The sequence below is a fragment of the Stenotrophomonas sp. 2YAF26 genome, from assembly GCF_052114625.1.
Lineage (GTDB): Bacteria > Pseudomonadota > Gammaproteobacteria > Xanthomonadales > Xanthomonadaceae > Stenotrophomonas > Stenotrophomonas indicatrix.
In genome coordinates, this window is the sequence record NZ_JBFRFC010000007.1 from 174553 (window position 1) to 232223 (window position 57671).

The 57671-nt window shown below is 65.9% G+C and carries 48 protein-coding genes (2 of these 48 only partly in view); 31 read left to right on the top strand and 17 right to left on the bottom strand.

Features of this window, described 5'->3' with window-relative positions; genetic code table 11:
* The 4 genes from AB4Y98_RS09740 to rpmH all read right to left on the bottom strand — a co-directional run.
* A protein-coding gene (locus AB4Y98_RS09740; RefSeq protein WP_442244254.1) for a polysaccharide deacetylase family protein crosses the window boundary here: on the bottom strand, nt 1-60 show its start. Its footprint begins 2610 nt before the window's first position; 60 of the gene's 2670 nt are visible here — the first part of the coding sequence; its start codon is at nt 58-60; the stop codon falls past the left edge of the window.
* 129 nt (nt 61-189) lie between these two features.
* Nucleotides 190-1905 (bottom strand): membrane protein insertase YidC, encoded by a 1716-nt coding sequence (yidC, locus tag AB4Y98_RS09745; RefSeq protein WP_025875582.1) that lies wholly within the window; start codon nt 1903-1905, stop codon nt 190-192.
* The gene (gene rnpA / locus AB4Y98_RS09750) at nt 1905-2399 is read right to left on the bottom strand and encodes a ribonuclease P protein component (RefSeq protein ID WP_025875580.1); all 495 of its coding nucleotides are present in this window, start codon (nt 2397-2399) and stop codon (nt 1905-1907) included. Before rnpA ends, yidC begins: the two co-directional genes overlap by 1 nt.
* Nucleotides 2400-2404: 5 nt before the next feature.
* On the bottom strand, nt 2405-2545 hold the full coding sequence (gene rpmH / locus AB4Y98_RS09755; protein WP_006404565.1) for a 50S ribosomal protein L34: 141 nt from the start codon (nt 2543-2545) through the stop codon (nt 2405-2407).
* Between the two features lie 254 nt (nt 2546-2799).
* Between rpmH and dnaA the strand changes: the two genes are divergently transcribed.
* From dnaA to AB4Y98_RS09830, 15 genes are all read left to right on the top strand, one after another.
* Complete coding sequence (dnaA, locus tag AB4Y98_RS09760; protein ID WP_025875573.1) at nt 2800-4131, top strand: chromosomal replication initiator protein DnaA; 1332 nt, start codon at nt 2800-2802, stop codon at nt 4129-4131.
* A gap of 276 nt (nt 4132-4407) precedes the next feature.
* A complete protein-coding gene (gene dnaN / locus AB4Y98_RS09765) occupies nt 4408-5508 on the top strand; it encodes a DNA polymerase III subunit beta (protein WP_005411731.1) in 1101 nt (366 codons plus the stop codon).
* Between the two features lie 926 nt (nt 5509-6434).
* Nucleotides 6435-7529, top strand: coding sequence for a DNA replication/repair protein RecF (gene recF / locus AB4Y98_RS09770; RefSeq protein ID WP_223497362.1), 1095 nt, complete (start codon nt 6435-6437; stop codon nt 7527-7529).
* Between the two features lie 112 nt (nt 7530-7641).
* Nucleotides 7642-10101: a DNA topoisomerase (ATP-hydrolyzing) subunit B gene (gene gyrB, locus AB4Y98_RS09775; protein ID WP_363734122.1), complete on the top strand. Its 2460-nt coding sequence runs from the start codon at nt 7642-7644 to the stop codon at nt 10099-10101.
* Between the two features lie 67 nt (nt 10102-10168).
* Nucleotides 10169-11014, top strand: coding sequence for a CPBP family intramembrane glutamic endopeptidase (locus tag AB4Y98_RS09780; RefSeq protein WP_032978482.1), 846 nt, complete (start codon nt 10169-10171; stop codon nt 11012-11014).
* Nucleotides 11015-11085: 71 nt separating this feature from the next.
* Complete coding sequence (locus AB4Y98_RS09785; RefSeq protein WP_025875555.1) at nt 11086-11892, top strand: M48 family metallopeptidase; 807 nt, start codon at nt 11086-11088, stop codon at nt 11890-11892.
* A 131-nt stretch (nt 11893-12023) separates the two neighbouring features.
* Complete coding sequence (locus AB4Y98_RS09790) at nt 12024-13211, top strand: tetratricopeptide repeat protein (RefSeq protein WP_033832641.1); 1188 nt, start codon at nt 12024-12026, stop codon at nt 13209-13211.
* A 143-nt stretch (nt 13212-13354) separates the two neighbouring features.
* Entirely contained in the window at nt 13355-14023 is a 669-nt protein-coding gene (locus AB4Y98_RS09795; protein ID WP_032951834.1) for an energy transducer TonB, read from the top strand.
* A gap of 94 nt (nt 14024-14117) precedes the next feature.
* Nucleotides 14118-14879, top strand: a complete 762-nt coding sequence (exbB, locus tag AB4Y98_RS09800) for a TonB-system energizer ExbB (protein ID WP_025875552.1) — start codon at nt 14118-14120, stop codon at nt 14877-14879.
* Nucleotides 14880-14935: 56 nt separating this feature from the next.
* The gene (locus AB4Y98_RS09805; RefSeq protein ID WP_025875550.1) at nt 14936-15361 is read left to right on the top strand and encodes an ExbD/TolR family protein; all 426 of its coding nucleotides are present in this window, start codon (nt 14936-14938) and stop codon (nt 15359-15361) included.
* A gap of 3 nt (nt 15362-15364) precedes the next feature.
* Nucleotides 15365-15778: an ExbD/TolR family protein gene (locus AB4Y98_RS09810; protein ID WP_025875547.1), complete on the top strand. Its 414-nt coding sequence runs from the start codon at nt 15365-15367 to the stop codon at nt 15776-15778.
* Nucleotides 15779-15928: 150 nt separating this feature from the next.
* Nucleotides 15929-17389, top strand: a complete 1461-nt coding sequence (gene cls, locus AB4Y98_RS09815) for a cardiolipin synthase (RefSeq protein WP_442244255.1) — start codon at nt 15929-15931, stop codon at nt 17387-17389.
* A gap of 40 nt (nt 17390-17429) precedes the next feature.
* Nucleotides 17430-17690: a membrane protein gene (locus AB4Y98_RS09820; RefSeq protein ID WP_025875543.1), complete on the top strand. Its 261-nt coding sequence runs from the start codon at nt 17430-17432 to the stop codon at nt 17688-17690.
* Nucleotides 17691-17699: 9 nt separating this feature from the next.
* Nucleotides 17700-18443: a pyridoxine 5'-phosphate synthase gene (locus AB4Y98_RS09825; protein ID WP_025875542.1), complete on the top strand. Its 744-nt coding sequence runs from the start codon at nt 17700-17702 to the stop codon at nt 18441-18443.
* A 301-nt stretch (nt 18444-18744) separates the two neighbouring features.
* Nucleotides 18745-19857, top strand: coding sequence for a PA0069 family radical SAM protein (locus AB4Y98_RS09830; RefSeq protein ID WP_442244256.1), 1113 nt, complete (start codon nt 18745-18747; stop codon nt 19855-19857).
* Between the two features lie 30 nt (nt 19858-19887).
* Here AB4Y98_RS09830 and AB4Y98_RS09835 read toward each other — a convergent pair whose 3' ends face one another.
* The 3 genes from AB4Y98_RS09835 to AB4Y98_RS09845 form a co-directional block, all read right to left on the bottom strand.
* The gene (locus AB4Y98_RS09835) at nt 19888-20598 is read right to left on the bottom strand and encodes a 2OG-Fe(II) oxygenase (RefSeq protein WP_032978467.1); all 711 of its coding nucleotides are present in this window, start codon (nt 20596-20598) and stop codon (nt 19888-19890) included.
* A 108-nt stretch (nt 20599-20706) separates the two neighbouring features.
* Nucleotides 20707-21723, bottom strand: coding sequence for a class 1 fructose-bisphosphatase (locus tag AB4Y98_RS09840; RefSeq protein ID WP_312786744.1), 1017 nt, complete (start codon nt 21721-21723; stop codon nt 20707-20709).
* Between the two features lie 413 nt (nt 21724-22136).
* Complete coding sequence (locus tag AB4Y98_RS09845) at nt 22137-23339, bottom strand: amino acid aminotransferase (protein ID WP_312786743.1); 1203 nt, start codon at nt 23337-23339, stop codon at nt 22137-22139.
* 171 nt (nt 23340-23510) lie between these two features.
* Here AB4Y98_RS09845 and AB4Y98_RS09850 point away from each other — a divergent pair, with 171 nt between their 5' ends.
* On the top strand, nt 23511-25625 hold the full coding sequence (locus tag AB4Y98_RS09850) for a TonB-dependent receptor family protein (protein ID WP_442244257.1): 2115 nt from the start codon (nt 23511-23513) through the stop codon (nt 25623-25625).
* A gap of 85 nt (nt 25626-25710) precedes the next feature.
* Here AB4Y98_RS09850 and AB4Y98_RS09855 read toward each other — a convergent pair whose 3' ends face one another.
* On the bottom strand, nt 25711-26037 hold the full coding sequence (locus AB4Y98_RS09855) for a hypothetical protein (RefSeq protein WP_025875523.1): 327 nt from the start codon (nt 26035-26037) through the stop codon (nt 25711-25713).
* Nucleotides 26038-26178: 141 nt separating this feature from the next.
* Between AB4Y98_RS09855 and AB4Y98_RS09860 the strand changes: the two genes are divergently transcribed.
* From AB4Y98_RS09860 to ligD, 3 genes are all read left to right on the top strand, one after another.
* Nucleotides 26179-26577: a hypothetical protein gene (locus tag AB4Y98_RS09860; protein ID WP_025875521.1), complete on the top strand. Its 399-nt coding sequence runs from the start codon at nt 26179-26181 to the stop codon at nt 26575-26577.
* A gap of 145 nt (nt 26578-26722) precedes the next feature.
* Nucleotides 26723-27652, top strand: a complete 930-nt coding sequence (gene ku, locus AB4Y98_RS09865; RefSeq protein WP_442244258.1) for a non-homologous end joining protein Ku — start codon at nt 26723-26725, stop codon at nt 27650-27652.
* A 3-nt stretch (nt 27653-27655) separates the two neighbouring features.
* Nucleotides 27656-30133, top strand: a complete 2478-nt coding sequence (ligD, locus tag AB4Y98_RS09870; protein WP_442244259.1) for a DNA ligase D — start codon at nt 27656-27658, stop codon at nt 30131-30133.
* A 71-nt stretch (nt 30134-30204) separates the two neighbouring features.
* Here ligD and AB4Y98_RS09875 read toward each other — a convergent pair whose 3' ends face one another.
* From AB4Y98_RS09875 to adh, 3 genes are all read right to left on the bottom strand, one after another.
* Nucleotides 30205-30594, bottom strand: a complete 390-nt coding sequence (locus AB4Y98_RS09875) for a hypothetical protein (protein WP_025875515.1) — start codon at nt 30592-30594, stop codon at nt 30205-30207.
* A 105-nt stretch (nt 30595-30699) separates the two neighbouring features.
* On the bottom strand, nt 30700-31728 hold the full coding sequence (gene adhP, locus AB4Y98_RS09880) for an alcohol dehydrogenase AdhP (protein WP_442244260.1): 1029 nt from the start codon (nt 31726-31728) through the stop codon (nt 30700-30702).
* 74 nt (nt 31729-31802) lie between these two features.
* Nucleotides 31803-33332, bottom strand: a complete 1530-nt coding sequence (gene adh, locus AB4Y98_RS09885) for an aldehyde dehydrogenase (protein ID WP_025875511.1) — start codon at nt 33330-33332, stop codon at nt 31803-31805.
* A 222-nt stretch (nt 33333-33554) separates the two neighbouring features.
* Between adh and AB4Y98_RS09890 the strand changes: the two genes are divergently transcribed.
* A complete protein-coding gene (locus AB4Y98_RS09890; RefSeq protein ID WP_442244261.1) occupies nt 33555-35405 on the top strand; it encodes a sigma-54-dependent Fis family transcriptional regulator in 1851 nt (616 codons plus the stop codon).
* Between the two features lie 51 nt (nt 35406-35456).
* On the opposite strand, the gene eda is transcribed toward AB4Y98_RS09890, so the two are convergent.
* Nucleotides 35457-36095, bottom strand: a complete 639-nt coding sequence (eda, locus tag AB4Y98_RS09895) for a bifunctional 4-hydroxy-2-oxoglutarate aldolase/2-dehydro-3-deoxy-phosphogluconate aldolase (protein ID WP_032978454.1) — start codon at nt 36093-36095, stop codon at nt 35457-35459.
* Entirely contained in the window at nt 36082-37101 is a 1020-nt protein-coding gene (locus tag AB4Y98_RS09900; RefSeq protein ID WP_442244262.1) for a sugar kinase, read from the bottom strand. Before AB4Y98_RS09900 ends, eda begins: the two co-directional genes overlap by 14 nt.
* A 285-nt stretch (nt 37102-37386) precedes the next feature.
* On the opposite strand from AB4Y98_RS09900, the gene AB4Y98_RS09905 reads away from it, so the two are divergent.
* Nucleotides 37387-40149, top strand: a complete 2763-nt coding sequence (locus AB4Y98_RS09905; protein WP_442244263.1) for a TonB-dependent receptor — start codon at nt 37387-37389, stop codon at nt 40147-40149.
* A 136-nt stretch (nt 40150-40285) separates the two neighbouring features.
* A complete protein-coding gene (locus AB4Y98_RS09910; protein WP_442244264.1) occupies nt 40286-44089 on the top strand; it encodes a LamG-like jellyroll fold domain-containing protein in 3804 nt (1267 codons plus the stop codon).
* 122 nt (nt 44090-44211) lie between these two features.
* On the opposite strand, the gene AB4Y98_RS09915 is transcribed toward AB4Y98_RS09910, so the two are convergent.
* The 4 genes from AB4Y98_RS09915 to AB4Y98_RS09930 all read right to left on the bottom strand — a co-directional run bounded on the left by AB4Y98_RS09915 (nt 44212) and on the right by AB4Y98_RS09930 (nt 48377).
* Nucleotides 44212-45024, bottom strand: coding sequence for a hypothetical protein (locus tag AB4Y98_RS09915; protein ID WP_442244265.1), 813 nt, complete (start codon nt 45022-45024; stop codon nt 44212-44214).
* Nucleotides 45025-45117: 93 nt separating this feature from the next.
* On the bottom strand, nt 45118-45723 hold the full coding sequence (locus AB4Y98_RS09920; RefSeq protein WP_442244266.1) for a cysteine dioxygenase: 606 nt from the start codon (nt 45721-45723) through the stop codon (nt 45118-45120).
* Nucleotides 45724-45774: 51 nt separating this feature from the next.
* Nucleotides 45775-47397: a carboxylesterase/lipase family protein gene (locus AB4Y98_RS09925; RefSeq protein ID WP_442244267.1), complete on the bottom strand. Its 1623-nt coding sequence runs from the start codon at nt 47395-47397 to the stop codon at nt 45775-45777.
* Entirely contained in the window at nt 47394-48377 is a 984-nt protein-coding gene (locus AB4Y98_RS09930) for an alpha/beta hydrolase (protein WP_282280378.1), read from the bottom strand. Before AB4Y98_RS09930 ends, AB4Y98_RS09925 begins: the two co-directional genes overlap by 4 nt.
* Before the next feature lie 157 nt (nt 48378-48534).
* On the opposite strand from AB4Y98_RS09930, the gene AB4Y98_RS09935 reads away from it, so the two are divergent.
* From AB4Y98_RS09935 to AB4Y98_RS09975, 9 genes are all read left to right on the top strand, one after another.
* Nucleotides 48535-49362, top strand: a complete 828-nt coding sequence (locus tag AB4Y98_RS09935) for a 2-keto-4-pentenoate hydratase (RefSeq protein WP_442244268.1) — start codon at nt 48535-48537, stop codon at nt 49360-49362.
* Between the two features lie 39 nt (nt 49363-49401).
* On the top strand, nt 49402-50406 hold the full coding sequence (locus tag AB4Y98_RS09940) for a TRAP transporter substrate-binding protein (RefSeq protein ID WP_025875493.1): 1005 nt from the start codon (nt 49402-49404) through the stop codon (nt 50404-50406).
* Between the two features lie 10 nt (nt 50407-50416).
* Nucleotides 50417-50950, top strand: a complete 534-nt coding sequence (locus tag AB4Y98_RS09945; protein ID WP_363734150.1) for a TRAP transporter small permease — start codon at nt 50417-50419, stop codon at nt 50948-50950.
* A 3-nt stretch (nt 50951-50953) separates the two neighbouring features.
* A complete protein-coding gene (locus AB4Y98_RS09950) occupies nt 50954-52237 on the top strand; it encodes a TRAP transporter large permease (protein ID WP_025875489.1) in 1284 nt (427 codons plus the stop codon).
* Nucleotides 52238-52254: 17 nt separating this feature from the next.
* Nucleotides 52255-53844 (top strand): family 43 glycosylhydrolase, encoded by a 1590-nt coding sequence (locus AB4Y98_RS09955; RefSeq protein WP_442244269.1) that lies wholly within the window; start codon nt 52255-52257, stop codon nt 53842-53844.
* A gap of 38 nt (nt 53845-53882) precedes the next feature.
* A complete protein-coding gene (locus tag AB4Y98_RS09960) occupies nt 53883-54941 on the top strand; it encodes a LacI family DNA-binding transcriptional regulator (RefSeq protein ID WP_025875485.1) in 1059 nt (352 codons plus the stop codon).
* Between the two features lie 243 nt (nt 54942-55184).
* Complete coding sequence (kduI, locus tag AB4Y98_RS09965) at nt 55185-56033, top strand: 5-dehydro-4-deoxy-D-glucuronate isomerase (protein WP_312109517.1); 849 nt, start codon at nt 55185-55187, stop codon at nt 56031-56033.
* Between the two features lie 82 nt (nt 56034-56115).
* Entirely contained in the window at nt 56116-56871 is a 756-nt protein-coding gene (gene kduD, locus AB4Y98_RS09970; RefSeq protein ID WP_033832661.1) for a 2-dehydro-3-deoxy-D-gluconate 5-dehydrogenase KduD, read from the top strand.
* Between the two features lie 102 nt (nt 56872-56973).
* Nucleotides 56974-57671, top strand: the 5' portion of a protein-coding gene (locus AB4Y98_RS09975; RefSeq protein ID WP_442244270.1) for a GDSL-type esterase/lipase family protein. The gene runs 403 nt beyond the window's last position; the window shows 698 of its 1101 coding nt (coding positions 1-698); it begins with the start codon at nt 56974-56976; the stop codon falls past the right edge of the window.

The window sequence follows — 57671 nt, forward strand, 5'->3', positions numbered from 1 at the left end:
CACGAGCAGGGTCAACAGCAGGCTGGGCAGGAACAGGCGGAACGACGGCGCACGCAGCATGGCGGACTCGAACAAAGGGGAATGGTGTGCCGGCGATTCTAACGCTGCATGCGAAAAGCCCGCCTTGCGGCGGGCCTTTGCTGGGCCAGCCGGCCAGCGGCCGGCTCTACCCGTCGGCGCAGACGCGCCTTACTTTTTCTTGGCCGGAGCGGTAGCTGCCGTGGCCGGCACCGGATCGCTGCCGTGGCGCTTGGTCATCCACCACTGCTGCAGCAGGCCCAAGCCACCATTGACCACCCAGTACAGCACCAGGCCGGACGGCATGAAGGCCATCATGACGCCGAACACCAGCGGCATGAACTGCATCATCTTCTGCTGCATCGGGTCCATGCCCGGTGCTGGCGTCAGCTTCTGGGTGAACCACATCACCGCCACGTTGATCACCGGCAGGATGAAGTACGGGTCGCGGGCGGTCAGGTCCTGGATCCAGCCGAACCAGGGCGCCTGGCGCAGTTCGACCGATTCCACCAGCACCCAGTACAGGGCGAAGAAGATCGGCATCTGGATGAGGATCGGCAGGCAGCCGCCCATCGGATTGATCTTTTCCTTCTTGTACAGCTCCATCATCGCGGTCTGGAACTTCTGGCGGTCATCGCCATAGCGTTCCTTCAGCTGTGCGATGCGCGGCTGGAAGCGACGCATTTTGGCGCCACTCTTGTACTGCGTCGCCGACAGCGGGTACAGCACGATCTTCAGCAGCACCACCAGGCCGACGATGGCCCAGCCCCAGTTGCCCACCAGCTTGTGCACCTGGTTGAGCACCCAGAACAGGCCCTGGCCGATCACCGCCATCATCGAGAAGCGGCTGTAGTCGACCACACGGTCCAGACCCGGCACGTCTTCCTTGGCGATCAGGTTGACCAGCTTCGGGCCGACCCACAGGCGGGCCTCGGTGCTGGTGGACTGGCCCGGGGCCACGGTGAAGGCCGGGCCACGCGCTTCGATCAGGTCACGACCGGCCACCTGCGACAGCACGTAGTGTGCGGTCTGGTCCTTCTGCGGGATCCAGGCGGTGAAGAAGTGGTGCTGCAGCATCGCCAGCCAGCCGCCGGTGATGTTCTGGTTCAGCGCGCCATCGTCCAGATAATCCTTGAACGCACGACGCTGGTACTTCTTGTCGTTGTCGTACCAGGTGGCACCGTTGAAGCTGAACGAGTCCGGGTTGGTCATGCTCCGCGACAGGATCGTAGGGCTGCGGTCCAGGGTGCGGTAGACGTAGCCGTTCCACGGCGCGGCGCCGGCATTGCTGACTTCATCCTTGAAGCGGATCGCATACTCGTTGCGGCCCACGATCAGGGTGCGCTTGATGGTCACGCCGTTGTCGGCGGTCCATACGAACGGAACCTGCAGTTCGTTCTGGCCCTTGGCCAGCACGAAGTCGCGGGTGTCACCGACCAGCTTGAAACCGTCGGCACCCGGCACCGGGGTGTTCTTGTCTTCGCTGGCCCAACCGCTGATCGCGCTGTAGGGATGCGCGGGATCTTCGGTCAGCAGGCGCACCGGCGGGCTGCCTTCGTCCTTGCTCTGCGGGAACTGCAGCAGTTCGGCGTCGAGCACGCGGCCGCCATCGAGCTTCAGGCGCAGCACGTCGGTGGTGATGGTCACGGTCTGTGCGGACGGGGTGGCGCTGGCCTGGGCCTGTGCAGCGGCCTGACCCGGGGCACCGGGAACCTGCGCGCTGGGGATGCTGCCCGGGGACGCGCCGGGGACGCTCTGGGCGGCGGCCGGGGCCGAGCTGGTCGTCGGCGCCGGGGTCGGGGCGGACTTCTCACGGCTCCACTCCATCCACAACAGCACGGCCACCATCAGCCAGGCAAAGATCAGGAAAACACGGGTCTGGTTCATCAGCAGGCAGGCTCAGCGGGGCCGGGACGCGGTGCCGGCTCGGTGACGGAGGAAATGGCAATGCCATCAGGCGGCGGCATTGTGCCGTCCACGCCCGGCGCGGGCAATGCGCGCAGGCGCCGCAGCAGGCGCAGGAAGGCCTGGCGGATATCTTCGTTGCTGGCATGACGCGCAGCAGTACGAGCCACGACGACGAAGTCGCCTGGCTGTATGTCGGTTCGTGTCTGACGCAAGGCGTCGCGCAGGACGCGCTTGATCCGGTTACGCCCAACGGCGTGAGGATCGACCTTGCGGGAAACCGCCAGACCCAGCCTGGCCGGCCGGTCAGCCGGTAGCCAGTGCAGGGTCATCAGCGGATCGGACACACGGCGGGCGCCGTTGAAGACCGTTGAATATTCGGCACGCGTGCGAACCCGCGCAGAGCGAGGGAATCGCTTGCGCGGGTCTGCAGTATTCACTGTCGAATGGATTGCGTCTGCCGCTGGATGCGGCATGGCAATCAGGCGCTCAGGACTTTGCGGCCCTTGGCGCGGCGACGCGACAGGATCTTGCGGCCGTCAGCGGTCTTCATACGGGCACGGAAGCCGTGGTCGCGCTTACGCTTGAGGTTGCTGGGCTGGAAGGTGCGCTTGGTGGCCATGTGGGCCTCTCGTATGAATGGGACGGAAAGAACCGGAAATTTTAGAGAGGTGTCCCCCCTCCCGTCAACCCCTGTCTGCTACGCCAATTCACCGGGCTGTGCAATAGCTGTGGATCTTTTTGTGAATAAGTAGGGGACAAGCATTCCGAAGGCGGGCGCTCGGTGGTAGGCTGAGCCATCCATTTCCCCCCTTTCAGGCCTGTGTTTGGGCGCCTTTTCGCGCCTATGCATCGGCCACCGGACAATTATTGCTGATGGATGCCTGGTCACGTAGTCTCGAGCGACTCGAGGCGGAGTTCCCGCCCGAGGATGTTCACACCTGGTTGAAGCCGCTGCAGGCAGATCTGCGCGCTGACAGCCTGGTGCTGTATGCACCGAATGCCTTCATTGTCGATCAGGTGCGCGAACTGTACCTGCCGCGGATCCGCGAGCTGGTTACCCACTTTGCCGGTTTCGGCGACGTATTTCTTGAAATCGGCTCGCGTCCGCGGCCCGTGGACGCGCAGATCGCGCCGGTTTCCAGCCATTCGGCGCAGGCGCCAGTGCAGCCGCAGGTTCCCTTTGCCGGCAACCTGGACAACCACTACACCTTCGCCAACTTCGTGGAAGGCCGCAGCAACCAGCTGGGTCTGGCCGCAGCATTCCAGGCGGCGCAGAAGCCGGGCGACCGCGCGCACAATCCGCTGCTGCTGTACGGGGGCACCGGCCTGGGCAAGACCCACCTGATGTTCGCCGCAGGCAACGCGATGCGTCAGGCCAATCCGGCCGCCAAGGTGCTGTACCTGCGTTCGGAACAGTTCTTCAGCGCGATGATCCGGGCCTTGCAGGAAAAGACCATGGACCAGTTCAAGCGCCAGTTCCAGCAGGTCGACGCGCTGCTGATCGATGACATCCAGTTCTTCGCCGGCAAGGATCGCACCCAGGAAGAGTTTTTCCACACCTTCAACGCGCTGTTCGATGGCAAGCAGCAGATCATCCTGACCTGCGACCGCTATCCGCGCGAAGTCGAAGGCCTGGAAGCGCGCCTGAAGTCGCGGCTTGCCTGGGGCCTGTCGGTCGCCATCGAGCCGCCGGACTTCGAGACCCGCGCGGCGATCGTGCTGGCCAAGGCCCGCGAGCGTGGTGCCGAGATTCCCGATGACGTTGCGTTCCTGATTGCCAAGAAGATGCGCTCCAATGTGCGCGACCTCGAGGGTGCGCTGAATACCCTGACCGCCCGCGCCAATTTCACCGGCCGTGCGATCACCACCGAATTCGCCCAGGAAACCCTGCGCGACCTGCTGCGCGCCCAGCAGCAGGCGATCAGCATTCCCAACATCCAGAAAACCGTTGCCGATTACTACGGGCTGCAGATCAAGGATCTGCTGTCCAAGCGTCGGACCCGGTCGCTGGCCCGTCCGCGCCAGGTTGCCATGGCGCTGACCAAGGAACTGACCGAACACAGCCTGCCCGAAATCGGCGACGCCTTTGCCGGTCGCGATCACACCACGGTGCTGCATGCCTGCCGGCAGATCCGCACCCTGATGGAAGCCGACGGCAAGCTCCGCGAGGACTGGGACAAGCTGATCCGGAAGCTGAGCGAATGATGCACGTACGCCGATAAGGCGTCACCGCATAAAACGGTGCAGAATCCGGTAGTAAGCGCGGGACAGGGTGTGGATAAAAACGCCGTTGGATTTCCCGGAAGATTTATCCACAGCTTTCCCCACCCCTTGGGGGCTGGTAATGCAGAGGGTTTCGAAGCCTGAAACCCTTTTGTTTACAAAGACTTAGCTGTGTTTTCCAGCGATTCTGGCTCTACCAGCACCACCAAGCTTTTGATTTATTCCACATTTTTTTAAAGCATAGGGGCACGGAACCACATGCGTTTCACACTGCAGCGCGAAGCCTTTCTCAAGCCGTTGGCACAGGTCGTCAACGTGGTCGAACGCCGCCAGACCCTTCCGGTTCTGGCCAATTTCCTGGTGCAGGTGCAGAACGGCCAGCTGTCGCTGACCGGTACCGACCTGGAAGTGGAAATGGTGTCGCGGATCGCGGTTGAAGATGCCCAGGACGGCGAAACCACCATTCCCGCCCGCAAGCTGTTCGAGATCATCCGCGCCCTGCCTGATGGCAGCCGGATCACCGTCTCGCAGACCGGTGACAAGATCACCGTGCAGGCAGGACGCAGCCGCTTCACCCTGGCCACCCTGCCCTCCAACGACTTCCCGTCGGTGGACGAAGTGGAAGCCACCGAGCGTGTGGCGATCGGCGAAGCAACCCTGAAGGAGCTGATCGAGCGCACTGCGTTCGCGATGGCCCAGCAGGACGTGCGCTATTACCTCAACGGCCTGCTGTTCGACCTGCGCGGTGATGCGCTGCGCACCGTCGCCACTGACGGCCATCGCCTGGCCCTGTGCGAAACCGATCTGGCCAAGCCAAGCGGTTCCAAGCGCCAGATCATCGTGCCGCGCAAGGGCGTGACCGAACTGCAGCGCCTGCTGGAAAGCGGTGATCGCGAGATCGAATTGGAAGTCGGCCGCAGCCACGTTCGCGTGAAGCGCGACGATGTCACCTTCACGTCGAAGCTGATCGACGGTCGCTTCCCGGATTACGAGGCAGTGATTCCGATTGGTGCCGACCGCGAGGTGAAGGTTGATCGCGAAGCACTGCGTGCCTCGCTGCAGCGTGCTGCGATCCTCTCCAACGAGAAGTACCGCGGCATCCGCGTGGAAGTTTCGCCGGGCAACCTGAAGATCAGCGCGCACAACCCGGAGCAGGAAGAAGCCCAGGAAGAGATCGAAGCCGACACCACGGTCAGCGACCTGGCCATCGGCTTCAACGTGAACTACCTGCTGGATGCCCTCTCCGCCCTGCGCGACGAAGAAGTGATCATCCAGCTGCGCGACTCCAACTCCTCGGCGCTGGTGCGTGAATCGAGCAGCGAGAAGTCGCGTCATGTGGTGATGCCGTTGCGTCTCTGACAGCTTCGCCGTTCCACGTGGAACACATGGACGCCCGGGAGATCCGGGCGTCTTTTTTTTGTTCCACGTGGAGCATCGTTGCGAATGCCACCGCCGCCCTCGTGGCTCCTGCCGATGAGAGCATCCGCGTTGCCCTGATTGATTGTCGGCGCATGGAACCCATGGTCCGGCGAATCCAGTTGTGGAATCCACGTGCTGAGATGACGAGACACGTTGGATATGAGCACTCAGCGGAATCCGATGCAGCAGCTTCCGCCTGAGTGCTGACCTATCTGTCCACAGGCCTCATTCGTGGGAATTCGGAGCTTCCCTAGCTTCTAAATCTGGGTATAAATCAAAAGCTTGGTGGTGATGGTAGGGCCAGATTTTATGTAAAAGTAGGCTATGTTGATGATTTGGAAGGGTTTTATAGGGCTGAAACCCCCTGTATATAGGCCATCAAGCCTGGGTGGGAACCTGTGGATAGTTTTGCAGCCAAGGGAAAGTGCCTTTTTTATCCACAGTTCGCCCACACCTTGTGTATAAGTCATACAGGCCCGCTGTGGATGGCGTGGAACTGCCGCGTTGAATTTCTTGAAATCTGTGGAACCTGGCAGGGGCGTTGATCGCAGATTTCAAGGAATTTGAGCAGCACTGGCTGCGACCTCGGTGCGAAGTCAGGCCGTGAGCCGGAGCCACGGTCTTCGGAATGGTGAAATCTGGACGCCTCGAGCCTTGGCTTCCTGCTGGATTTGAACGATCTCGGCCACTGTCTCCGGTAGCCTCCACACCGGCAGGCCCCCGCCACGTGGAACCGTGTTCTCCAAGGCTGCAACCAGCCGCTGATGTCGGTCCACATCCATCCACGATGGCTGGCTTGACCAATGCAGTAAGCTGGGTGATTCCCCGCCCCTCTACCGCCATGTGCGGATGGTCTGTCGCATCCCATGCAGATTCGTCGTCTTGCCCTCCACCAGTTGCGTCGTTTCGATGCGGTGGAGCTGTCGCCCCAGCCAGGGGTGAATCTGCTGACCGGTGACAACGGCGCTGGCAAGACCAGCGTCCTTGAAGCGTTGCATCTGATGGCCTATGGGCGGAGTTTCCGCGGGCGGGTACGCGATGGCCTGGTGCGTCAGGGTCACGAAGCCCTGGAAGTCTTCGTGGAATGGGACGAGCAACGCGGTGATCTGCCCGCGCAGAGGCGAAAAGCAGGGTTGCGGCATAGTGGGCAGGAGTGGAAGGGGCGGCTGGATGGCGAAGACGTCGCCCAACTCGGAAACCTGTGTGCCGCCCTGGCGGTGGTGACCTTCGAACCGGGCAGTCACGCCCTGGTGAGTGGTGGTGGCGAACCGCGTCGGCGCTTTCTGGATTGGGGCCTGTTCCACGTGGAACCAGACTTTCTCTCCTTGTGGAGACGCTATTCGCGGGCGTTGAAGCAGCGCAATGCCCTGCTCAAGCAGGGCGGGCCGTCGCGGATGCTCGATACTTGGGATCACGAGCTGGCCGAGGCGGGAGAACCGCTGACCAGTCGTCGGCAGCACTACCTGGAGCGGCTGCAGTCCCGAACGATCGCATTGGCCGAGGCATTGGCTCCGCAACTCGGAATCGTCGGCCTGAATCTGAGCCCCGGCTGGCGCCGACACGAGGTTCCGCTGGCAGATGCGCTTCTGCTGGCGCGCGATCGCGACCGTCAGGCGGGTTACACATCGCTTGGCCCGCACCGGGCGGACTGGAGCGTCGCGTTCCAGAGCATCCCAGGGCGCGATGCGCTGTCACGCGGCCAGGCCAAGCTCACCGCCCTCGCCTGTCTGCTGGCGCAGGCGGAGGATTACGCCGAGCAGCGTGGCGAGTGGCCCGTCATCGCGCTCGACGATCTGGCCTCGGAGCTGGATCGCACCCACCAGGCCCGGGTATTGCACCGCCTGTTGGCAGCGCCGGCGCAGATATTCATCACCGCAACAGAAACGCCCGCAGCACTGGAGACTCTGAGCAACATCACCCGGTTCCACGTGGAACATGCACAGATTGTGGCTGTGCCATAGTGGGCACGGCAAGGCCGCTCAGCCCCGGCTGGTATAATTCAGGCTGCTATCCCTTCATTCTCGGCACATCGCTAAAAGCGGTGTCCGACCTGCGGAGCCTACGGCAAGCGCAATGACCGACGAACAGAACACCCCGGCAAACAACGGCAACTACGACGCCAACAGCATTACGGCCCTGGAAGGCCTGGAGGCTGTCCGCAAGCGCCCAGGCATGTACATCGGCGACGTCCATGACGGCACCGGCCTGCATCACATGGTGTTCGAGGTCGTCGACAACTCGATCGACGAAGCCCTCGCCGGCCATGCTGACCACGTGTCGGTGACGATCCATGCCGACGGCTCGGTTGGAGTGTCCGACAACGGTCGCGGCATCCCGACGGGCAAGCACGAGCAGATGAGCAAGAAGCTCGACCGCGACGTGTCTGCTGCCGAAGTCGTGATGACGGTCCTGCACGCAGGCGGCAAGTTCGACGACAACAGCTACAAGGTTTCCGGCGGCCTGCACGGCGTGGGTGTCAGCGTGGTCAACGCGCTGTCGCAGAAGCTGGTCCTGGATATCTACCAGGGCGGTTTCCACTACCAACAGGAATACGCAGACGGCGCAGCGCTGCACCCGCTCAAGCAGGTCGGCCCCAGCACCAAGCGCGGTACCACCCTGCGCTTCTGGCCGTCGGTAAAGGCTTTCCACGACAACGTGGAATTCCACTACGACATCCTGGCCCGTCGCCTGCGCGAATTGTCCTTCCTCAATTCCGGCGTCAAGATCGTGCTGGTGGACGAGCGTGGTGATGGGCGCCGCGACGACTTCCATTACGAGGGCGGCATCCGCAGCTTCGTGGAGCATCTGGCGCAGTTGAAGACGCCGTTGCATCCGAACGTGATCTCGGTAAGCGGCGAATCCAACGGCATCACCGTGGAAGTGGCGTTGCAGTGGACCGACTCCTACCAGGAGACGATGTACTGCTTCACCAACAACATTCCGCAGAAGGACGGCGGTACCCACCTGGCCGGCTTCCGTGGCGCGTTGACCCGCGTGCTCAACAATTACATCGAGCAGAACGGTATCGCCAAGCAGGCCAAGATCAACCTGACCGGCGATGACATGCGCGAAGGCATGATCGCGGTGCTGTCGGTCAAGGTGCCGGACCCGAGCTTCTCCAGCCAGACCAAGGAAAAGCTGGTCAGCTCGGATGTGCGCCCGGCCGTGGAAAGCGCATTCGGCCAGCGCCTGGAAGAGTTCCTGCAGGAAAACCCGAACGAAGCCAAGGCCATCGCCGGCAAGATCGTCGACGCTGCCCGTGCCCGCGAAGCCGCGCGCAAGGCGCGTGACCTGACCCGCCGCAAGGGTGCGCTGGATATCGCCGGCCTGCCGGGCAAGCTGGCCGACTGCCAGGAAAAGGATCCGGCGCTGTCCGAACTGTTCATCGTCGAGGGTGACTCGGCAGGTGGTTCGGCCAAGCAGGGTCGTAACCGCAAGAACCAGGCGGTGCTGCCGCTGCGCGGCAAGATCCTCAACGTGGAACGTGCACGCTTCGACCGCATGCTGGCGTCCGACCAGGTGGGTACGCTGATCACCGCGCTGGGCACCGGCATCGGTCGCGACGAGTACAACCCGGACAAGCTGCGTTACCACAAGATCATCATCATGACCGACGCCGACGTCGACGGCGCGCACATCCGCACCCTGCTGCTGACGTTCTTCTACCGTCAGATGCCGGAGCTGATCGAGCGTGGTTATGTCTATATCGGCCTGCCGCCGTTGTACAAGATCAAGCAGGGCAAGCAGGAGCTGTACCTGAAGGACGATCCGGCGCTGGACAGCTATCTGGCCAGCAGCGCAGTGGAGAACGCGGGGCTGGTGCCGGCCAGCGGCGAGCCGCCGATCGATGGCGTGGCGCTGGAAAAGCTGCTGCTTGCCTACGCTGCCGCGCAGGACACGATCAACCGCAATACCCATCGTTACGACCGCAACCTGCTCGAAGCGCTGGTCGACTTCATGCCGTTGGAGCTGGAAAACCTGCGCAACGCAGGTCCCGGCGAAGGCCTGGACGCGCTGGCCAAGCACCTCAACCAGGGCAACCTCGGCAGCGCCCGTTTCACCCTGGAACTGCAGGAACCCAACGAGCAGCGTCCCGCTGCGGTGCTGGTCACGCGCAGCCACATGGGCGAACAGCACATCCAGGTGCTGCCGCTGTCCGCGCTGGAAAGCGGCGAGCTGCGTGGCATCCACCAGGCAGCGCAGCTGCTGCACGGTCTGGTCCGCGAAGGCGCGGTCATCACCCGTGGCGCCAAGTCGATCGAGATCGAGTCGTTCGCGCAGGCCCGCAACTGGCTGCTGGACGAAGCCAAGCGCGGCCGTCAGATCCAGCGATTCAAGGGTCTGGGCGAAATGAATCCGGAACAGCTGTGGGACACCACCGTCAATCCCGATACCCGTCGCCTGCTGCAGGTGCGTATCGAAGATGCGGTGGCCGCTGACCAGATCTTCAGCACCCTGATGGGTGATGTGGTCGAACCGCGCCGCGACTTCATCGAAGACAACGCGCTGAAGGTCGCCAACCTGGATATCTGACACAATCGGATGGTGGCCGGCGCGCGGGGAGGCGCGCCGGCTTTTGTCCCTTGATCGCAGGTAATCGATGTCCGCTTCCGCCCCGGTTTCCGCTCCGCCGCCGGTTCCACCGGCTACTGTCACGCCCCGCGCCTCCTCGCCGCTGGCGGGCTTCTTCATCGATCTGGGAATCGCTGCCGTCACCCTGTTCGGGCTGAGCCTGGTGGGCGGGCTGATCTGGGGACTCTATCGCGGCATCGTTGTGGGATACGCCAGCGCCAAATCCGGCGGTGGCACGCCTGACCCGGCAGCGGTCACCCAGCAGCTCGGCCAGCCCGGTGCTCTTGGGCAGATCCTGATGGCACTGGTCGCTACCGGCGGCGCAGCACTGCTGGTGTATTTCTGGCGCCGACCGGCCAACGCTGCCGAACGCCAGCGTTCACGGGACGCACTCCGTCGCCCCTCCACCTGGGGTTGGACCCTGCTGGTGGCCAGCGCGATCGTGATCGGCAGTAACGGTATCGCCTTCGTGGCCAAGCAGATGGGCATCGAGCCGGTGCCGACGAATCTCGAACTGATGCAGAACGCGGTTGCCCGTTTTCCGCTGTTCCTGACGTTGTTCGCCGTGGTACTGGCACCTGCCTACGAGGAACTGCTGTTCCGCCGGGTGCTGTTCGGGCGCCTGTGGCAGGCCGGACGGCCGTGGCTGGGGATGATCCTGAGCAGCCTGGCGTTCGCGCTCATCCATGAAATTCCCGGTACCAGCGCCAATGGCCCGGCCGAGATCGCCCAGCTATGGCTGGTCTATGGCGGCATGGGCGCCGCGTTCTGCTGGCTGTACCGCCGCACCGGCACCTTGTGGGCGGCGATCGCCGCACATGCACTGAACAATGCCGTGGCGCTTGCGGCCCTGGTGTTTTTCGGGGCAACGTAAGGCGCTGTCCGCTTGACGAAAGATTAAGCAGACCCGTTACACACTGGGCTTCTGAACACGGGGGTGGGTCCATGAAACAACTGCTGCTGGCCATCGTCATCACCACTCTGGTCAGCGCCTGCGCGACCACCACTTCACCCACTGGCCGTCGGCAGATGGTGGGCGGTGTGTCGCAGGCGCAGCTGGACCAGCTGGGTGCGCAGGCGTTCGCCGAAACCAAACAGAAAGAGAAGATCAGCAGCGATGGCCGCCAGAACGGCTACGTGCAATGCGTGGTCAACGCGCTCGTTGCACAGCTGCCGCCTCAGTACCGTGGCGTACGGTGGGAAACGGCGGTGTTCGTCGACAAGGAACCCAATGCCTTCGCCCTGCCCGGCGGCAAGGTCGGGGTCAACACCGGCATCTTCAGCGTTGCCAAGAACCAGGATCAGCTGGCAGCGGTGATCGGCCATGAAATCGGCCACGTGATCGCCCGCCACCACGAAGAACGCATCACCCGACAGATGGGCGCGCAGACTGGATTGGCGGTGCTGGGCGCGCTGGCCGGCGCCTATGGCGGCGAAGGTGCAGCCAGTACGGTCAACCAGCTGGGCGGGATGGGGGCGCAGACCGCGTTCCTGTTGCCCGGCTCACGCACCCAGGAGAGCGAGGCTGACGTGATCGGTCAGCGGTTGATGGCCGAGGCCGGATTCAACCCCGCCCAGGCCGTCGATCTGTGGCAGAACATGATGGCCGCCAGCGGCGGTCGCAGCCCGCAATGGTTGTCGACCCATCCCGATCCAGCCAATCGGATCAGGGAGTTGCAGCGTGATGTGCCGGCGCTCGGCCCCGTCTACCAGCAGGCGCAGGCGGCCGGACGCCGGCCAAAGTGTGGCTGAGTGCGCAGATTCATGCTGTATTGCAGCACATAAAACGATTTCTCACGCCATCTGTTTCTGATACGTTTGGCGGCTCAGATTTTTCTGACAGTCCGACTTTGCCGCTACCGGCGGTTCGATCGAGGTGAACGATGATTTTCCGTAACCACAAAGCTGTGCTTTCCGTCCTCATCGCCACTGCCCTGACCGGCGCCGTGGTCACCGACGCGTTCGCGCAGTCCTCGCGTTCGTCCGAGCGTGGCAACCGTGGCGGCAAGCAGGCCAAGGCCGAAGTGCTGTTCCCGAACGCGACCCGCCAGGAACCGGCAGCGAAGTCGTCGGCCAAGCTGGGCAGCAAGCTGCAGAAGATGATTGACAGCTACAACAAGGAAAAGTTCCCGGAGACCCGCACGCTGGCCGACGAGATCCTGGCCACCGACGGCGCCAACGAGTACGACAAGTCGCTGGCCGCGCAGCTCGCCTCCCAGGCCGCCTACCAGACCGACGACACCGCAGCCGCCATCGCGTACCTGAAGCAGGTGCTGCAGTTCAACGGCCTGGACAACAACGGCCACTTCCAGTCGATGCTGATGCTGGGCCAGCTGCAGATCCAGGAAGACAAGACCGCTGAAGGCCTGGCGACCCTGGACAAGTACTTCGCCGAGAGCAAGTCGACCAAGCCGGAAGAGCTGATCATCAAGGGCCAGGCGCTGTACCAGCTGGAGCGCTACCAGGAAGCGATCCCGGTGCTGAAGCAGGCCATTGCCGGCGCTGCCGAGCCGAAGGACAACTGGAACCAGCTGCTGATGGCCGCACTGTCCGAAGCCGGCCAGACCGGTGAGGCCGTGCAGGCCGCCGAGGCGCTGGCGGCCAAGAACCCGAACGACAAGAAAGCGCAGCTGAACCTGGCCAACATGTACATGCAGGCCGATCAGATGCCGAAGGCCGCCGCGGTGATGGACAAGCTGCGCAGCAGCGGCCAGCTCACCGAAGAGCGCGAGTACAAGCAGCTGTACTCGATCTATGCCAACACCGAGAACAAGGAAAAGGACGTCATCGCGGTCATCAACGAGGGGTTGCAGAAGGGCATCCTGAAGCCGGATTACCAGGTCTACCTGGCACTGGCCCAGTCCTACTACTACTCCGACCAGGTGCCGCAGGCGATCGATGCGTGGCAGAAGGCCGCCCCGCTCTCCAAGGACGGTGAGACCTACCTGAATCTGGCACGCGTTTTGCACAGTGAAGGTCGTGTCCCGGAGGCCAAGCAGGCCGCCCAGCAGGCGCTGGCGAAGGGCGTGAAGAACCAGGCGGATGCCAAGAAAATCATCAACCTGAAGTAAGTAGGAATAACGCCTGAACGCCTGCCCAGTTGATGCGCAAGCGCTCAGGATTGGTATAAGCTTGGAGGTTCCTGCGGTGTCATGCACCGCTGATCAGGGATCCCGCCCCCGGGATTCCGGCCCCACTATTGAGCTCTTGGCGCATGACGGAACAACTAGTCGTTCACCGGTACGAACAACCCGATGACAAGGGGCTGAGCTGGCCTCGCATCGTCGGTATCGCGTTTGTAATCGCCCTGCATCTGGCCGCCTTCATGATGCTCCTGATTCCTGCCGTGGCTCCCAAGGCCGTGGCGGAGAAGGAGCGCAACGTCATGGTGACCATCGTCGACGCACCGCCGCCGCCGCCACCGCCGCCGCCGCCGCCGCCGCCGCAGGACACCCCGCCGCCGCCGGTGAAGAATCTGTCGCCGCCGAAGCCGTCGCCCGTCCCGCCGCCGCCGCAGGCGCCGGTCGTCGACGTGCCGGAACCGCGCCCGAACGATATCGTCACCCCGCCGTCGCCGCCGTCGCCGCCGGCACCGCCGACCTCGATCGAGGCCAGCGTGGACATCTCGTCGAAGGCCATGAATCCGCCGCGCTATCCGCCGGCCGCCTTCCGCGCTGGTATCCAGGGCGAAGTGATCCTGATCATTGATGTCGATGCAAGCGGCAACGTCACCAATGTCACGGTGGAAAAGTCCAGCCGTAACCGCGATCTGGACCGTGCTGCGATGGAAGCTGCCCGCAAGTGGCGTTTCAACGCCGCCGAAGCTGGCGGTAAGAAGGCTGCTGGCCGCGTCCGCGTCCCGGTCAACTTTGCGCTGAACTGATGCGCCCGGGTGGCCGCCTGGCCACCCTCGCCTCCAGTTCGATTGTTTAGCTTAGCTACACCCTTTATCACCACACACAACAAAGGTAAGCGTCATGCTGCAGGAAATTTTCATCGCCGCTGCTGCCGGGGGCAATCCGTCCAACGCCCTGTCGCAGATGGGCTTCGAGCATCTGATCCACGAAATGACCACCAAGCCGGGTGATTTCGCGGTTTCCTGGGTCGTGCTGCTGACCCTGGTCGTCATGTCCGCCATGTCCTGGTACTGGACCGTCATCAACATCTTCCGTGCTACCCGCCTGAAGAGCGCCGCTGATCGCGTCGTCAGCCTGTTCTGGGATACCCCGAACGCGCAGGACGCCATCCGTGCAATGGAAGAGCAGCCGGCTTCGGAGCCGTTCTCGAAGATCGCACTGGACGCTGCACAGGCTGCTGCGCACCACCAGCGTGCTGAAGGCGGCGCTGTCGGCGGCGTGGGTGAGAACCTGAGCCGTTCGGAGTTCGTCGACCGCGCTCTGCGCCAGGCCGTGACCCGCGAAAGCAACAAGCTGCAGTCGGGCATGACCCTGCTGGCCACCGTCGGTGCAACCGCTCCGTTCGTCGGTCTGCTGGGTACCGTGTGGGGCATCTACGGCGCGCTGATCAAGATCGGTGCCACCGGCTCCGCTTCGATCGACGCCGTTGCCGGCCCGGTGGGTGAAGCACTGATCATGACCGCCATCGGTCTGTTCGTCGCGATCCCGGCCGTGTTCGCCTTCAACTTCTTCAGCAAGATCAACAGCGCGACCATCAGCAAGTTCGATACCTTCGCGCACGACCTGCACGACTTCTTCGCCACCGGTTCGCGCGTCCGCTAATTGCGACGCGCTGTACCCGCGAGAACGTAGTCACCAAGATCTAGACGGAGCCCGTTATGGCTTTCAGTAGTGGTAACAGCGGCGGCCCCATGGCCGACATCAACGTTACGCCCCTCGTGGACGTGATGCTGGTGCTGCTGATCATCTTCATCATCACGGCGCCGCTGATGTCCCACAAGGTCAAGGTGGATCTGCCGGAGGCCAATCTGGTCCAGAAGCCGGACGACACCAACGACCGCAAGGGTCCCATCACCCTGGCAGTCAAGGAAGACGGTTCGATCTACTGGAACGACGAAGAGATCGACAAGCAGACCCTCGAGTCGCGCTTGGCGACCGCCGCCCAGCAGACCCCGCAGCCGCCGTTGAACCTGCGTGGTGACCGCACCACCAAGATGCGTGTCATCAACGAGATGACCAAGGTCGCGCAGGAACAGGGCATGCTGGACGTCGGCTTCGTGGCGACCAAAGAGAAGGGGCAATAAGCCATGGCATTCAGTAGTGGTGGTGGCAAAGGCCCCATGGCAGACATCAACGTCACGCCCCTCGTGGACGTGATGCTGGTGCTGCTGATCATCTTCATCGTGACCGCGCCGATCATGACGTACCCGATCGCCGTGGACCTGCCGCAGCGCGTGCTCAACCCACCGCCGCAGCTGGTCGAACCGCCGCCGCCGATCGAGCTGAAGATCGACGCCAGCAACCAGGTCTCGTGGAACAACAGCCCGATCGGTACGCACGAACTGCAGCAGCGGATGGAGCAGGAGGTCCAGCGTGACCCGACCAACCAGCCGGAACTGCGGATCGATGCCAGCCCGGATTCGGAGTACGACGTGATGGCCAAGGTTCTGGCCGCCGCGAAGAATGCTCAGATGAAGAAGATCGGCTTCGTGCAGCAGTAAATCGCTACACCGCAATACATCAGTCATGACGCGACTGCAGGCGCCCCTGGAAACAGGGGCGTCTTTTTTTTGTGCGTGCAGGCGTCTTCCCGGCAACGCCGTTGGCAATGAATGCCTCTGGCCGGTGCCTGTCCCCGCTATGATCGGCGGATGCTCGCCCTCTTCGATTCCGTGCGCCATTGGCTTGATGGCATCGCCCACCTGGGAACGATCCTGGCGGTGGCCTATCTGCTGTATCTGCTGGCGTTGACGGGCTGGATCATGCTGCAGAAGCGCGAGCCGGTGGCCACGCTGAGCTGGATCCTGTCGCTGGCGCTGCTGCCCTACCTCGGCCTCTTCATCTACTACCTGCTGGGCCCACAGAAGGTGAAGCGGCAACGGCTGCGGCGCGGTCGCGCGCGCTCGGGCATGGAGCACTACAGCGATGTCTGCCCGCCCGATGCCGACTGCACCGAACTAGCCAAGATCGCGCAGGCGACCACCGGGCTGGCGCCAAGCACGGCCACCGAAGTGACCTGGCTGGTCGACGGCGCGGCCACCTACGCCGCGCTGCTGGAAGCGGTGGCACAGGCGCAGGACCATGTGCATCTGGAGTACTACATCTTCAATCCCGACCACGCCGGCACCGCGTTGCGGGATGCGTTGGTGGAACGGGCCAGCGCCGGTGTGCAGGTGCGGCTGCTGCTGGATGCGGTAGGTTCTTCGGCCGTGCGCCAGCGCTTCCTGCAGCCGCTGTTGAACGCCGGCGCGGAAGTAGTCTGGTTCCATCCTCGGCAGCTGTTGAAACCATTCAAACGCCCCTGGTTGAACCTGCGCACGCACCGCAAGCTGGTGATCGTCGATGGCCGGCTGGCGTTCACCGGCGGCATCAATATCACCGACGACGAAGACGAAAGTCGCAACCCGAATGCCTACCGCGATCTGCACATGCGCCTGCGCGGGCACGTGGTGCGCAGCCTGCAGCTGGTGTTCGCCGAGGACTGGCTGTACGCCAGCGGCCAGGACCACTCGCGGTTCGATATCGCCCGGCTGTGGCCCAGCGACATGCCCCTGCGCGGCGACGGCGCGATCAACGCGCAGGTGCTGGTGTCCGGCCCGGATTCGGGATGGGAGACCATCCATCGCCTTCATGTGGCGGCCATCCAGGAAGCACGTGAGCGGGTCTGGCTGGTGACGCCTTACTTCGTACCTGGCGAGGCGGCGCGGATGGCGCTGACGTCGGCGGCACTCGGCGGCCTGGACGTGCGCCTGCTGGTGCCGAAGATGAGCGACTCCTGGTTCGTCACCCAGGCCGCCCGCTCGTACTTCGACGAACTGCTGCATGCGGGAGTGAAGATCTACGAGTACGGTCCGCGCATGCTGCATACCAAGGCCTTCATCGCCGACGATGATGTCTGCATCGTTGGCAGCGCCAACTTCGACCACCGCAGCTTCCGCCTGAACTTCGAGCTGTCGATGATGATCAGCGACCGTGGCCGGGTGGCGGAACTGTCTACGTTGCTGCAGTCCGAATTCGAGCGTGCCACCCGCGTACACGACCAGGCAGGACGCTCGCTGTGGCTGCACCGGTTGCCCGAAGCCTTCGCGCGATTGGCCTCGCCGCTGCTGTGAGGCAGCGCTACACTGCGGCGGTGGCCCGGGGAGACTGACAATGTACTGGCTGTACCTGCTGCTGGCGCTGGGCTGCTTCGCCTTTGCGCTGAAAACACCGAACATGGGCCTGATGTCACTGGCCCTGCTGGGCACCCTCGCCTTCCTGCTGGCATGGGTGCGCGGTCGATACGCGGCACGCTTCGGCGACCTTCAGCGTGATCCGGCGACACTGGTGGACAGCGATGAACTCAGGCGTCTGCGCGAGCAGGCCAAGGTTGCTCCGGCCGACGGCAGCGACCCTCCCTCTCACTCCCCGTAGTCCCGTTCCATGACCCAGCTCAGCGTCAACGTCAACAAGATCGCCGTCCTGCGCAATTCGCGTGGCGGTGCCGAACCGGACGTGGTGCGTGCCGCCCAGGCCTGCCTGGATGCCGGCGCGCATGGCATTACCGTGCACCCGCGGCCCGACCGCCGCCACATCACCGCCGAGGACGTGCTGGCTCTGTCGGCGCTGACCCGTGCCCGTGGTGTGGAGTTCAACATCGAAGGCAACCCGTTCGCGCCGCCGCGTGAGGGCTACCCCGGGTTGCTGCCGCTGTGCGCGCAGACGCGCCCGGCGCAGGCCACGCTGGTTCCCGATGGCGATGGCCAGATCACCTCCGACCATGGCTTCGACTTCGAACGCGATGCGCAGCGGTTGCGCCCGCTGGTGGCCGAGCTGAAAGCGATGGGATGCCGGGTGAGCCTGTTCGTGGATGCCGGCAACCCGCTGCTGGAGCAGGCCGCCGATGTCGGCGCCGACCGCGTCGAGCTGTACACCGGCCCCTACGCCGAGGCCCATGCTGCCGGCGACGCCCGCGCCATGCTGGAACTGTTCGCCACCGCCGCGCGCCGTGCACAGGCCGTCGGCCTCGGTGTGAATGCAGGGCACGATCTGTCGCAGGACAACCTGCGTGACTTCCTGGCGGCCGTGCCGGAGGTGCTGGAGGTGTCGATCGGCCACGCGCTGATCGGCGAGGCGCTGTACGACGGCCTGGATGCCACGGTGAAGGGCTACCTGGCACTGCTGTAGGAGTGCATGGGACTTCCCCGGCAGATTGAAGCCCGAAGACGTGCGGCAGGTCCCGTGTTTCGGCCTGGCAAGCGCCCCTGTAGCCGATCTTCCCATCGCAGTTGCTGAGACACCCGTGGCCCATGCTGGCCTGCCGCGGCGATGGCGCGCGCCCGGGCCCAAGCCAGACGACCCTGTGGACAAGTCTGGGGTCAACGTGTCGCCCCATGCCCCTGCGCGCCTACAGCTACGTGAATCCTGGCCGCTTGCGCTGCCTGTGGTTAGCAATAATACTAATAGCCCGTAACGGCCGGAGGGCAACATGCAGCACCCCCCTCGCAACGCCCAGGCCGCCATCAAGGGCCGGGGTTCCACGTCCCATCTCGCGGGGCGCTTTGAAAGCACCGTCAGCGAAGCGGTGGACGACGGCTGGGCAGTGGACGGCAGCGAGGAGTTCCTCGCCCCGCGCCTGCGCACCGAAGTACGCGCGGAGACCGCCCGCAGCATCATCAGCCGCAACAGCTCCCCGGACGTCGGCTTCAGCCAATCGGTGAATCCGTATCGCGGCTGCGAGCATGGCTGCTCCTATTGCTTCGCCCGCCCCTCGCATGCCTATCTGAACCTGTCGCCTGGCCTGGACTTCGAGACCAAGCTGTTTGCCAAGACCAACGCGCCACAGCTGCTGCGCAAGGAACTGTCGAAGCCGGGCTACGTGCCGCAACCGATCGCGCTGGGCATCAACACCGACGCGTACCAGCCGATTGAACGCAAGTTCAAGCTGACCCGCCAGCTGATCGAAGTGATGCTGGAGACGAAGCATCCGTTCTCGCTGATCACCAAGAATGCGCTGGTCGAGCGCGACATCGATCTGCTCTCACCACTGGCGGCGGAGAACCTGGTCAGCGTGCATTTCTCGGTGACATCGCTGGATCCGCATCTGTCGGCGAAGCTGGAGCCGCGCGCCTCGGCACCCCATGCGCGGCTGCGTGCGATGAAGCGCCTACACGAGGCGGGCATTCCGGTGGGCGTGATGGTTGCGCCGGTGATTCCGTGGATCAACGACAGCGAACTGGAAGCCGTGCTGGAAGCCGCGCACGACGCCGGCGCCAGCACTGCAGGCTACGTGCTGCTGCGCCTGCCGCTGGAAGTGGCACCGCTGTTCCGCGACTGGCTCGAAACCCATCATCCCGATCGCGCCGCGCATGTGATGAGCACCATCCAGCAGCTGCGCGGCGGCAAGGATTACGACAGTCAGTTCGGCACGCGCATGCGCGGCCAGGGTGTTTACGCAGATCTGTTGAACAACCGCTTCAAGCTGGCGCGCAAGCGGCTGGGCTTCAACGCGCAGAACAGCCATTGGCCGAAGCTGGATTGCAGCCGGTTCGAGAAGCCGTTGCCGCCGAAGGTGGATACGCCGCAGGGGAGTTTGTTCTAGGTCGTCGCGGTCGCGCCGTGGTGCTGTGCCTCAACCCCCACCAAACAATTTCTGCGCGCTCTGGAACAGGATCCAGCTGGTGGCGATGAACTTGTCGCCGCCCTGCGGCCGGTTGCCGCGATGGGTATGGGTGAACGCAGTCGGCGCGATCAGCAGGCTGCCGGTGCGCGGTGCGATCTTCCGGCCCTGGAACAGGAACTCGGTTTCGCCTTCGTCGAAGTCGTCGTTGAGGTACAGCGTCCACAGCACATGCCGGTGCAGCGTCTCGGCCTGCGCGTCCTTCGGATACAGCTCGCAGTGCCAGTACGGGTAGCCGCCCTCGCCCGCCGCATACCACTGCAGGTTGATCGCGCCCGGGCGCAGGCAGGTGCGCGCCAGATCCGCCAGCTGCTCCGGCGCCATGTCGGGGAAATCCTCGGCCGACAGGCGTCGCGGCTGGCCGTTGCTGTCCTGGATCTGCAACATCAACGGCGCGATCAATGCCTGTGGATAACGGCGTAGATAAGTCTGCAGACCCGCAAATACCGCCTGTTGCAGCTGCTGGTCCACATCCTGCCAGCCATCCACGCCGCTGATCCGCAGATCCTTGCTGTGCTTGAGTTCCGGGAACACACCGCTGCCCACTGCGCCGGGTTTCAGGCCCTGGCTTGCACGCATGCGCGCGACGATCGCAGCGCACACGTCGCTGGGGACGGCGTTGTGGATGACCTCGATGAAATCGACCGGGCCCGGCTCGTGCATGCGTGCATTCCTTCGACGGCAAGGGCTTGATGGTGCCGTTTGCAGCTGCTGCTGTCACCCTGCGGTCATGTCATCAATCTGCCATGACCGCTATAGGGATGGCCGCTGTCAGACGCTCTTCGCGTCATGCTCCTGGTGATAACGCACGGCCTCGGCGACCTCTTCGCGCGAACCGAGGAACACCGGCACGCGCTGGTGCAGCTGGTCGGGTTGCACGTCGATGATGCGCTCGCGACCGGTCCAGGCAGCGCCGCCCGCCTGCTCCACCAGCAGGCCCATCGGGTTGGCTTCGTACATCAGGCGCAGCTTGCCGGCCTTGCCCGGTTCCTTCTTGTCCCACGGGTAGATGAAGATGCCGCCGCGGGTCAGGATGCGATGCACGTCGGCGACCATGCTGGCGATCCAGCGCATGTTGAAGTTCTTGCCGCGCGGGCCTGCCTTGCCGGCCAGCAGATCTTCCACGTAGGCCTGCATCGGCGCTTCCCAGTGCCGCTGGTTGGACATGTTGATGGCGAACTCCTGGGTGGCCGCCGGGATCTGCATGTTCTCGGTGGTCAGCAGGAACTCGCCGGTTTCGCGGTCGAGGGTGAAGGCGTGGGTACCGTGGCCGACGGTCAGCACCAGCTGCGTGCTGGGCCCGTAGATGCAGTAGCCGGCGGCGATCTGCTTGCTGCCCGGCTGCAGGAAGGCGTCATCGCCGGGCAGTTCGACGTTGGTCGGGCAACGCAGCACCGAGAAGATGGTGCCGACGGAGACGTTGACGTCGATGTTGGAGCTGCCATCGAGGGGATCGAACAGCAGCAGGAAATCGCCACGCGGGTAGATGTCCGGCACCGGCTGGCTGTGGTCCATTTCCTCCGATGCGCAGGCGGCGAGGTGGCCACCCCAGGCGTTGGCCTCCAGCAGGATCTCGTTGCTGATGACATCCAGCTTCTTCTGCGCTTCGCCCTGCACGTTGCCGGTACCGGCCTCGCCGAGCACGCCACCGAGGGCGCCCTTGCTGACGGCGATGGAGATGCTGGTGCAGGCGCGGGCGACGACCGCGATCAGCTGGCGCAGGTCGGCGTTGATGCGGCCGGCGTGCTGCTGCTGGATCAGGAAGCGGGTCAACGAGGTACGGGACATGGGCGGGCAGGTCTCGGCAACGGGAAAACGCCTATTGTCGCTGGTCTGACTTGCGCGTGGGTGAGCGGGGGTAGGCGTAATCGTTTCCAGAGGCATTGCGGTCGTGGCGCCTTCCCTTCGTCGAGGCGCGCGGGAGGGGGAGACAATGCAGGACACGCTGCAAGTACGTCCATGTAAGCTCGATGGCGCCTTGCTCGTGTGCGCTGTCCTGCGCACACGGCAAGACCGGGGTTGGGCATCCTGCCCAACCCGCCCGAGGCATGCCTCGCGCCCATGGCGCCAACGGTCCTGCATTGCGTCCCCCTCCCGCGCGCTTCAGGGTTGGCCGCGAGCGCGGAGGGGGTGGCAAGGCAGGAGCAAAAACAAAGGCGCCTTTCGGCGCCTTTGTTTCCACAGCTTGCTGGAGCGGTCGATCAGCCCTTGGCGACGGTGGCCACGGCCTTGGCGACGTATTCCAGGTTGTTCTGGTTCAGCGCAGCCACGCAGATGCGGCCGGTGCCGACGGCGTAGATGCCGAACTCGTCGCGCAGGCGCTCGACCTGTTCGCGGCTCAGGCCGGAGTACGAGAACATGCCCGCCTGTTCGTTGATGAAGCCGAACTGCGGGGCGCCGGCGGCGGCCAGCTTCTCGACCAGGCCCTGGCGCAGGGCGTGGATGCGCTCGCGCATCTCGGTCAGCTCCTGCTCCCACATCGCGCGCAGTTCCGGATTGGTCAGTACACCGGCAACCAGTGCAGCACCGTGGGTGGAGGGGCTGGAGTAGATCGTGCGGATCACGCGCTTGACCTGCGACTGCACGGCCTTGGCGTCAGCGGCGGTCGGCGCGACCATCGACAGCGCACCCACGCGCTCGCCATACAGCGAGAACGACTTGGAGTACGAGTTGGCGACGATGAAGCTGTCGATGCCGGCCTCGGCGATGGTGCGCACCGCGGCGCCGTCCTGCTCGATGCCCTTGTCGAAACCCTGGTAGGCCATGTCGATGAAGGGGAACAGCTGGCGGTCCTTCAGCAGCTGTGCGACCTGCTTCCACTGGCTGACGGTGAGGTCGGCGCCGGTGGGGTTGTGGCAGCAGGCGTGCAGCAGCACCACGGTGCCCGCTTCCAGCTTGCCCAGGTCGGCCAGCAGGCCGTCGAAGTTGACGCCATGGGTGGTCGGGTCGAAGTAGGTGTAATCGACCACCTCGAAACCAGCGGCGCTGAACACGGCGCGGTGGTTCTCCCAGCTCGGGTTGCTGAGTGCGACGGTGGCGTGCGGCAGCAGCTTCTTCAGCACGTCGGCGCCGACACGCAGCGCACCGCTGCCACCGACAGTCTGGGCGGTGGTGACACGGCCGGCGGCCAGCAGCGGCGAGTCCTTGCCGAACACCAGCTCACGGGTGGCCTGGGTGTACGCCGGCAGGCCATCGATCGGCAGGTAGCCGCGCGGTTTGGCTTCGTTGGCGAGCTGCTGCTCGATCTGCTTGACGGCGCGCAGCAGCGGAATGCGGCCGCTCTCGTCGTAGTAGATGCCCACACCCAGGTTGACCTTGGTCGGGCGGCTGTCGGCGTTGTACGCCTCGGTCAGGCCCAGGATCGGGTCGCCTGGGACCAGTTCCACGTTTGCAAAGAAGGACACGGCGGTACTCGTTCGGTAGACGGAAAGGGGGAGGAATTGCGCCACGCGGCTTGCGGCCTGTCGGCCGAAACCGACCCATCGTAACAAAGCCTGCCGGGGCTGGCCGCCGCCATCGTCATCCGCCTGCCCGTACCATGGCGTGCGTTGCCGCCCGATCCATCAACCTGAATCATGAATCCCAGCGCACGACGCCAATGCCTGCCGCTTTCCGCCCTGCTGCTGCTGCCTTTGGCGGTGACGGCCGAGCCATTGCCGACCGCCCTGCCGGCTGTGCAGGTGCAGGCCGCGCGGGTGCCCGGCGTCGACCCCTTCGCCCTGCCCGCCAGCCTGGATACGGTGTGGATCGACGCCGACCGTACCGGCCCGGGCACGCAGCTGTCCGAGGCGCTGGGCGGGGTGCCGGGCCTGCTGGCCCGGGACCGGCAGAACTTCGCGCAGGACACCCAGCTGTCGATCCGTGGCTTCGGCGCCCGTTCGACCTTTGGCGTGCGCGGGGTGCGGGTGCTGATCGATGGGGTGCCGGCGACCATGCCCGATGGCCAGGGCCAGCTGTCGCACGCCAGCCTGCTCGGTGCCGAGCGCATCGAGGTGCTGCGCGGGCCGTTCTCGGCGCTGTACGGCAATTCGTCCGGCGGCGTGCTGCAGGTGTGGAGCGCGCAGGGCCAGGCCGGTGACCCGTGGCGGCTGCGGGTGAATGCCGGTGCCGACAACACGCTCAGCGTCGGCGCGCAGCTGCGCGGGGCGGGCCCTGGCGTCGACTACAACGTGGCCGCCAACCATTTCAGCACCGATGGCTGGCGTGACCACAGCCGCGCGCGCCGCGAATCGTTGAACGCGCGGCTGGGCACCGAGCTCGCGGGCGGCCGCCTGGAACTGCTGCTCAACGCGCTGCACGCGCCGAACGCGCAGGACCCGCTGGGGCTGACCCGCGCGCAGGTGGCGGCCGACCCGCGCCAGGCCACGGCGGTGGCTGAGCAGTACAACACCCGAAAATCGGTGCGCCAGCAGCAGGCAGGCCTGCGTTGGACCCGTGAAGCCGGTGCACAGCGCTGGCAACTGATGGGCTATGCCGGGCAGCGCGAGGTGACCCAGTACCTGCCGATTCCGCCGGGACCGCAGGCCAACCCATTGCACGCCGGTGGCGTGATCGACCTGGATGGCGGCTACGGCGGGCTGGACGCGCGCTGGGGCTGGAACGGCGATCTGTGGGGGCGACCGCTGGATCTGGTGGTGGGCGTGAATGCCGATCGCCAGCGCCAGCACCGCACCGGCTACGAGAACTTCGTCGGCACCATCGTGGGGGTACGCGGGCGCCTGCGTCGCGACCAGATCGACATCGTGCAGAACGTGGACCAGTTCGCCCAGGCGTGGTGGCAATGGAGCCCGCGCTGGTCGCTGCTGGCCGGGGTGCGCCACAGCGCGGTGCGCTTCGAATCGGATGATCGCTACATCGTCGGGCGCAATCCGGACGACAGTGGTCGCCGTGGCTACCAGGCCACCACGCCAGTGGCAGGTGTCAGCTTCGAGGCAAGCCCGCAGTGGCGCCTGCACGCGGCGATCGGGCGTGGCTTTGAAACCCCGACGTTCAACGAGCTGGGCTACCGCGCCGACGGCCAGGCCGGGCTGGCGCTGGATCTGGCGGCCGCCCGCAGCCGCAGCCTGGAAGTGGGCAGCAAGTGGCACGCGCAGGATGGAAGACAGCTCGATGTGAGCCTGTTCCGTGCAGATACTGACGATGAACTGGCCGTTGCCAGCAGCACCAATGGTCGCAGCACGTACCGCAACATCGGCCGTACCCGCCGCCAGGGTGTGGAGCTGCAGTACCGGCAGCCGTTGGCCGAGCAGCTGGAGCTGCAGCTGGCCTGGACCTGGCTGCAGGCGCAGGTGCGTTCGCCCTATCTGGCCTGTGCGGCCAGCAACTGCGCAGTGCCCGACACCGTGGTTGCCGCTGGCAGCCGCCTGCCCGGCGTGCCCCGGCAGCAGGCGTATGCCCGCCTGCAGTGGTCGCCGGGGCAGTGGCAGTGGGGATTGGAAGCTGCCGCCAGCAGCGATGTGGTGGTGAATGACATCGCAACCGAGCGCGCACCGGGATACGCGCTGCTGAACCTGGACGCCGGTCGCCGCTGGACGCTGCAGGCGGGTGACCTGCGTGCATTCGCACGTATCGACAACGTGCTGGACCAGCGCTACATCGGCTCGGTGATCGTCAATGACGGTAACGGCCGGTTCTTTGAACCGGGGCCGGACCGCCGCGCCAGCGTTGGCCTGCAGTGGTCATGGCGTTAGGCGGGCCCCGGTAGCGCCGGGCCATGCCCGGCGAGCGCGCAGCGCGGACGTGACGGATCCGCCGGGCATGGCCCGGCGCTACCGATCAATCCGGGGCCTTGGCGGGCACGAACGGTGAGGTTGGATCGCTGGCCGGGAAGGTCTCTTCCAGCGCCTCGTCCTGGTTGTCGCTGGCGTGCTGCTTGCGCTCGCGCCGCTTCAGCGGACTTTCCTGGCCACCGCGATTGCGGTCACCGCAGTCCTTGCGGTCCTGGGCGGCCTGTTCAGGCCGGCGCACGACGGGCAGTACGCCTTCGTCCGGTGTCGACATGCCGGCGCCACGGTCCTCGGCGTCGGCCAGATCGTGTTTGCCGCGCTGCTCGCCCGGCTCGGGGGTGTGGTTCTCACGCAGGGGGTCACGGGTGGTGGTCATGGGGCGTTCCTCCGGTAGGCCTCCACTAGAGCGCGGACGAAGTAAAGCCACTGCGAACCTGGCGTCATGAACATCTTTGTCACGACTGGATAACGGCGGCGCGCGTATTCCTGCCCACCCGCCCTGCTGCAGGAGCCGGCCATGCCCCGTCTTGAACGCCCCGCCCCGTCCGTGTTCAACGCCCTGCTGGATCCGCTTGGCCAGCGCAGCACGCAGCGCCGGACGCGCCGCCTGGAGGATCCGCAGGCGGTGGCGCAGGATTACCTGCAGTACATGCTGAGCGACTACGAGGAACGCCGCGGGCAGGGGCATCGCAACTGGCGCGATCTGTGCCCGGTGTATGCCTTCGCGCTGACCACCCATGCCGCTGACTGGCCGCGTGGCGGTGAGGCCGATACCAGTGGCGAACTGGCCGAGCACTGGGACCAGATGCGCGGACAGTCGCGCCTGAACTGGGCACAGGCGCAGCCGGTGGTGGAAGATGCCTGGCGCGCGCTGGACCATATCCCCGCCGCTGCGGTGAGGCCGCTGCTGCAGTAGTGCCGGTCGCTGGCAGGCATCGCCAGGATTCAAGGAGCTGCCGGCCAGCGGCCGGCACTACCGCATGGTCTGCACGTGGCCGACACGGTTGTTTCACGGTAGCCGGCTGAAGCTGGCTACCCCTGCTGAAACACAGGTGCGCATCATGGCCCGCCCGATCTGGACCGGTACGCTTTCCTTCGGCCTGCTCAACGTACCGGTCTCGCTGATGTCCGGCGAGCGCAAGGTCGACCTGCACTTCCGCATGCTGGATTCGCGCGATCGCAAACCGATCCGCTTCGAACGGGTCAACGCCGACACCGGCGAGGAAGTGCCGTGGAAGGACATCGTCAAAGCCTACGAGTACGACAAGGGCAGCTACGTCGTGCTGGAGGAAGACGATATCCGTTCGGCGGCGCCGGAAAGCCATGAAACGGTGGAGGTGGAAACCTTTGTCGACGCCAGCCAGATCGACCCGCGTTACTACGAGAAGCCTTATCTGCTGGTGCCGGGTAAAAAGGCTGAGAAAGGCTACGTGCTGCTGCGGGAAACGCTGCGCAGCACTGGCAAGGTCGGCATCGCCCGGGTGGTGGTGCGCACGCGCGAGTACCTGTGCGCGGTGATGCCCAACGATGACGCGCTGGTGCTGATGATCCTGCGCTATCCGCAGGAACTGGTCGAGCCTGACGACTACAAGCTGCCCAGTGGAAAGCTTGCCGATTACCGCATCACCAGCAAGGAAACGGCGATGGCCGAGCAGTTGATCGAGTCGATGGCCGGTGACTGGGATCCTTCCCAGTACCACGATGAGTTCCGCGAACGCCTGCAGCAGGTGCTGAACAAGCGCATCAAGTCCAAGGGCGGCACCACCCAGGTGGAGGACGAGCCGGCACCGCGCGAGGACGCAACCACCAACGTGGTGGACTTCATGGCGCTGCTGCAGAAGAGCCTGGATGCCAACAAGCGCACGCCGGCGAAGAAGGCGGCCGCGCGCAAGGCTCCAGCCAAGAAGGCAGCGGCGAAGAAGGCACCGGCAAAAAAAGCCCCTGCGAAGAAGGCTGCAAAGAAGACCGCCGCGCGACGCAAGGCAGGTTGAGCCATGTCGTTGCATCAGTACCGGCGCAAGCGTCGGCTGGGCGGAGGCACCGGGCAGACCCCCGAGCCGGATGAGGCGCCTGCACGGGGCAACCCGAAGCGGCGGCCGATCTTCGTGGTCCAACTGCACCACGCCAGCAGCCGCCACTACGATTTCCGCCTGGAAATGGATGGCGTGCTGAAGAGCTGGGCGGTGCCGAAGGGGCCGTCGCTGCGGGTGGGTGAGAAGCGCCTGGCGGTGGAGGTGGAAGACCACCCTCTTTCCTATGCCGGCTTCGAAGGTGACATTCCGGAAGGACACTACGGCGCCGGTCACGTCGATGTGTTCGACCACGGCAGCTGGGCCTGCGAAGGTGATCCGCTGCAAGCACTGGCTGCGGGCAAGATCGACTTCGTGCTGCACGGGCAGCGCCTGGCCGGTGGCTGGAAACTGGTACGCACGGCGATGAAGGGCCGTCAGGTGCAGTGGCTGCTGATCAAGCGCGATGACGCGCAGGCACGGGATGCGGAGGCGGACGATCTGCTGCACACGCCAGCGCGAACATCCGCGAAGAGGTCCCGGGCTTCAGCGAAGAAGACGGCTCCAGCGCCACGTGGCGCACACCCACGCAAGGCCGATGCACGCTGGCATGCGCGCGCGTTGCAGCTGGACGGGGCGCGCGACAAAAGCTACCCGCACCAGTTCAAGCCACAGCTCACCGATCACCGCGACACCGCGCCCGATGGCGAGCGCTGGCTGCACGAGATCAAGTGGGATGGCTACCGGCTGCTGGCCGATCTGCACGAGGGCGAGGTAGCGCTACGCTCGCGCAATGGCCTGGATTGGACGGCGGATTTTCCCGAAGTGGTGCAGGCCGTACAGGCGCTGCCGGTGCGCGATGCGCGCCTGGATGGAGAACTGGTGGTGCTGGACGACAACGGCCGCAGCGACTTCGCCGCGCTGCAGCGGGTGATCGACGGTAGTTCGAAACAACCGCTGCGCTTCATCGTGTTCGATCTGCCGGGCGTGGCCGGGGTCGACATCAGCCGCGCGCCGTTGCTGCAACGCAAAGCACTGCTGAAAGAACTGATCGGTGATGCAGTTGGCACGCTGGCCTTCAGCGAGCACGTCATCGACCACGGCCCGGCGGTGTTCGACGCCAGCGGCAAGGCGGGCTTCGAAGGCATCGTAAGCAAGCAGGTCGACGCGCCCTACGTGAACACCCGCGCGCGCAGCTGGGTGAAGGTGAAGCATGAGGACACCGATGAATTCCTGATCATCGGCCACACCGCACCCAAAGGCTCGCGGGTGGGATTTGGTTCGCTGCTGCTGGCCACGCCGGACAAGGGCGGCCTGCGCTATGTCGGCCGGGTCGGTACCGGCTTCGACGATGAGAGCCTGCGCGCGCTCTCGGCCACGCTGGCACCGTTGGCGGTGAACGCCGCGGTGCTGGAGCTGCCGTCGCATGTCCCCTTCCGTGCGGCCAGCGTGCGCTGGGTGAAGCCGGTGACGGTGGCCGAGGTCGCGTTCCGCGGCTGGGGCAAGGAAGGATTGCTGCGCCAGGCCAGCTTCAAGCGACTGCGCAGCGACAAGAAGAAGGAGGACCTGGCGATGAGTGCAGCACCGGCCGACGACGGCGACGACGTGGCCATCACCCATCCCGAGCGCGTGGTGTTCGCGAAGAAGAAGCTCAGCAAGGGTGACGTTGCCGACTACTACCGGCAGATGGCGCGCTGGATCCTGCCGGAAATCAGTGGACGACCGCTGTCGCTGCTGCGCTGTCCCGATGGCGTGGGCAAGGCCTGTTTCTTCCAGAAGCACCACGGCCAGGGCCTGGGCGACGCCGTGCATGCAGTGCCGCTGCAGCAGAAGAGCGGGCGCGAGGACTACGTCTATATCGATGACGAACGCGGGCTGCTGCAATTGGTGCAGATGAACACCCTGGAGCTGCATCCCTGGGGGGCGACGGTGGCCGACCCCGAGCATCCCGACCGGCTGGTGTTCGATCTTGATCCGGGTGAGGGCGTGAGCTGGGCCGACGTCAAGCGCGGCGCGCGCGATGTGCGCGATCGACTGCAGGAGACCGGGCTGCAGAGCTTCGTGCGGTTGTCCGGTGGCAAGGGCGTGCATGTGGTGGTGCCACTGCAACCTGCGGCCGACTGGGAGGACGCGAAAGCGTTTTGCGAAGCCTTCGCGCAGGCGATGGCCGAACAGGCGCCGGACCGCTACGTGGCGACGATGAGCAAGGCCAAGCGCAGCGGCGTGATCTTCATCGACTGGCTGCGCAATACACGCGGTGCGACCAGCGTGTGTTCGTGGTCGCTGCGTGCGCGGGATAGCGCGGGCGTGGCGGTGCCACTGCGCTGGGAGGAGCTGGCGCGGGTGAGTGCTGCCGATGCGTTTCCGATGGACAAGGCGTTGGCACGGGCGAAGCGTTTGAAGGCGGATCCGTGGCAGGGCATCGACGCGCTGAAGCAGACGCTGCCGACGTTGCAGYGGTAGTGCCGGCYGCTGGSCGGCAACTGCAGGATCATCGAGGTTGCCGGCCAGCGGCCGGCACTACCGGTATCCGCTCAGCGCCGATCGCGCGATGCGCGGCGGCCGAACCACCAGCCCAGCAGCAACTGCACCGGCAGCGAAACCAGCAGGCCGATGACGAACCAGTGCGGGAAGTCGCCGCCCATCACCCACAGGCCATAGCCCGCGCCGAGCACCAGCAGAGACCAGATCGAGGTGCCATGCGCGCGTGGCCAGCACGGCGCGTAATACGTGGCGAAGGCAATGGCGGCGATGCCACCCAGCACGGTGAATGCCAGGTCCCAGCCGAGCTGGGCCTCGCTTCCCGGCGTCATGCGCAGCAGCGATGGCAGCCAGCCCGCGGCACTGCTGACAAGGGCAAGCGCGAGCAGCGCGCCGATCAGCGCGAGCAGGGAGAGAAAGACGGTCTTGAGCGTGCCGGGCATGCGCGCATTGTACGGCCGCCGGGGTGCGCGGCGCTGCCGGCAGATCGGCATGGCCGCCGCGCCCGTGGGAGAGGGAAACGGACACGGCGGCCATGCACAGGGGGGTCAGGCAGCGAAGTCGATCACCACGCGGCCTTCGATGGTGCCGGCGTGCATGCGCGCGAACACCTCGTTGACGTTCTCCAGGCGGTCGGTGCTGACCGTGGCGGCAACCTTGCCTTCGGCGGCGAACTGCAGCGATTCCTGCAGGTCCAGGCGAGTGCCGACGATCGAACCGCGTACGGTGACGCCGTTGAGCACCATGCCGAAGATGTCCAGTGGGAAGTTGCCCGGTGGCAGGCCATTGAGCGAGACCGTGCCGCCGCGACGGACCATGCCCAGCGCCTGTTCAAACGCCTTGGGCGAAACCGCGGTGACCAGCGCACCATGCGCGCCACCGATCTCCTTCTTCAGGAACGCAGCCGGATCGGTGGTGCGCGCGTTGACGGTGACCTGTGCGCCCAGGCGCCTGGCCAGGGCCAGCTTGGCGTCGTCCACATCCACCGCTGACACGTTCAGGCCCATCGCGCGGGCGTACTGCACCGCCATGTGGCCGAGGCCACCGATGCCGGAAATGGCCACCCAGTCACCGGGCTTGGTGTCGGTGACCTTCAGGCCCTTGTACACGGTGACGCCGGCGCACAGCACCGGTGCGATCTCCACGAAGCCCACTTCCTTCGGAAGCAGGCCGACATAGTTGGCATCGGCCAATGCGTACTCGGCGAAGCCACCGTTGACCGAGTAGCCGGTATTGCGCTGCGTTTCGCAGAGCGTTTCCCAGCCGCCCAGGCAGTGTTCGCAATGGCCACACGCCGAGTACAACCAGGGGATGCCGACCCTGTCACCTTCCTTGATGTGCCCTACCCCGCCTCCCACGGCCACGACGTGCCCCACGCCCTCGTGGCCGGGGATGAACGGCGGGTTCGGTTTCACCGGCCAGTCGCCCTCGGCGGCGTGCAGGTCGGTGTGGCAGACGCCACAGGCCTCGATCTTGACCAGCACCTCGCCCGCCCCCGGGCGCGGTACCACGACTTCCTCGATGACCAGCGGCTTGCCGAACTCACGGACAACGGCGGCCTTCATGGTTCTATTCATGCGTGCTTCTCCGTAGTGCGCTTGCAGACAGGATGGCGCCGGCCCCATGCCGGCGCCTTGATCCCGATCAATCCTCAGAAGAAGCCGAGCTTCTTCGGTGCGTAGCTGACCAGGAGGTTCTTGGTCTGCTGGTAGTGGTCGAGCATCATCCGGTGGTTTTCGCGGCCGATGCCTGACTGCTTGTAGCCACCAAACGCAGCGTGCGCCGGGTAGGCGTGATAGCAGTTGGTCCATACCCGCCCGGCCTGGATCGCGCGGCCCACCCGGTACAGTCGCGCGGCATCGCGGCTCCAGACGCCGGCACCCAGCCCGTACAGCGTGTCGTTGGCGATCTGCAGTGCTTCTTCCTCGGTCCTGAACGTGGTGACCGACACCACCGGCCCGAAGATCTCCTCCTGGAACACGCGCATGCCGTTGTGGCCCTTGAACACGGTCGGCTGCACATAGAAGCCGCCGGCCAGGTCGCCACCGAGCGCGGCTCTGTCACCGCCAATCAGCACCTCGGCGCCTTCCTCGCGGCCGATGGCGATGTAGGACAGGATCTTCTCCAGCTGTTCGCCCGATGCCTGCGCGCCCACCATGGTGTTCGGGTCCAGCGGATTGCCTTGGCGGATCGCCGCCACGCGTTCGAGCACACGCTCCATGAAGCGTTCGTAGATCGATTCCTGCACCAGTGCGCGCGACGGGCAGGTGCACACCTCGCCCTGGTTGAAGGCGAACATGACGAAACCTTCCACTGCCTTATCGAGGAAATCATCGTCCTCGGCCATTACGTCGGCGAAGAACAGGTTCGGCGATTTGCCGCCCAGCTCAAGCGTCACCGGAATCAGATTCTGGCTGGCGTACTGCATGATCAGGCGGCCGGTGGAGGTCTCGCCGGTGAAGGCGATCTTGGCGATGCGCGGGCTGCTGGCCAGCGGCTTGCCCGCCTCCAGGCCGAAGCCGTTGACCACGTTGAGCACGCCCGGCGGCAGCAGGTCGCCGATCACCTCCATCAGCACCAGGATCGACGCCGGGGTCTGTTCGGCAGGCTTGAGCACCACGCAGTTGCCGGCGGCCAGCGCCGGCGCCAGCTTCCAGGCCGCCATCAGCAGCGGGAAGTTCCACGGGATGATCTGCCCGACCACGCCCAGCGGTTCGTGGAAATGGTAGGCCACGGTGTCGTCGTCGATCTGCGACAGGCTGCCCTCCTGCGCACGCAGGCAACCGGCGAAGTAGCGGAAGTGGTCGGCCATCAACGGCACGTCGGCGTTGAGCGTCTCGCGGATCGGCTTGCCGTTGTCCCAGGTCTCGGCGTGGGCCAGCAGTTCCAGGTTCTGTTCGATGCGATCGGCGATGCGGTTGAGCAGCAGCGCACGGTGGGCGGCCGATGTGCGGCCCCAGGCGTCCTTTGCGGCGTGCGCGGCATCGAGTGCGGCGTCGATGTCCTCGGCGTTGGAGCGGGCAACTTCAGTGAACACCTGGCCGTTCACCGGCGAGATGTTGTCGAAGTACTGGCCGCTGCGCGGGGCGATCCATTCGCCACCGATGTAGTTGCCATAGCGCGGCTTGAACAGGGAGCGAGGATCGGTGGCATGCGGGCGGGTGGACGGTACGGCGTTCATGGCGGCTCCTGTGGTGGGCATGGTGCATCCACAGGCGCAAAGACGATGCCAACTGTGGCCTGCTGCGCTGCATCACGCCTTCATCGCCCGGCCGTCGGTGATCCTGTCGCGCGCCCTGCGGCAGCGCAGCAGGCGCGGCCGTTGCAGGGCGACGCGGGGTGTGCTGTTAATCGGGACAGGTCCCGCAACAACTGTCGCAATGTGCGACACAGGAGGCTGTCGGTGTCCCCGCTTGCTCCCGATCCCCGCCTGGGAAGTGCCCGGCGCAGTTTCTTCGAGCGCGGCGCTGCGCCCGTCGGCGCGGTGCCCGAGGCGATCCTGCATTCTTGGCAACGCTGCCAACGGCACGGCCTGCTGGTGGATGCGCAGCCGGCCGCCGAACCACTGACCGACAACCGCCTGCGCGAACTGCGCCAGCGCCGCGAGCGCCTGTGGCGACAAGCGCGCCCGGAGCTGGACGGACTGGCGGCGGAAATGACCCACAGCGGCAGCATCGTGCTGCTGACCGATGAAGACGGCTGGATCCTCGACGCCGAAGGCAGTGCCGGTTTCCTCGACAAGGCGGGTCGTGTCGCGCTGATGCCGGGCATGCGCTGGGACGAGGGCACGGTCGGCACCAACGCGATCGGCACCGCGCTGGTCGACGGGCGCGCGCTGCAGGTGCGTGGCGGCGAGCACTACTTCGCCCCGCACGGCATCCTCACCTGTTCGGCCGTGCCGATCCTGGATCCCTACGGGCAATGCCTGGGTGTGCTCGATGTGTCCGGCGACGCGCGGTTGCCACACGTGCACGCGCTGGCGCTGGTGCGGCAGGCGGTAGCGCAGATCGAGCACCGCGGTTTCGCCGACGGCCTGGCCGACTGCGAGCTGCTGCGCCTGCATCATCAACCCGCGCTGCTGGGCAGTGCGCGCGAAGGCGTGCTCGGCTTCCGCGGCGGTCGCCTGGTCGCGGCCAATCGTGCCGGCCTTGCCTTGTTCGGGCTGGATCGCCAGGACATCGGACGCACGCCGTACGAAGCGCTGTTCGAACAACCGCTGTCGCGGCTGGCAGATGACGGCGTGCTGCTTGATCGCCAGGGCCGTCGTCTGTACGGCGTGCGCGAGGCCCGTGCGTCGCGACGCAGTGTGACTACGCCTGGACCGACCGCGCCGCTGCCGGCGAGTGCGCAGGGCCCACTGTTCGATAGCGGGCAGCAACAACAACTGGCCACCGCAGGACGCGTGCTGCAGGCCGGGTTGCCGGTGCTGCTGCAGGGCGAGACCGGCACCGGCAAGGAAGTCTTCGCGCGGGAACTGCACGCACGCAGCACGCGTGCGGGAAAGCCCTTCGTCGCGGTGAACTGCGCGGCGCTGCCGGAAGGCCTGATCGAAGCAGAGCTGTTCGGCTACGAGGAGGGTGCCTTTACCGGTGCGCGCCGGCAGGGCAGCCCGGGCCTGCTGCGGCAGGCCGAGGGCGGTACGTTGTTCCTCGATGAGATCGGCGACATGCCGCTGGCGCTGCAACCGCGCCTGCTGCGCGTGCTGCAGGAACGCGAGCTGTCACCGCTGGGCGGCGGCAAGCCGGTGAAACTGGATTTCGCACTGGTCTGCGCCAGCCACTGCGAACTGCCGCAGGCGGTGGATGCCGGCCGCTTCCGTGCGGATCTGTATTACCGCATCGCCGACCACGTGGTGACCCTGGCGCCGTTGCGGCAGCACCCCGATCGCGCTGCCGTGGTGGATGCCCTGTGGCAGCAGCTGGGACAGGGCCATGCGTTGTCGTCGCAGGCCCGCGCGGCGCTGGCCGCCCATGCCTGGCCCGGCAACCTGCGCCAGCTGAGTGCCTGCCTGCGCACGCTGGCCGCACTGGCTGAGCCGGGTCAACCGGTGAGCCCGCAGCTGCTGCCCGCGGACGTGCGTGCTGGTACGCCCACCGCGCCAGCAGTGCCTGCCAGCGGAGCATTGGAGGAGATCGCCGAGGCGGCCATGCGCCAGGCGCTGGCCGAGTGCCAGGGCAACGTCAGCGCGGCCGCCAAGCGGCTGGGAATCAACCGCAGCACCCTGTACCGCCGGCTGGGTACGCCACGCGGCTGAACGGATGCGCTGGCGCCGGGTCTGTGCCCGGCCCCAGCAGGGGCCGAGGGATCAGCCCGCCAGCACCGCGGCCTCGCGTGCCAGGCGCTCGACGCTGTCCCAGTCGCGGGTCTGCATCAGCGCGGCGGTGGTCAGCCACGAACCGCCCACGCACAGCACGTTGGGCAGATGCAGGAACTGGCTGGCGGTCTGCGCACTGATGCCGCCGGTCGGGCAGAAGCGCACATCGCCGAACGGGCCGTGCCACGCCGACAGCATCGCGGCACCACCGGCCTGCACCGCCGGGAAGAACTTGAAGGTGTCCAGGCCGTGTTCCAGGCCGACGATCAGCTCCGAACCGGTGGCCACGCCAGGCAGGTAGGGCAGATCGGCATCGCGCGCGGCGGCATACAGCCGTGGGGTCGCCCCGGGCGACACCGCAAAGCGGCCGCCGGCCTGTTTCACCGCCTGCATCTGCGCGACATCGAGCACGGTGCCGGCACCAATCACCGCATCCGGCACGGCCTCGACCATCGCCTTGATGGCTTCCAGCGCGCGCGGCGTGCGCAGGGTCACCTCGATCACCGGCAGGCCGCCACGGAACAGCGCCTGCGCGACCTGTACCGCATCGTCGATGTCATCGGGGGTGAACACCGGAATCACCGGTGCCAGTTTCAGTACCGCACGAACGCGTGGATCAGCGCCGGACATCGAATCGCTCCTCGCCCATCAGGGCCAACACATCAGCTTCGCTGACGGGATTGAAATCGCCGGGAATGGAATGCTTCAGGCCCCCGGCAGCCAGGCCGAAGCGCACGGTGGCGTCGGCATCGAAGGTCGACAGGATGCCATGCAGGATGCCTGCCGCGAAGGCATCACCGCCGCCGATGCGGTCGACGATGCCCTGCAGCTGGCGTACCGGGGCCTGTGCGCGGGTGCCATCGCGGCCGAGCAGCAGCGCGCCCAGCGCATGGTGGTCCACGCTCAGCGTCTGCCGCTGGGTGCAGGCCATCCACTGCAGCTGCGGGAACGCTTCGAACGCGGCCGCGGCCGCCGCTTCCACGCGCGCGACCACGTCGGCCTGTTCGAAACGCTGGCCGAGGATGACCTCGATATCGCGGTAGTCGGCGAAGACGATGTCGGCCTGCGCGAACAGTTCGTGCAGGATCGACCGCGCATCGCCACCCCAGCGCTGCCACAGCTTCGGCCGGAAGTTGCCATCGAAGGACACGCGCACGCCCAGTGCACGCGCAGCGCGCGCTGCGGCCAGGGTGGCCTGCGCCACGTCCGCGCCCAGCGCCGGGCTGACCCCGGACAGGTGCAGCCACTGCGCGCCCTGCAGCAATGCGGGCCAGTCGTAGTCGGCGGCGGTGCTGTTGGCGAATGCCGAATCGGCACGGTCGTAGACCACTTCGCTGGCCCGTTGCACCGCGCCGGTGGTCAGGAAATACAGACCCATGCGGCCTTCGGCATCTTCGCGCACGCCGCGCGTGTCGACCCCATGCCGGCGCAGTTCGGCCAGCGCATGCGCGCCGAGCGCGTTGCCGGCAACGGTGCTGACCATGGCCACGTCATGTCCAAAGCGGGACAGCGAGACAGCCACGTTCGCCTCGGCACCGCCGACATGCACCTGCAGCTGCGGCGACTGCAGCAGCAGTTCGCGACCGGGCGCACCCAGGCGCAGCAGCAGTTCCCCGAAACACACGATACGACCCATTTCTGCTCCTTCACGCGTGCCGCCCGCATGTGACACTGGGCGGCGTGGTAGTGGACCACGCGTGGGGCGTGGAATTGGCTAGCGGTGTCATTTCAATCCCGCCCATCCTTGCCCTAAGCCTACCAAACTGTTGGAAGCATTGTCCTGCAAGCGTCTTGGAGACATTTCAGATCTGTTGCGGTGCAAGATGCCGGATCGGGAACGTGCTGTTAACGTCCGGCCTGACCAGCGGTGTCATCCCGCTGAAACAGCCGCGATACCAGACCTTTGGGAGAGGGGAAAGGCATGCATTCTCGGAACCATGAAAAAAAGACACCGGTTACCTTGCTCGCGTTGGGCGTTGCACTGGCCCTGGCAGGCAACGCCGGCGCGCAGCAGCAGAGCGCCAACCCGAACGCCACCGACCTGGATACGGTCACCGTCACCGGCTACCGCGCCAGCGTGGAGAAGGCGCTGGACATCAAGCGCGGCGAAGCCGGCGTGGTCGATGCCATCGTTGCCGAGGACATCGGCAAGTTCCCCGACCTGAACCTGGCCGAGTCGCTGCAGCGCATCCCGGGCGTGGTCATCACCCGCGAGGCCGGCGAAGGCCGCAATATCTCGGTGCGTGGCCTCGGCCCGGAATTCACCCGCGTGCGCATCAATGGCATGGAAGCGCTGACCACGGTCGGCGCCGGTGACCAGAGCGGCGGCACCAACCGCGGCCGTGGCTTCGACTTCAACGTGTTCGCCTCGGACCTGTTCTCGCAGCTGCTGGTGCGCAAGACCGCCTCGGCCGATGTCGAGGAGGGCTCGCTGGGCGCCACCGTCGATCTGCGCACCGCGCGTCCGTTCGACTACGACGGGTTCACCTTCGCCGCCAGTGGCCAGGCCAGCTACAACGCGATGGCCGAAAAGGCCGACCCGCGCATTGCCGCACTGGTCTCCAACACCTTCGCCGATGGCACCTTCGGCGCGCTGCTGTCGGTGGCCTATTCCGAGCGCCAGGCGCTGGAGGAAGGCTCCAACACCGGTCGCTGGGCCAACGGCCCGAGCAACGGCAACTTCGCCGCGTCCTCGCCGTTCGCCGCCGCGCGTGGCGCCAACGTGTTCCATCCGCGCTTCCCGCGCTACGTGCAGATGGAGCATGAGCAGAAGCGTCTGGGCGTGACCGGTTCGCTGCAGTGGAAGCCGAACGACGCCACCGAGATCTCGCTGGATGCGCTGTACTCGAAGATCGATGCAACGCGCGATGAGCACTACATCGAGGCGATTTCCTTCAGCCGCGGCGCCAATGCGAGCGCACGCCTGTCGGGCAAGCCGACCACCATCGTCAAGAACGGCGAGATCCGCGACAACGCACTGCTCTACGGCGAATTCGACAACGTCGACATCCGCACCGAGAACCGCCACGACGAGTGGAGCACCGAGTTCAAGCAGATCGCCCTGAACGGCCAGCACCGCTTCGGTGATGACTTCACCCTGTCCGGCAAGATCGGCATCTCGCGCTCCAAGCACGAGAACCCGGTGCAGACCACCGTCATCATGGACAAGTACGATGTCGACGGTTACAGCTACGACTACCGTGGCAACAGCCGTGCGCCGATCCTCAACTACGGCATCGACCCGACCAATCCCAACGGCTGGGAACTGGCCGAGATCCGCCTGCGTCCGCAGTACGTGGACAACGACTTCGACACCGGCCAGATCGACTTCAACTGGAACATCAGCCCGGGCTTCCGCCTGAAGGGCGGCGTGCTGGCCAAGGACTACACGTTCAAGACCGTCGAACTGCGTCGCGCCAGCGAACTGGCCGTGCCCAACTTCGCCGGTGGCAACAAGATTGTGCCGGTGAACCTGACCGAGCAGGCCGGACTGAAGGGCATCAGCGGCAGTCCGTCGAACTGGGTCGTGCCGGACCTGGATGCGATCGCCGAACAGCTCGACATCTACAGCAACAGCGGCACCTTCGCCGTCGCCCCGCGCGCCAACAACGTGCGCAGCGTCGAAGAGAAGGACCGAGGCGCCTACCTGATGGGTGAGTTCTCCACCGAACTGGGCTCGCTGCCGTTGTCGGGCAATTTCGGTGTGCGCTACGTGCGCACCAAGCAGTCGGCGACCGGGCAGTCGACGCTGGCCAACGGCACCGTCGAAACCACGGTCAGCCGTACCTACGATGACACCCTGCCCTCGTTCAACCTGGTGGCGGAAGTCACCCCGGACTTCCTGATCCGGCTGGGTGCGGCCAAGGTGATGAGCCGTCCGGGGCTGGGCAGCCTGACCCCGGGCGCGACGGTGGCCGTGGCCGGTGGTGCACGCACCATCTCCAGCGGCAACCCGATGCTGGATCCGATCCGCGCAACCAATGTCGACCTTGGTTTCGAGTGGTACTTCGCCGAGGGCGCAATGGCCGGCATCGGCCTGTTCTACAAGGACATCGAGAGCTTCGTACAGACCACCCGCGAAGTGCGTCCGTACAGTGACAGCGGCCTGCCGGCTTCGCTGCTGGTCGGCACCGGCGCCTCGGCCACCGATGACTTCACCTACAGCAAGCCGGTCAACACCCCGGGCGGCGAACTGCACGGCGTGGAAGCCAACTACACCCAGCCCTTCACCTTCCTGCCGGGCAAGTGGGCCAACCTGGGCATGCAGTTGAACTACACCTGGGTGGAATCGAAGATCCAGTACATCAACGCGGCCGGGCAGCCGGTGATGAAGACCGACCTGACCGGCCTGTCGAAGTCGTCGTGGAACGCCACGCTGTTCTATGAAGGCGAGAAGTTCGCCGGGCGCATCTCGGCCACCAACCGCGATGACTACCTGACCCAGGCACCGGGCCAGGAAACCGGCTTCAACCTCGATGGCTACCACGGCATGACCGGTACCACGGTGTTCGATGCATCCATCCGCTACAAGATCAGCGACCAACTGGAACTGAGCCTGGAAGGCATCAACCTGACCAACGAAGCGTCCGACGAGTGGGTGTACTCGCCGCTGACCGGTCGCCTGCCGCTGCAGTACACCGAGACCGGCCGCCAGTACCTGCTGGGGCTGCGCTACAAGTTCTGAGCGACGCCGACGGCGTGCCACCCGGCACGCCGTCGTTCGCCACGACCGCTGCTGCGCCGCAAGGTGCCGTCGCGGCGTGGCCTTGCTACGGTCCGGCGGCCCTCGCCGGCCGTCGCCCGTTGAAAGGAAACGCCTGATGCCGCACCGCTCGACCCTGTCCCGCTGCCTGTTGCTGGCGGTGGCCCTGGCTGCCGGCCCCGCGATGGCCGCCGCCGATGCGCCCACGCTGCTGTTCCATGTCGATGCCGGCAAAGGCCTTGAGGCCGTGGTGGCGCAGGGTGAGGCGGTACCGAACTTCCGCGACAAGGTCGACATCGTCGACGACGGAGCGCGCGGCAAGGTGATCCAGTGGCAGGACGACGGCGTGCTTGCCTGGGATGCACCCGGCAACATCCTCGCCCAGCGTGGCACCCTCGCCTTCGACTGGCGCGCGCGCTACGCGGTGGGCGAAGCACCGTTCGTGATCTTCCGCGTCGGCTATGCCGACCACAGTAGCTGGGACATGGCCTGGCTGCGCATCGACTGGAACGGGCATGGTTTCGATGCGTTCGTCACCGATGCCAACCTCGCCCGCACGCGCGTGTCGTTCCGCATGGACACGCCGCCACGTGCGGACCAGTGGCTGCACCTGGCCTTTGCCTGGGACGAAGACCAGGGTGTACGCCTGTTCGTCGATGGCCGCGAGGTGGCGCGTGTGCAGGCCAGCGGCGATTACGATGCCGCGCTGGACCAGCTCGGCCTGGCCGGGCGGGTGATGGCGCCCTACCAGGTGCAGAGCCGCTACAACTTCCTGCGTGGCAGCGACTTCCAGCACATCCGCGTGTATGACCGCATGCTCGATGCTGCGGCCGTCAGTGCGCTCGCGCGCGGCAAGGCCGCCGAAAGCGCCGTTGCCAGCGCTGCCGATGACCGTGCCTGGCGCCATCGCTTCGGCTGGGAAGGCGCGCCGCCACCGCCATTGACCGCAGCCAGCACGCGCATCCGCAAGATCGAATTCGACGATGCCCGCGACTTCAAGGCGTGGATGTGGAAGGCCACCGACGGCATCGCCGAGACCACCTGGCCCGGCGTCTACAACCGCTCGCGCCTGCCCGGCCGCAACGACTACTTCCAGTTGCCGGACTGGAACACGTATGTGGAAAGCGGCCAGCATCTGGACCTGACCGTCCCGGCCGGCGAGACCGTCAACCGGGTGGAGATCCGCGGCGCGGCCTTCGGCACGCTGGCCCATGGCCGCGACGCCGCGCACGCCACCCAGGTGCTGGCCACGCGTCCGCAGGGTGTGGTGCGCAGCGTGGACGACATCCCGGCACAGACCGGTGGCGTGCTGCGCTTCAGCAACGTTGAACAGGAAACGCCGATCCAGGAGATCTGGGCGTATGGCGTGAGCGAAGGTGCCGAGCCCGACGGCACGGTCAAGCAGACCTATGTCATCGACAGCCAGGCACTGCCGGACTACACCAACCTGGACACACTGCGCCGCTACATCGAAGGCCGCTACCCGGCGGCCGAACGCAGCACGGTGATGGCGCTGCCCAAGGGGGCGGGCTCGCGCCGGCGCCCGGCCGATTCGTTGCCAACGCAGCCCAAGCCCATCGTGCACGTGCTGATTCCCTCCGGCGTGGGCGATGCGCCGGCCAACCAGCCGTTGATCCGCAGTTGGGCCTACAGCTGGGAGAACATGCATGACGGCCTGGATGGCGTGGCCATCGATATTCCCGCGCTCGACCTGCCGGCCACGCACGATGGCCTGATCCCGCTGAACCTCCGCATCAAGGATCCGATCTGGCCGGCGCGCGACATGATCGATGTGTCGGTCTCGGTGCAGCCGGGGCAGAAGCGCACGCTGTGGCTGGACCTGCGCGACCGCATCCTCACCGCCGACAGCCTGTGGTTGAGCATCGCCTCGGCTGCGCCCGGCTTCGACGCCAAGGCACTGGACGGTGCGCAGGTGCGGCTGGTGTTCAAGCCACGCGCCGATGCGCTCAAGGAGCATGTGGCCGACCGCTTCAACCAGGTGCGCGACAACTGGGGCTTCCTCGTGGAGGAACACACCACCTCCAAGCGCCAGCGCCTGTACGCGCGCGTCTACGCGGACCTGAGCGATCTGCTGCGGGTCGACCCGGACCATGAGCTGGGCCGGTTGTACTGGAACTACATCAGCTACAACAGCCAGGGCCGCCCGCCGTACACCGCGCCGGAGGTGCCCAAGGGCGTACCGGCGTGGGCCTTCCACCAGGTGCAGGACCTGGCGCAGGTGCGGCAGTTCGTCGACTGGTGGATCGATCAGCGGCAGGTGGCCTACGGCGATTTCGGTGGTGGCATCTCCGATGATTCCGACCTGACCCAGCAGTGGCCCGGCCTTGCCCTGATGGGCGTGCAGCCGGACCGCCTGAATGCCTCGCTGACCGCATTGTCCGACGCGGTGTACCGCAACGGCATGTTCAGCAATGGCCTGAGCACCATCGAGACCGACGAGCTGCATGCCTACGAGGAAGGCATCAACACCAACAGCGCGATGCTGTACCTCAACTGGGGCGATCCGCTGACCCTGGAACGGCTGATGGAAACGGTGAAGGCGTTCGACGAGTGCATCATCCTGCGCAACCCGCAGGGCCATGTGCTGTTCTCCAGCAACTGGTTCGGTGGCAACAAGGTCTACCGTGAACCCAACTGGCAGTGGCAGAAGCCGTACTCGTTCCCGGTGCTGCACCCGGCGTTCCTGCTGGGCCAGTACAACGCCGACCCGACCGGGCGCCGGCTGGTGATCGGCCTGGCCGATGGCTATCTGGCCCACGCCGGCACCGACGACAAGGGCCGCTTCACCCTGCCCAACGAGATCAACTGGGCGACGGGTGAGACCCGTGGTGGCGAACTCAACAACGGTTCCGGCAGCGGTGACACGATGCACACCTTCTGGGCGGCATGGCGCTGGACCGGTGATGCGAAGTACCTGCAGGCACTGGACTATCGTGTGCAGCGCGGCGGCCCCGGCGCGCTGGCCAACCTTGGCGAGAACTATGTAGAGGCACTTGGCCGGCAGCAGGACTGGTACCCGCTGCTGACCGCCGAGGCAGATGCCGGAAAGACCGGTTTCGCCAGCCTGATGGCATGGCAGGCCAGCGGCGACCGGAAGTACATCGACGCGCTGCATGCCGAGGGCCTGCAAGCCAAGGCACAACGCGCGTACATGAACACCGAAGGCCATTGGTGGTCCGACCGGGTGGAAGCACCGAGCGAGTTCCTGCAGCGTGCGCGGCTGGGCGGCATCGCCCTGAAGCGCAACCAGAGCTGGCCCGGGCACACCGTCAGCTGGCGCTTCGATCGTGAGGGCGCCGCGGAACAGGTGGCACTGCTGGTGCATGCTCCCTCGCGTGAGCGCTTCACGATCACCAGCCACAACCTCGGTGCGCGCGTCATCGCCGCCGACATGACCGGCTGGAACGTGGGCAGCGGGACCTGGCGCGTGCGCAGTGGCGTGGACGCCGATGGCGATGGCCGCATCGACGGTACGCCGCGCCAGCGCACGGTGCAGCTGGAGACGAGTGCGTCGGTACCGATGCAGTTCCAGCCCGGTCGCACCGAAGTCTTCGAATTCGAGCGTGTGTCTGCGGGCACGCCGGTGGAAATGCGTCCGGACCTGGGAGTGGGCCGTGGCGATGTGCGGGTGGACGGGCGCCAGGTACACGTGACCGTGCACGGCCTTGGGCATGTGGCCAGCGGTGTGGGCGTGGCGATACTGGAAGATGCGCGGGGCCGCGAGATCGCACGCACCGAAGTGCCAGCGATCGCAGCACCGACCGACCTGCTGCCGAAGACGGCGGTGGTGTCGTTGCCGTTGCCGGCAGGGGAACGCGGCGGCCTGCGCGTGCGTGTTGCGCTGGCCGACGGCGGTGAGGAAGTCACGCGGCTCAACAATGTGGTGGATGTGCCGCGGTGACGCTTGGAGGTGCTCCTCTCACAACACGGACACCGACAATACGTCGGCATCCATCCAATGAAGTTTCAAGGGAAGCTCATAGGGGCTGGAGTTGATCGATTGCTTTTCTGTCGATCTGAGTGTCAAGCCAAATCGACAGTGATGAAAGCAATGTCGTCGAGCGTCATGTACTTCTTTCCGTTCTGAGAAGTCCGAGGCTGACCGATTGCTAGGACATATGCACCTGCGAGATCTTCAGAATCCTCGATGTTGAAACGTTCGAAGAAGGAATCAACAATCTCATCTGGTAAGCAGATGCTAATGTCACCGCGTCCCCCAGAGTTCAACCAAAGCGCTTGAGCTCCAAGGCGAGCGTCGGTGATCATCCCCCAGTAGCCGCCGAGGCGCCCCATGTCTCGCTCACTGATTTCCTGGAACTCCACGAAGAAGTCGCGTACAGACGTGGGATTACCACCGGCGATCTCCAGCTGTTGCAGCGAGTACCTGAAGCCCGGTGAATGTCGGAGGTGCCGGAGAAGGGTACGAAGTCTACGATGAGACTGTGCTCTGTAATGCCCGTCACCTTGAATGGCTCGACCACCACGAGGACGTCCATCTAGTTCGGGCACTTGGTCGACGTGGACGTCGCCAGGTGCAGCGCCAAAGGCCAGGTCAATTACGAGAACGCCATCATTCTGGCGAATCTCTTCATCCGCTCCTATTCCACCGTCATGGCGAGCGAAATCCTCTGCACCCAATGGACATTGGGGGCCATGAGGTCTTGCACCAAAGCATGCGGCCACACCTCTTCTAGACGCTTTCCGGAAGAATGCCTGATTTCCGCAGCCAGTGCAGACAAGATTCCTCCGCTTTAGCTCCAACTCAGCAGGAGGCAATTGTTCGAACTGTTGAGAAGTGAATTGCTGATCGTTCAAGGTGCATCGTGCAACGTCCATTTCCGCTCCAATGACAAGGGTTTCTTCTGCACACCGTTATCGGCAGACGGAAGTCAATCCTTAGCTTGGTCGCATAGATGAAAGTCTGCGAAGCTATGAAAATCCAATGGGGGTCGCTACGTCGGTCTCCATCACCTTCACCCGGCGCTGGTACCAGCCGTCATCCAGCGGATCGAACACCGCGCTGCGCTCCATCACGCCCTGGTAGACGTGCACGGACACTGCCACGTCCTCGTCGCTGGCGTTGCGCAGCGTGTGGTACTCGTGCGGCGGAATCAGGCTGCCGGCGCTGCCACGGTGCCCGTACAGCGTGTCCTGCGCAGCGAAGCGGTGACGCTCGCCACGCTGTTCCAGCAGCGCGTACGGGGTCACGATCAGCTCGCCCTGCCAGACGCCTTCCACGCACCACATCGCATCGTGGTCGTGCAGTGGCGTGCCCTGCCCCGGGCCCCAGCACATCGCGATCACGCTGTAGCCCAGCGTGGCGCTTCGGTACAGTTCACGGCGCGCGTAATGACCATCCACGGGGCGACGTACGCAGGGCGGCAGCTCGATCAGCGGATCGACGATGGCTTCACGCAGCACCCGTTGCAGCGCACCGGTGATCGCCTGCGGATCGACCAGGCAGACGGCGGCATCAATCCCTGCAATCAAGCGCTCGCGGCCGGTGAACGGCGGTGGCGTGAACATCGCTTCCATGAACCGACTCTAGCCGAGGCGGGTTAACAGAATGTTTGCACCGCGGTGTCATCACTGCGTGCCGCGCTGCACGAACGGCACTTTTGCATAGAGCGCGCGCTCTCCCGCGCGTGGATCGTCAACCATGCGGCTGTGACTATCGAACAGCATCGTCTGCCGGTATGGCAATGAATACGGGGCCCATTGCGACATTCCTGCGTGATTCGGATCACCGGAGCGCGCAAATGCAATCAGGGCATCGCTCATCGTCGCCGCCAGTGCCTTGGCGTCTTCACCACCGCCAGTGCGTGCACCGGGCAGACCGGCGTTGTCGAACACCAGCGGAATATCCAGCGTGTGGAACGCGCGCAGGCGTCCCTCTTCCACCGGTGATGGCCAATCGAGCTGGTAGGCCCAGGTGGGTGCGGCCCCGGTTGCCTGCCGAGCGCGTGCTTCCAGTTCCTCCACCGCACCACGCCACGAGCGGCCGGCGGTGGTGGCCGCGAAGAACACCTCTGAGGGCGTGTAGTGCGGATACAGGCGTCGATACTCTGCGATCACCACCGAGGGCAGCAGATCGACGAACTGCTGCTTCTCCAGCTGCGCCGGCAGATCCTCCCAGGTCAGCCTGAAGTTGGCCGGGTCGTTGCCAAGGAACGCGCGCGTCTCATCGCGGGTGTTGCCGATCACCATCGGAATCGACGCGGACTGCGCCGGTGCCTGTGGCCAGAACGGGTGCACCGGCAGCACCACCTCATCCAGTACCGGGCCGAAGTACAGCGCGCTGCTTTCCACCCGCGAAGGATCACGTGCGCGGGTGGCGGCCAGCAGCTCGGTCGCCGGCAGTCGCAGCAACGCCTGCAGGTCGCGCGCGTCCACGGCTTCCATCGCAATCGAAGCCCGTTGCGCCGCCGCACGTGGACCGGCGGCGGTCACCTGCTGCCCGCTCATCGTCCACGCGCGCTGGAACAGGCCTTTCGCTGCGGGCATCGCCATCAGTGTGGCGATCTTGGCGCCGCCACCGGATTGCCCGAACACGGTGATGTTGCCGGCGTCGCCGCCGATCACCGCCGCATGCTCGCGCACCCACTGCAGCGCCTGCACCAGGTCGAGCTGGCCGACGTTGCCGGAGGCCGCATAGCGCGGATCGCCGAGCGCGCCCAGGTACAGGTAGCCGAAGGTGTTCAGGCGATGATTGACGGTGACCACCACCACGTCGCCGCGTCGGCACAGCGCGCTGCCGTCGTACAGCGGATCGCTGCCAGAGCCGTTGTTGAAGCCACCGCCATGGATGTAGACCAGGATCGGCCGCTTGCCGCCGTCGCCCAGTGCCGGCGTCCAGACGTTGAGGAACAGGCAATCTTCGCTGCCCGGCCCGTCCGCCCCGGTCTGTGGCGCGGATGCGGCATATTCCAGGGCGTCGGCGATACCACGCCAGCCCGTCTCGCGCCGTGGCGGCTGGAAACGGTAGGCGGAGGTGTCAGCGCCATAACGCAGACCGCGGAACACGTGCACGCCGTGCTCGCGCTGGCCACGCACGCGGCCGCCACGCAGGCGTGCCACCACCTGTGTGTCATCACGTGGCCCAGGCACCGCGGCGGCAGGAAGCGCTGCGAGGGTGGCCGTGGCCAGCGCCCAGCGTGCACTGTCGCGCAGGAAACGACGGCGCTGCAGGTTGGCATCCGCCTGGTTCAATGTGCCGCCTCCGTCGCCTGCAGCCAGCGTTGTGCCAGCAGCGGCCACACGGCCAGCGTTGAATCAGGCGGCATGCGCATGCCGAAGCCATGGCCGCCATGGGCGAACAGGTGCAGTTCGTGTTCGACACCCGCCTTGGCCAGTGCCTGCGCCATCACCTCGCTGTTGTGCACGTTGACCACCCGATCGTCGTTGGCATGGATCAGCAGCGTCGGCGGCATGTCCGCGCGCACGTGCTGCTGCATCGAATACTGCGCGGCCAACGCCGCATCGGGCTGCTCGCCCAGCAGGCGTCCGCGTGAGCCGCTGTGTGCATGCGCGCCCATGTCGATCACGGGATACACCAGCACCGCGCGTGCGGGACGCGCGCTGAGGCGATCGATGGCATCGCGTGGCGGGTAGACCGGCGCATCGAAACCGGTGGCCAGCCGTGCGGCCACATGGCCGCCGGCGGAGAAGCCCATCACCGACACGCTGTCGGCATCCAGCCTGCGCCGTGCGGCCTGGTCGCGCACCACGCGCAGTGCGCGCTGCGCGTCGGCCAGTGCCGCCTGGCGGTCGCGGCCGGCCTGCGGCAGGCGGTAGCGCAGCACGAACAGGGTGTAGCCGGCACGGTCCACCCACTCCGGCACCAGCGCGCTGTCCTCCTTGTCGATCACCACGCGCTGGTAGCCGCCACCGGGAATCACCAGCAGCGCGCGGCCGTTGGCACGGGCGGGCGTGTGCACCAGCAGGTAGGGCGCATCGACCTGGTCGATGAAGCGATCGGGGTGGGCCGGATCATCGCTGCGCTCGACCACGCGCGCCGGCCGCGCCGTGCCCGTTTCACCGGGGACCTGCCCCGCCGGCCACAGCGGCAGCTGCTCGCCAGCAAGCTCCCGGCCCAGGTGTTCGCCTGCGCGCAACGGCACATCGGCCGCGGATGCGGGGACGGTCAGCAGCAGGCCTGACAGCAACAACAGCACACGGGAAAAACGCATGGTGGAAAGGGCTCCAACGGGGAGACAACAGAGTGGCCGAGGTCACCCGCAAGCGCTCGTGATGCGCTGCGGCTTGCACGATGACACCGGTTTACCATATACACCTCCTGCAGACGCTGTCGATGGGCAGTGCAACAACGCCAGAGGGAGACCGTTCTTGAGCAACGAACACGGCATACATGGGCAGACGCCGGCGCCGGACGATGCGGCCGCGATCGCCCACGCTTTCACCACCGCGCGCCGCGGCGGCCAGGCCCTGCCCGGCTTCCCGGGCCTTGTCCCGCCTGACCTGGTGGCTGCCTACCAGGTGCAGGATCTGGCCATTGCCAGCTGGGATGACCAGGTGGTGGGCTGGAAGGTCGGCTACATCGCCGCCGAGCGCCGCGATGCGTCCGGGGACGACCGCCTGCTGGGCCCGGTTTTCTCGCGTCAGCTGAAAAATGCTACCGGTGGAACAGTGGACATTCCGGTGTTCGTCGGCGGCTTCGGCGCGGTCGAGGCGGAGTACGTGCTGGAGCTGTTGGAGGACGCTCCCGCCGCACAGCTGCACTGGACGCCCGAGCAGGCTGAAGCGCTGCCGGCGCGCCTGTACATCGGCGTGGAAGTGGCCAGCAGCCCGCTGGCGACGATCAACGAACTCGGCCCGCGCGTGGTGGTGTCCGACTTCGGCAACAACAACGGCCTGGTGCTGGGGCCGGAGATTGCCGATTGGACCGCCYGCGACGAAACCGACCTGCGCGCCGAAACCCTGATCGAGGGCGAGGTGGTCGGCACGGGTGGTGCCACCCGGCTGCCCGGCGGCCTGCGCGCGGCGTATGCGTTCGCGTTGTCCCGTTCGGCGCTGCGTGGCCGGCCGTTGCGACGGGGCGACCTGATCGCCACCGGCAACGCCACCGGCATCCATGACATCACCGTGGGGCAGACGGCGCTGGTGCGGTTTGCCGGCTTCGGCGAAATTGCCTGCAGGGCCGTGCCGGCCGGGTAACCGCCGCACGATCCGGTGAACACGCGCGGGAGGGCGCAGATGATCACACGACGACATTTCCTGGCCGGCGGCGCTGCTGCGCTGGCCACTCCGATGCTCGCGGCCTGTGGCCGTGGGCCCGCCGATGCCATTGACGGCGGCCAGCTGCTGACGGCCACCGACGTGCACGTGGCCGACTATCCCACCGTGACCGCGGTGAAGTGGATCGGCGAAACCCTGCAGCGCGAAAGCAACGGTCGCCTGCGCCTGCGGCAATACCATTCCGGCCAGCTCGGTCGCGAATCGGAAGCGATCGACATGGCCCGTTTCGGTGCCATCGACATCACCCGCGTGTATGCCGGTGCATTGAACAACGCCTTTCCGCTCACCCAGGCGCTGTGCCTGCCGTACGTGTTCGAGTCGGTGGCGCACCAGCGCGCCGCACTGGATGGCGGCATTGCCGATGCGGTGCTGCGTGGCTTCGAGAGCCGCGATCTGGTCGGCCTGGCCATCTATGACTCCGGCGCACGGTGCTTCTACAACACCAAGCATCCGATCGTGCAGCCCGGTGATCTGCACGGGCTGAAACTGCGTGTGGCGTCCTCGGACATCTTCATCCAGCTGATGCGCCTGCTCGGCGCCAACCCGACGCCGATGTCGCTGGGCGATACGTTCTCCGGCATGGAGACGCACATGATCGATGGCGCCGAGAACAACATGCGCAGCTTCCACTCCAGCCGCCACTTCGAGGCCGCGCACTACTGGTCGCAGAGCGATCACTCGTATGCGCCGGACGTTCTGTTGATGTCGCGCGCCAGTTTCGAGCGCCTGCAGCCGGCCGACCGCCAGCTGCTGCTGGAGACCGCGCGCGCCTCGGTGAAGGTGATGCGCGAGCAATGGGATGCGTCCGAAGATGCCGCGCGCCGCGCGGTGCTGGCCTCGGGCGTGAAAGCCAACGAGGTGGACCTGCCCGCCTTCCGCGCCGCCGCCCAGCCGCTGCTGCAGCAGTACCTGCAGCAACCCGAGCTGGCTGCGCTGGTCGCCCGCATCCGTGCCGCCGCCTGAGGACACTGCCATGACCGAGACGACGATTTCCACCGGATCCGGCCCCGGCCAACGCCTGCTGGACCGCATCGCCGACATCGCCATCCATGTTGCCGTGGCCGCGCTGCTGGGGCTGGTGGTGGTGCAGGGCTGGCAGGTGTTCGCCCGCTACGTGATCAACGATTCGCCCAGCTGGACCGAGCCGGTGACCCTGCTGCTGCTGGCCACCGCAATGAGCCTGGGCGCGGCCTGCGGCGTGCATACCAATCGCCACTTCGGCTTCTTCCTGCTGCACGCCTACATGGGCGCCGGCCTGCGTCGGGTGGTGGATGTGTTCACCCAGCTGGTGGTGGCCGTGCTGGGCGGCTTCATCGCGTTCTGGTCGGCCGACCTGCTGCTCGATGGAATGGACATCAAGACCGCAGGCGCCAACCTGCCGCAGAGCATCAACTACCTGCCGCTGGCCGTGGGCGGTGCGCTGATGCTGTTGTTCGCGCTGAACCGTGCGTGGAAAGCGCTGCATGCCACGGCAGCCGATGCCGACGACGCTGAAGGAGATCGTTGATCCATGGGCATCACCATCCTGTTCTCTGTTTTTGCCGCGCTGCTGCTGTTGGGCGTGCCGGTGGCCTACGCGCTGGCCGCCGCCGCGCTGGCCACCCTGCTCTACCTGGACATTCCCAGCATCGTGCTGGTCCAGCAGATCTCCGCAGGTACCGGTTCGGCCTCGCTGATCGCCATTCCACTGTTCATCTTCGCTGGCGAGATCATGATGCGCGGCGGCATCTCCGAACGCCTGATCGCCCTGGCGTCATCGCTGGTCGGGCGCATGCGCGGCGGCCTGGGCCAGGTCTCGATCCTGTCCTCGCTGTTCTTCGGCGGTGTATCCGGCTCGGCCATCGCCGATGTGTCGGCGGTGGGCGGCACGATGATTCCGCAGATGGTCAAGCGTGGCTACGACCGCGATTTCGCGGTCAACGTCAGCATCACCGCTGCGCTGGTGGCGCTGCTGGTGCCGCCGTCGCACAACCTGATCCTGTTCTCGGCTGCGGCCGGTGGTGGCCTGTCGATCGCCGACCTGTTCGCCGCCGGCATCGTGCCGGCGCTGCTGATGACCCTGGCGTTGATGATCACCGGCTACGTGGTCGCGCGTCGCCGTGGCTATGGCGTGGAAGTGTTCCCGGGCTGGCGCGCGGTACTGCTGCGCATCGTCTCTGCCCTGCCCGGCCTGGGCCTGGTGGCGCTGATCTTCGTGGGTATCCGCGCCGGCATCTTCACTGCGGTGGAAAGCGCGGCCATCGCCGTGGTCTACGCCCTGCTGGTCACCACCGTGCTGTACCGGCAGCTGCGCTGGCGCGAGTTCTTCGACACCGTCATCCATGCCGCGCGCAGCACCGGCGTGATCCTGTTCGTGATCGCCACCGCGGCGGTGTTCGGATGGCTGCTGGCCTACCTGCAGGTGCCTGCGGCGGCGGTGGACTTCCTGCAGTCGTTCGCGCACAGCCAGTTCATGGTGCTGCTGATGATCGTGGTGATGCTGCTGCTGCTGGGCACCTTCATGGACCTGGCACCGATGATCCTGATCTGCACGCCGATCTTCCTGCCGGTGGCCAAGGCCTATGGCATCGATCCGATCCACTTCGGCCTGGTGCTGGTGCTGACCGGTGGCCTCGGCCTGGTCACGCCGCCGGTGGGCTCGGTGCTGTTCATCGGTACCGCCATCGGCAAGATCAGCGTCGGCCAGAGCATGCGCACGATCTGGCCGTTCTGGTTCGCCGCGCTGGGCGTGCTGCTGATCGTCACCTTCTTCCCGTCGCTGTCGCTGTGGCTGCCCGCCGCGCTGCGCGCCTGATGAGCGGAGGCGATCACATGACATCGACGCTGCACCGCGCTGCTGCAACCGCCCTGCTCGGCCTGCTGCTGGCCGCGTTGCCTGCCCTGGCTGCCGACCCCGCGCCCGCGCAGTGGAAGCGCGGCATCGAGCACCAGCGCCAGGGCGACCTTGGCAACGGTACCTTCCTCAACCCGGTGCTGGCCGGTGACAGGCCCGATCCGTCGGTGCTGAAGGACGGCGAGGATTACTACCTCACCCTGTCTTCGTTCGACGCCTATCCTGGCCTGCCGATCTGGCACTCGCGCGACCTGGTCAACTGGCAGCCGCTCGGCCATGCGATCACGCAGAACGTCGGTGCGATCTGGGCGCCGGACATCGTCAAGCACCAGGGCCGCTACTTCATCTACTTCCCGGCGCGCACCGGTGAGCGCCGCAGCAACTTCGTGGTCTGGGCAGATGACATCAAGGGCCCGTGGAGTGCGCCGATCGACATCGGCCTGGGCGGCTACATCGACCCCGGCCACGCGGTTGGCGAGGACGGCAAGCGCTACCTGTTCCTCAGCGGCGGCGACTACGTGCAGCTGGCCGATGACGGCCTGAGCGTGGTGGGTACGCCCAAGCATGTGTACGACGGCTGGCGCTACCCGGAAAGCTGGGACGTGGAGGCCTACGCGCAGGAAGGCCCGAAGATCCACTTCCGCGATGGCTGGTACTACATGACCACCGCAGTGGGCGGCACCGCCGGCCCACCGACCGGGCACATGGTGATCACCGCGCGCTCGCGCTCGATCCACGGCCCGTGGGTGAACGCGCCGAACAACCCGATCATGCGCACCCGGTCGGCCGCTGAACCATGGTGGTCGCGTGGCCACGCCACGGTGATCGAAGGCACCGATGGCCGCTGGTGGATGATGTACCACGGCTACGAGAACGGCTTCTGGACGCTGGGCCGGCAGGCGCTGCTGGAACCCATCGAATGGACCGCCGATGGCTGGTTCGTGGCCAAGGGCGGCGATCTCGGGCAGCCGCTGCGCAAGCCATCGGGCAGCGCGCTGGCACCGCACGGCATGGCCCTGTCCGATGCTTTCACCGGCCGTACGCTGGGCCCGCAGTGGGCGTTCTTCAACCCGGCGCTGGATGAATACCGGCGCCTGCACTTCAGCGGCGACGGCCTGGTGCTGCAGGGCAAGGGCAGCACGCCGCGCGATGCCTCGCCGCTGACCACCATTGCCGGTGACCCGGCCTACCAGTTCGAGGTGCAGATGGAGATCGCCCCCGGCGCGGTGGGCGGTGCCCTGCTGTTCTACAGCGACCGCTTGTACGTGGGCGTGGGCAGCAACGGCGAGCAGTTCGTCATGCACCGCTACGGCGAGGAGCGCCCCACCCGGCTGGCGGCCAGCGCCAAGGGCGGCCGGCTCTGGCTGCGGGTGACCAACAACCGCCACATCGTCACCATCCATTCCAGCGCCGATGGCCAGACCTGGCAGAAGTATCCGGTTCAGATGGAAGTGTCCGGTTACCATCACAATGTGGCCGGCAAGTTCCTGGCACTGAAACCGGCCCTGTATGCGGCCGGCAACGGTGCGGTAACCTTCCGCAGCTTCCGCTATCGCGCGCTGGACTGAGCGCGCGCTGGAATCCCCAGGCTTATCGGGTTCACTACATGTCAGTGCGCAACAAGAACGATGCCGCTACGCCGGCATTGGCAAAGGGCAAGGCCGCCACGATCAATGACATCGCGCGACTGTCGGGTGTATCCAAGAAAACGGTTTCAAGGATCATCAACAACTCGCCGCTGGTGCGCAAGGACACGCGCGACAAGGTGGAAGCGTTGATGCGCGAAGTCGGCTACACCCCCGACCCGCTGGCCCGTGGCCTGGCCTTCCGCCGCTCGTTCCTGATCGGCATGGTCTACGACAACCCCACCGCGCAGTACATCGTGGACATGCAGTACGGCGCGCTGGATGCGCTGCGTGGCTCCAGCTTCGAACTGGTGGTGCACCCCTGCGACAGCCGCAGCCCGGGCTACATCGACGGCGTGCGCCGCTTCGCCCAGCAGCAGAAGCTGCATGGGGTGATCCTGGTGCCACGCGCGTCCGAAGACCAGGCGCTGGCGGACATGCTGGACGAGATCGGCTGCCGCTTCACCCGCGTGGCTGCGCTGCCGCTGGATGAAACCTCGCAGATGGTGGTCACCCACGACCGCGACGGTGCCGCCGAAGCGGCCGACTACCTGCTTTCGCTGGGCCACCGTGACATCGCCCTGGTGACCGGCCCCAGTGCATACCGCTCGGCGCACGAACGCACCGCCGGCTTCATCGAGGCGCTGTCGCAGCGTGGCATCGAGCTGCCGAAGGATCGCATCATCGAGGCCGGCTACACCTTCGAATCGGGTGTGGCCGCCGCCGAGAAGCTGCTGCTGGGCAAGCGCCGGCCCACCGCCATCTTCACCGGCAACGATGAAATGGCCGCCGGTATCTACAAGGTCGCGCTGCGTGCGGGCATCAACATTCCGCGCCAGCTGTCGATCGTCGGTTACGACGACAGCCCGCTGGCCTCGCGCCTGTGGCCGTCGCTGACCTCGGTGCGCCGGCATACCCGCGACACCGGCCGCACCGCTGCGGCCATGCTGATCCAGCCTGAAGGCCAGCCTGCGCTGCAGATCGCCAGCGTGCGCCCGCACCTGATCGTGCGCGATTCCTGCCAACCGCCCGAGGATTGATCCCGCAGGGATCAATCCTGTAGGTCACGACCGTTGGTCGTGACACCTTCACGGATCAGTCCGGTAGGTCATGACCGTTGGTCGTGACACTCCACCCGCCCTCCCCCCATCGATCGCACCCTGCCGATGCCGTCCAACCGCCATCGTGCAGCGCAAAATGACACCGGTTTCCTGTCTGGCTAGAATCGACCGTGAACCGTGCCGGGGCCGAACCATCGGCCCGCCCCCTGCTCTGGAGAAGCCATGTACTGCAAGACCCATTACGCCACCCATCCCGACGCCATCAAGGGCGCCAGCAACGATCAGCTGCGCGAGCTGTACCTCCTCGATGGCCTGTTCAACGCCGATGCGGTGACCCTGAAGTACACCCACTACGAGCGCTTCGTGCTGGGCGGTGCGGCGCCGATCAACGGCCCGCTGTCGCTGCCGGCGCAGACCGAACCGGCGTCGGCCGCTGGCCATCCGTTCCTGGAGCGTCGCGAGCTGGGCATCATCAACGTCGGCAGCGGCACCGGTACGGTCACCGTCGATGGCACCGTGTACACGCTGGGGCCGAAGGATGGCCTGTACGTGGCGATGGGCAGCAAGGACGTCGTCTTCGCTTCGCAGGACGCCGCCAACCCGGCGCAGTTCTACCTGGCCTCGACCCCGGCGCATGCGCGCTTTGAAACCAGGCAGTTGTCGATCAAGGACGCAGTGGCACTGGATCGCGGCGCGCTGGAAACCAGCAACGAGCGCACCATCTACCAGTACATCGTGCCGGCCACCTGCCAGTCCTCGCAGCTGCTGCTGGGCCTGACCGTGCTCAAGCCGGGCAGCGTCTGGAACACCATGCCGCCGCACCTGCACGACCGCCGCAGCGAGGTCTATTTCTACTTCGACCTGGGCGACAGCGACCGCGTCTACCACTTCATGGGCGAGCCGGACGCACAGCGCCACATCGTCATCCAGAACAACGAAGCGGTGGTGTCGCCGCCGTGGTCGATCCACATGGGCGCCGGCACCAGCAACTACGCCTTCATCTGGGCGATGGGTGGCGAGAACCTGGACTACACCGACATGCACGTGCTGGACATCTGCCAGCTCAAGTAAGCGCCGGGCGGCCACCGCGCACGCCGTGCCGGTGGCCACCTGCCCCGCATCACGCACGCCTCTACCAAGGAACGCATACGCAATGACCAATCCCTTCAGCCTGGAAGGAAAAGTCGCTCTGGTAACCGGTGGCAATACCGGCCTGGGCCAGGGCATCGCAGTGGCGCTGGCTGCCGCAGGCGCCGATGTCGCCGTGGCCGGCATCGCCCCGCCCACCGAAACCATCGAGAAGATCACCGCGCTGGGCCGCCGCTGCCTGGCGGTGGAAGCCAACCTGATCAGCATCGAGCCGGTCGAGCGCGTGGTGCGCGAAACGCTCGAAGGCCTGGGCGGGCTGGACATCCTGGTCAACAACGCCGGCCTGATCCGCCGCGCCGACGCGGTGGATTTCAGCGAGCAGGACTGGGACGACGTGATGAACGTCAACATCAAGTCGGCCTTCTTCATCTCGCAGGCTGCCGGCCGCCACTTCATCGCCCAGGGCAGCGGCAAGATCATCAACATCGCCTCGATGCTGTCGTTCCAGGGCGGCATCCGCGTACCGTCGTACACCGCCAGCAAGAGCGGCATCGCCGGCATCACCCGCCTGCTGGCCAACGAGTGGGCGGGCAAGGGCGTGAACATCAACGCGATCGCACCGGGCTACATGGCCACCGACAACACCGCCGCGCTGCGCGCCGACCAGGACCGCAACAAGGCGATCCTCGAGCGCATTCCGGCCGGCCGTTGGGGTACGCCGGAAGATCTGGCCGGCGCGGCGGTGTTCCTGGCCTCGTCGGCGTCGGATTACATCAACGGCGCGGTGCTGCCGGTCGATGGTGGCTGGCTGGCGCGGTAATGCTTGGCTTTCGGTAGTGCCGGCCACTGGCCGGCATTTCCACCGATGTGCAACGCATCCATGAAGTTGCCGGCCAGCGGCCGGCACTACCAGGACCCGGCCATGCGGAAGTTGTTGTTGCTGTTGCTGCTGTCGAGCGCCGCCGCGCATGCGGCGCCGGTGCGATTGTTCATTGCCGGTGACTCCACTGCGGCCGAATACGGGCCCGAGCGTGCGCCGCAGGCGGGGTGGGGCCAAGCGCTGCAGAGCTACCTGGATCCGGCGCGCTTCGAAGTGCGAAACCACGCCAAGGGTGGGCGCAGCACGCGCAGCTTCATCGACGAAGGACGCCTGGATGCCATTGGGCGCGAACTGCGTCGTGGCGATGTGCTGCTGATCCAGTTCGGCCACAACGATGCGAAGTTCGAAGACCGCACACGCTACACCGATCCGGACAGTGATTACCCGCGGATGCTGATGCGCTACGTGCAGGTGGCGCGTGACCACGGTGCCACGCCGGTGCTGGTCACGCCGGTGGCACGGCTGCTGTACGACTTCGGTTCGCTGCTGGATACGCACGCGCGTTACACGTTGGCGATGCAGCAGCTGGCCACACGCGAGCACGTTGCACTGATCGACCTCAACGACCGCAGCATGCGCTGGATCCGGGCGCTGGGCGAGCAGGGTGCACGCCCGTACTTCCTGTTCGTGCCGGAACAGCACAAGGCCGACGGCACCCACTTCAGCGTAGCCGGTGCCAACGCGGTGGCGTGCCTGGTGCTGCGCGAGGCGGTGCAGGTTCTGCCGGCGCTGCAGCCTGC

What these genes read in the sequence shown, in the direction of transcription:
- ku (WP_442244258.1), top strand. Translation starts at nt 26,723, where the DNA reads ATGGCCCGCCCGATCTGGACCGGTACGCTTTCCTTCGGCCTGCTCAAC.
- AB4Y98_RS09915 (WP_442244265.1), bottom strand. Translation starts at nt 45,024, where the DNA reads ATGGACGTTGCACGATGCACCTTGAACGATCAGCAATTCACTTCTCAA.
- AB4Y98_RS09840 (WP_312786744.1), bottom strand. Translation starts at nt 21,723, where the DNA reads ATGTCCCGTACCTCGTTGACCCGCTTCCTGATCCAGCAGCAGCACGCC.
- AB4Y98_RS09945 (WP_363734150.1), top strand. Translation starts at nt 50,417, where the DNA reads ATGACCGAGACGACGATTTCCACCGGATCCGGCCCCGGCCAACGCCTG.
- kduI (WP_312109517.1), top strand. Translation starts at nt 55,185, where the DNA reads ATGTACTGCAAGACCCATTACGCCACCCATCCCGACGCCATCAAGGGC.
- AB4Y98_RS09950 (WP_025875489.1), top strand. Translation starts at nt 50,954, where the DNA reads ATGGGCATCACCATCCTGTTCTCTGTTTTTGCCGCGCTGCTGCTGTTG.
- rnpA (WP_025875580.1), bottom strand. Translation starts at nt 2,399, where the DNA reads ATGCCGCATCCAGCGGCAGACGCAATCCATTCGACAGTGAATACTGCA.
- AB4Y98_RS09875 (WP_025875515.1), bottom strand. Translation starts at nt 30,594, where the DNA reads ATGCCCGGCACGCTCAAGACCGTCTTTCTCTCCCTGCTCGCGCTGATC.
- rpmH (WP_006404565.1), bottom strand. Translation starts at nt 2,545, where the DNA reads ATGGCCACCAAGCGCACCTTCCAGCCCAGCAACCTCAAGCGTAAGCGC.
- adh (WP_025875511.1), bottom strand. Translation starts at nt 33,332, where the DNA reads ATGAACGCCGTACCGTCCACCCGCCCGCATGCCACCGATCCTCGCTCC.
- yidC (WP_025875582.1), bottom strand. Translation starts at nt 1,905, where the DNA reads ATGAACCAGACCCGTGTTTTCCTGATCTTTGCCTGGCTGATGGTGGCC.
- AB4Y98_RS09905 (WP_442244263.1), top strand. Translation starts at nt 37,387, where the DNA reads ATGCATTCTCGGAACCATGAAAAAAAGACACCGGTTACCTTGCTCGCG.
- gyrB (WP_363734122.1), top strand. Translation starts at nt 7,642, where the DNA reads ATGACCGACGAACAGAACACCCCGGCAAACAACGGCAACTACGACGCC.
- AB4Y98_RS09955 (WP_442244269.1), top strand. Translation starts at nt 52,255, where the DNA reads ATGACATCGACGCTGCACCGCGCTGCTGCAACCGCCCTGCTCGGCCTG.
- AB4Y98_RS09825 (WP_025875542.1), top strand. Translation starts at nt 17,700, where the DNA reads ATGACCCAGCTCAGCGTCAACGTCAACAAGATCGCCGTCCTGCGCAAT.
- exbB (WP_025875552.1), top strand. Translation starts at nt 14,118, where the DNA reads ATGCTGCAGGAAATTTTCATCGCCGCTGCTGCCGGGGGCAATCCGTCC.
- AB4Y98_RS09860 (WP_025875521.1), top strand. Translation starts at nt 26,179, where the DNA reads ATGCCCCGTCTTGAACGCCCCGCCCCGTCCGTGTTCAACGCCCTGCTG.
- AB4Y98_RS09785 (WP_025875555.1), top strand. Translation starts at nt 11,086, where the DNA reads ATGAAACAACTGCTGCTGGCCATCGTCATCACCACTCTGGTCAGCGCC.
- AB4Y98_RS09900 (WP_442244262.1), bottom strand. Translation starts at nt 37,101, where the DNA reads ATGGGTCGTATCGTGTGTTTCGGGGAACTGCTGCTGCGCCTGGGTGCG.
- kduD (WP_033832661.1), top strand. Translation starts at nt 56,116, where the DNA reads ATGACCAATCCCTTCAGCCTGGAAGGAAAAGTCGCTCTGGTAACCGGT.
- AB4Y98_RS09780 (WP_032978482.1), top strand. Translation starts at nt 10,169, where the DNA reads ATGTCCGCTTCCGCCCCGGTTTCCGCTCCGCCGCCGGTTCCACCGGCT.
- AB4Y98_RS09795 (WP_032951834.1), top strand. Translation starts at nt 13,355, where the DNA reads ATGACGGAACAACTAGTCGTTCACCGGTACGAACAACCCGATGACAAG.
- AB4Y98_RS09920 (WP_442244266.1), bottom strand. Translation starts at nt 45,723, where the DNA reads ATGGAAGCGATGTTCACGCCACCGCCGTTCACCGGCCGCGAGCGCTTG.
- AB4Y98_RS09790 (WP_033832641.1), top strand. Translation starts at nt 12,024, where the DNA reads ATGATTTTCCGTAACCACAAAGCTGTGCTTTCCGTCCTCATCGCCACT.
- AB4Y98_RS09835 (WP_032978467.1), bottom strand. Translation starts at nt 20,598, where the DNA reads ATGCACGAGCCGGGCCCGGTCGATTTCATCGAGGTCATCCACAACGCC.
- AB4Y98_RS09805 (WP_025875550.1), top strand. Translation starts at nt 14,936, where the DNA reads ATGGCTTTCAGTAGTGGTAACAGCGGCGGCCCCATGGCCGACATCAAC.
- recF (WP_223497362.1), top strand. Translation starts at nt 6,435, where the DNA reads ATGCAGATTCGTCGTCTTGCCCTCCACCAGTTGCGTCGTTTCGATGCG.
- AB4Y98_RS09940 (WP_025875493.1), top strand. Translation starts at nt 49,402, where the DNA reads ATGATCACACGACGACATTTCCTGGCCGGCGGCGCTGCTGCGCTGGCC.
- AB4Y98_RS09850 (WP_442244257.1), top strand. Translation starts at nt 23,511, where the DNA reads ATGAATCCCAGCGCACGACGCCAATGCCTGCCGCTTTCCGCCCTGCTG.
- cls (WP_442244255.1), top strand. Translation starts at nt 15,929, where the DNA reads ATGCTCGCCCTCTTCGATTCCGTGCGCCATTGGCTTGATGGCATCGCC.
- eda (WP_032978454.1), bottom strand. Translation starts at nt 36,095, where the DNA reads ATGTCCGGCGCTGATCCACGCGTTCGTGCGGTACTGAAACTGGCACCG.
- dnaN (WP_005411731.1), top strand. Translation starts at nt 4,408, where the DNA reads ATGCGTTTCACACTGCAGCGCGAAGCCTTTCTCAAGCCGTTGGCACAG.
- AB4Y98_RS09810 (WP_025875547.1), top strand. Translation starts at nt 15,365, where the DNA reads ATGGCATTCAGTAGTGGTGGTGGCAAAGGCCCCATGGCAGACATCAAC.
- dnaA (WP_025875573.1), top strand. Translation starts at nt 2,800, where the DNA reads ATGGATGCCTGGTCACGTAGTCTCGAGCGACTCGAGGCGGAGTTCCCG.
- AB4Y98_RS09910 (WP_442244264.1), top strand. Translation starts at nt 40,286, where the DNA reads ATGCCGCACCGCTCGACCCTGTCCCGCTGCCTGTTGCTGGCGGTGGCC.
- AB4Y98_RS09830 (WP_442244256.1), top strand. Translation starts at nt 18,745, where the DNA reads ATGCAGCACCCCCCTCGCAACGCCCAGGCCGCCATCAAGGGCCGGGGT.
- adhP (WP_442244260.1), bottom strand. Translation starts at nt 31,728, where the DNA reads ATGAATAGAACCATGAAGGCCGCCGTTGTCCGTGAGTTCGGCAAGCCG.
- AB4Y98_RS09930 (WP_282280378.1), bottom strand. Translation starts at nt 48,377, where the DNA reads ATGCGTTTTTCCCGTGTGCTGTTGTTGCTGTCAGGCCTGCTGCTGACC.
- AB4Y98_RS09855 (WP_025875523.1), bottom strand. Translation starts at nt 26,037, where the DNA reads ATGACCACCACCCGTGACCCCCTGCGTGAGAACCACACCCCCGAGCCG.
- AB4Y98_RS09960 (WP_025875485.1), top strand. Translation starts at nt 53,883, where the DNA reads ATGTCAGTGCGCAACAAGAACGATGCCGCTACGCCGGCATTGGCAAAG.
- AB4Y98_RS09820 (WP_025875543.1), top strand. Translation starts at nt 17,430, where the DNA reads ATGTACTGGCTGTACCTGCTGCTGGCGCTGGGCTGCTTCGCCTTTGCG.